This window comes from Natronomonas sp. (assembly GCF_046483325.1).
Lineage (GTDB): Archaea > Halobacteriota > Halobacteria > Halobacteriales > Haloarculaceae > Natronomonas.
On record NZ_JAWODL010000038.1, the window covers coordinates 112,203 to 161,009 of the forward strand.

Sequence of the window (48,807 nt, forward strand, 5' to 3'; positions counted from 1 at the left end):
GTCGAGATCGGCGTCGATCACCCGGACATCGAGGGGCGTATCGCCGGCCAGTGCATCGAGTGCGGCGAGAGCGGTGTCACGGACTGGCTGACGCTCGGCCGGGTCGTGGACCTCGAATCGAGTCGGTTCCTCGGCGTCGACCCCACGAGCGTCCACGTTCCGGAGCGACGGCGACGGCTCGCATCGCCGACCGAGTAACCGGATAGACTGTCCGCTACGGATGAGCAGCGGGGAGGATTGACGTCAGGGGCGGTCGTATATGTTCGGGGACACAGGCCACCAGTATGCCGAGCAAGGTCGAGGGCTGGAAGGACGAAACCTACGGAACGGAGGTCAGAGACCACCTCAATCGGTTCGCCGAGGAGGGCTGGAACGCCATTCCGGAGGACGAACGTGACGCGTGGTTCGAGCGGTTCAAATGGTGGGGACTGTACCACCAGCGGAAGGGCCAAGAGAGCTATTTCATGATGCGCATCGGGACGCCGAACGGTCGGCTCACGCCCGAACAGCTACGCGTCGTCGGGGAGATCGCACAAGAGTACGCCCACGGTCCCGCCGAAAATCCCGAGTTCGGCGGCGCGTACTGTGATTGGACCACCCGGCAGTCGATCCAACTACACTGGATTCAACTGGCGGACGTCCCCGACATCTTCGATAGGCTCGAGGCCAACGGGCTCTCGACGATCCAGGCGTGTGGCGACTCGTGGCGAAACATCGTCGGCTCACCGGTCGCCGGCCGGGATAAAAAAGAGCACGTCAACGCGTGGCCGGTCATCCAGGAACTCAACGAGACCTTCAAGCGCAACGATGACCACTCGAACCTCCCGCGAAAGTGGAAGGTCGCCGTCACCGGCGACACCCGCGGCTCGGGACAGGCGGAGATCAACGACCTCGGTTTCGAACCGGCGACGAAGGAGATCGACGGTGAGGCAGTCGAGGGGTTCAACGTTACGGTCGGCGGCGGACTCGCCCGCAAGGAACCGCGCTTCGCTCGCGATATCGACGTGTTCGTCACGCCCGGGGAAGTCCCGGAGGTGGCCGGCGGCATATCCGCGCTGTTCCGCGATCACGGCGACCGCGAGAACCGGTTCAATGCCCGGATCAAGTTCCTCGTCGACGAGTGGGGGCCCGAGAAGCTCCGGCGCATGCTCCAAGACGAATACGTCGACGTCGAACTCCGATCGGCCGGCGAAGACCTCCGCGATCAGTACAGCTACAACGCCGGGCGAAACGACGAGATCGGCGATTACGTCGGCGTCCACGAGCAGTCCGACGGCAACTACTTCGTCGGCCTGTCGGTGCTCGTCGGACGAATGGGCGCCGAGGACGTGATCGAACTCGCCGACGTCGCCGAGGCGTACGGCTCCGAACTGATCGGGCTCACCCAGCGACAGAACATCATCGTCGCGGATATCGCGGGAGACGCCCTCGAAGACCTCCTCGCGGAGGATCTACTGGAGTACTACTCGCCCGAGCCGCACCCGTTCCTCCGCGGCTCGATCGCCTGTACCGGCACCGAATATTGTTCGCTGTCGATCGTCGAGACGAAAAATCGGATGGTCCGATACGCCCGCTGGCTGAAAGAGAACGTCGAGGTACCGGAAGGCGTCTCGGATTTTCACGTCCACCTGTCGGGCTGTACGGCCTCCTGCGCTCAGCCGCAGATCGCCGATATCTCCCTGCGCGGCATGAAGACCCGAAAGGACGGCGAGCCCGTCGAGGCGTTCGACGTCGGTTTGGGTGGCGGCCTCGGGGAGAACCCGCGGTTCGCCGACTGGGTCGAAATGCGCGTCGCCGCCGACGAAGTGCCGGGCTACATCCGGAATCTGCTTCGGATCTACGAGGCACGGCGGATCGGTGGCGAGTCTTTCCGTGAGTTCATCGCCCGCCACGACGAGGACGAACTGACGGGACTCGTCGAACCGGAGGAGACCTCCTACGAGGACCCCTACATGGGGAACACGAAAATGACGTGGTATCCCTACGCCGAGGACAGCGGGATGGACGCCTCGCCGGCACCGTCGCCCGCGGACGACTGAGCGCTGCTCGCCTCGGACGCGCAGGTAAACGTGCGTCCGGTAATCGGCGCGATTCGACGCGACCGGAGTCGACTCCGTAAGCGGTGATGTGTGCCGTCGCGGCTTACATCATGCCGCCCATACCGCCGCCCATGCCGCCCATACCGCCCATACCACCCATACCACCGGCGCCACCTTCGGGCTCTTCGCCCTCGGTGGAGAGGTCGCCGGCAGCGATGATGTCGTCGATCTTGAGCACGAGGTTCGCGGCCTCGGTCGCCGAGGAGATCGCCTGCTGTTTCGCGTGGGCGGATTCGACGACGCCGGCCTCGAAGGTGTCGACGACGTCGCCGGTGAAGACGTTGAGACCGGCCGTCTCGTCGCCATCGTCGTGGGCCGCACGCAGATCGACGAGCGTGTCGATGGAGTCGAGCCCGGCGTTCTCGGCAAGCACGCGGGGGACGAGTTCGAGCGAGTCGGCGAACGCCTCGACGGCGAGTTGTTCGCGGCCGGAGACGCTGTCGGCGTACTCGCGGACGCGGCGGGCGACCTCTACTTCGACGGCGCCGCCGCCGGCGAGCACGCGGCCGTCCGAGACCGTCTGGGCGACGACGTCGAGAGCGTCACCGATGCCGCGTTCGAGCTCGTCGACGACGTGTTGCGTGGCGCCGCGGAGCAACAGCGTCACGCCGTGGGCGTCCTCGGCGGTGCCCTCGACGTAGAACAGGTCGTCGTCCTCGTCGTACTCGACGTTCGCCGAGCCGAGGGTGGCGTCCTCGATCGCATCGAGATCGGAGAGAATGTCACCGCCGGTGACCTCACGCAGGAACGAGAGGTCCTTCTTTTTCACGCGGGAGGTCGCGAGGATACCCGCTTTCGCGAGGTAGTGCTCCGCGAGGTCGTCGATACCTTTCTGACAGAAAACGACGTCTGCGCCCGCGTCGGCGATGGCGTCGACCTTCTCGCGGATCTGTGCCTCCTCCTTATCGATGAACGTCTTGAGCTGATCGGGGCTGTCGAGTTGGAGGTTGGCGTCGGCGTCGGTGTCCTCGATCTCGATAGCCTCGTTGAGGAGGAGCACGGTCGCGTCGTCGGCGACGTGGGGCATGTTGTCGTGCTCCGGCGATTTGTTGATGACTCCGCCGTTGAGCAGTTCGGATTCCGCGGCGGAGCGTCCGGTCTGGGTCTTGATGTTGACGTATTCGAGGTCGACGATCGACTCGCCGTCGTCAGCTTCGACGGTGACCGCCTGCACGGCGTCGACGACGAGTTCGGCGAGCACGTCCTTGTCGAGTTCGGCGCCCTTGCCGGTCATCGAGGTCTCGGCGACCTGTTTGAGCAGATCCGTGTCCTCGGGGTCGACGTCGTAGGCGACGTTGCCGACCTCCTCTCGGGCGCGCTCGCTCGCGAGGTGGAAGCCCTTGATGATCGCCGTCGGGTGAATGTCCTGTTCGAGGAGTTGCTCGGCGTTCTTGAGCAGTTCACCCGCGATGGAGACTGCTGTCGTCGTCCCGTCGCCGGCCTCGTCCTCTTGCGTTTCGGCGACCTGAACGATCATCTCGGCGGTCGGGTTGTCGATGTCCATCTCCTGAAGGATGGTGACGCCGTCGTTCGTCACGGTAATGTCACCCATCGAGGAGACGAGCATCTTGTCCATTCCCTTGGGACCGAGCGTCGAGCGTACCGCCTCGGCGACCGCTTTCGCCGCCGCGATGTTGTGCGACTGGGCGTCGCGGTCTTTGATCCGCTGGGAATCCTCACCGAGAATGATCATCGGCTGCCCTCCCATTCGTTGCTGTTGACTCATAGACACCCGAATGATTGTCTGTGGTTCTATATAAATGTGTCTGATGAACGCTGTCAGGCTCAATCCGGTCCGCAGACGGTGTGATCGGCAAAAGCGGGGTGCTGCAGCGCTGTGACAACGGGTATCGCAGAGGAACGCGGAACCGGATCGAACGGAATAGCTCGTCGATTACGCCGGGGTTTATTACAGAATCGACTTCGACGAGCTCTCGGCGCGTCACGAACATCGTGTGTTTCGGTTCGGGACGTGCCGCTCGCGTAGCAGCCACAGCAATTGCCATCAAAAAATATCATATACCATGTATATGGCGCTGCACGTCACGTTTAAGTATTCGAGGGGGCCGCGAGTAATGCCTATCTTACGGAAAATATGTGATATATAACAATATTGGATAGTGACTTATCTGAACTTGACGATGTTAAAGATACAGACGTCTTCGACTCTGCAGGTGTCAGATGCGATCGAACAAACAATCGGAGAGGTGATCGGATATCTGCCGACGATCCTCGCCGTGCTCGTCCTCCTCCTCGTCGGGTACGTCTTCGGCCGGATTCTCGGCGGTCTCGTGAGCCGGATCGTGCGCCGGATCGGGATCGATCGATACGCGGAGGGGACGGCGATGGAGGAGATGGGAAGCGGTGATGGCATCGCCTACGGCCTCGGAAAGATCGTCTCGTACTACGTGTACTTCGTGACGATACTGGCCGCGGCCGACCTCCTCGGCATCTCCCAGCTCACAGGGCTGCTCTCGGAGTTAGGCGCCGCCCTGCCGGTGATACTCGGCGCGCTCGTCGTGCTCGTCATCGGATTCATCGCCGGACGGGTCGTCGGCGACATCGTCTCTCGCGTGGTCGGAAGCTTCGGGATCGGCGCGTACCTCCGCGAGACGCCGCTCGAACGACTGGGAGACACGGAAGGCGAGTTCGGTCGCATCGTCGGCCAGCTCGTGACGTACTATATCTATCTAGTGACACTTCTGGCCGTCGCGGACATCCTCGCGATCACCGCGCTGTCGGAGCTTCTGAACATGTTCGCGGGTTACCTCCCGGCACTGATCGGTGGCCTGCTGGTGCTTTTGGTCGGCATCTGGGTCGCAGAACGGGTCGGTGCCATCGTCAAGGGCATGGACGACGGCCGCATGATCAACGCGGCCAGCCTCGTTGTTAAATTATTGATATATTATATCACTATCACGATCGCGCTGTCGACGATCGGCTTCGACGTCGCGGTCCTCACCTCGCTTTTCACCACCTTCGTGGTGGCGTTCCTCGGGACGCTCGCGCTCGCGTTGGCGATCGGGATCGGACTCGCCGTCGGCTTCGGCGGTCAAGACTACGTCGCCGAAAACATCGACGGATGGGTCGCCTCGATGCGTGGCACCGTCGTGGAGGACGACACCACAGAACTAGAGTGAGCCGAGAGGCCGTTCAGTTTCGTCGGACGACGCGTCCACGACGGGTGGTGGCTGCGCGCGACGGTGTGATAACGAGGCTCCAAGACGAGAATGTGAGCCGACACGAGACGTTCCGTCTCGCTTCGCTGCGCTGGCTGTGACTCATCGGCTTCAACTTTGGATCGATTTTGCTGTTCAGGGCGGATCGCACGCCGTGCTGGCGCTCGGCGCGCGATTCGGTCTTCACAGCGAGAATACGCCGGGACAGGGATTTGAACCCTGGATCCCTGAGGGAACACGCTTTCCAGGCGTGCGCCTTACCACTCGGCCATCCCGGCTCGCCTGAACCTACCGGAGTCGGCCGTTTAAACTCTTCGCGTTTCGTGTCACCGATTTTCACCGAACCGCAGCGCGACCAATCCGAACCGGCGTTCGGCGTAGTAGCTCCCGAGCGCCGTCACGGCGAAGACGACGACGGCCACGCCGGCGATCGGCGCGGCGCCGAGAAACGCACCACCCAACAGCAGGTAGATGCCGTGGGCGACGAGAAACGCGAGCGCGCCGACGAGCCCCCAAAGCACCGCCGAAACCTGCCGTGAACTCAGCGCGCTCACTGTCTCCGACTCGAACGCCGCCGGGTCACGAGCGCGTCGCGACCGCCTCGATCTCGACGGCCATACCGAGCGGCAACGCGCCGACTTGCACGGCCGATCGGGCCGGCGGCTCCGAGCCGAAGTAGCCGCCGTACACCTCGTTCATCGCCTCGAAGTCGTCGATATCGGCCAGGAAGACCGTCGTTTTGAGGACGTTATCGAGGCTGGATCCCGCCGCTTCGAGGACGGCGGCGAGGTTGTCCAGCGCGCGTTCGGTCTGGCCCTCGATCGGTTCGTCCGAGAGCGAGTCACCCTCAGGTGTCAACGCCACCTGTCCGGCGGTGAAGATCAACTCGCCGTCGGACGTCGCCTGGCTGTACGCCCCCGCCGCGGGCGGGGCGTCATCGGTGTGAATCGTCTCTTTACCCATACGCCACTTTGCGTCGCGCGAGCGTATAAATACCCGGCCGGTCGCGTCACTGGATGCGACGGGACCATCAACCCCGATTTCGTGTGGAATGCGAATTCGGGGTCGAGCGGCCGTTATGCGGCACTTAACGCTCGAGAGCCTCGTTTACGCCCATTCAGCGACGGGAAATCCGTTTAAAAACCGCCGAGTCATCGGTTCGACCGGAAGCGAAGGGGTTCGCGCGTGGCGGCTCGAACGCGCCCGAACCGCGAAGTCGTCACTCGATCAGGACGGTTCGTCGGTCCGTAACCGGATGAAGCGGCAGCGTAGAACAACTGACTTCGATCTCGTAGACGAGTTCGTCGGCGTCGCCTCCGAAGATACCGACCGGCACGGTCGTCTCACCGAGATACCGCGTCGTCTCCGACATCTCGATGCCGTTCACCGTCACGCGGATCCCGGTGGGGGTACCGTCGCCACGGTTCGTGACCGTCACCTCCGCCATCGTGTTCTCGCCGGCCGCGATCGACTCGGGGACGCCGGACCACTCGATGTCGATGTCGGGCAACTCGAGAGCCTGCTCGAAGACGCGCTCCGCGACGCCCTCGGAGAGTCCGGCCTCGACGAGCCCCTCGACGCCCGCGGAACGGACGGCGGCGGGATCGACCAGACCCTCCTTGGCGAGTTTCTGCGCCCGCCCCGCGCCGACGCCACCGATCGCGACGAGGCCGACAGCCTCGTCGCTGATCCCGTGTTCGACCCGGGCTTCGATGCGTCTGACGAGGTTCGCACCGCGGGGGGAAGCAAAACGTTCCCAGAAGGCCCGAAGCGCCGCGAGAAACCGCAGGCCGTTCTCACGGATGACCCACGCGTCGCTTTGGAGCTCCGCGGGCGTCGTCCCCGACATGCCGGCCCGGAGGATGGCGAGCACCTTGCGGTTGCCGGGCTCTAACTCGCTGCCCTCGCCGTCGAGGACCGCGCCGAACGTCTCGCGCTCGTCCCGGCGCGCGGAGACGCTGTCGAACTCGACCGCGTCGGCAACGGTGCGGAGGACTGCCGACTCGTCCAGCGTCTCGGCGCCGTCGGTCGCGCGCTCACACAGCGCGTGAAAGTCCGCCGCGGTATCGAGGCGGAGATAAAACTGCGAGGCGAGTCGCCCGAGTTGGGTCGGCTCGATTTCGAGCCCCGACTGATCGACGAAGCCGCCGTCGACGAGCCGCTCTAAAGTGTTCGAGACGCGCGTTCTGAGCGAATCGCTGTCGTCGTACTTCCCCGGCGCGCTCTCCGCCCGGGCGTAGTAGAACGTCGTTTCGAGCCACGCCATCACGTCCTCGATGTCGTCGACGACGCCGAGGGCGATCTCGGCGTTCAGGTGCGTGTCGAGTTCCGCGGCCAATCGGGATTCGATCGGCTTGCCATCGACCAGTAACTGCCGGTAGCGGTCGGCGTCCGCGCCGTCGCAGACGATGTGGGCGTAGCCGGCGTCGTCGTAGCCGGGGCGGCCGGCCCGACCGAGCATCTGGAGGATGTCGAGCGAACTCATGTCGACCTCGCCCTCGAGCGGGTCGTGGAGTTTCGTATCGCGGATAACGACGCAGCGCGCCGGGAGGTTCACGCCCCACGCAAGCGTCGACGTCGAGAACAGCAGCTGGATCTCGCCGGATTTGAACCACGCCTCGATGCGGTCCTTGTCGTCCTTCGAGAGCCCCGCGTGGTGGAAGCCGACGCCGTCGACGGCCGACTGGCGGAGCGTGTCGTTGCTCAGCTCCTGGGCGTCAGTGTGAAAGTCGTAGTTTCCGCGGGAACCGATCTCGATGTCCCGCTCGGCGATCACGTCGCGGGCCTTCTCGGCGGCCCGAACCGTGTCCTGTCTGGAGGCGACGAACACGAGCGCCTGACCGCCGTCTTCGATGTGCGGCTGCGCGAGATCGAGGGCGCGGTAGAGGCGACGATACTTGTCCGCGAAGGCGTTGTCGCCGTGGGCGTACGTCTCGACAGTCGCCGACAACGGCACCGGGCGGTACTCGTCGCCGAACTGGAACGTACAGTCCTCGGGCGCGTCCAGCCAGCTCGCGACGTCCTCGACGTTCTGCATCGTCGCCGACAGCGCGACGATGCGCGGAGCACAGAGCCGGCGAAGCCGCGAGATCGTCACTTCGAGGACCGCGCCACGGCGGTCCGAATCGAGCAGGTGGACCTCGTCGATGACACAGCAGTCGACGTCAGTGACGAACGAGTACCGCGGCGAGTCGTGCTTTCGAGTCGCCGAATCCGCCTTCTCGGGAGTCATCACGAGGATGTCCGCCCGCTCCGCGCGCCGGGGATTGAGATCGCGCTCGCCGGTGACGACGTAGACCGAGTAGCCCAACTCCTCGAAACGCGCCCACTCGGCTTCCTTCTCGTTCGTCAGTGCCCGAAGCGGTGCCAAAAACAGCGCCGTCCCGTCGGCATCGAGCGTTCGGCAGATGGCCGCCTCCGCGAGCGCCGTCTTCCCGCTGGCTGTCGGCGCACTGACGACGACATTGTCGTCGCGCTCGACGATCGCGGGCAGCGCCGCCGACTGCATTCGGTTGAACGACTCGAAGGGGAAGGCGTCTGCGAACGACGGCAGAACGTTTTCGACGGCGATTCCCGTCTCGTATTCCGTGCGACCTGCCACGGTCGAAGGGGAGGGTGCCGGGCGTATAGGCGTTTCCGTCGCCGGTCGAAACGGGGGGGACGACCGCGCGGAGCGCATCGACCGCACGTTTTTGTTCCCGGACACGAAGGGAACCATATGAGCAGCCGTCGCCGCAAGCCAGCGTGGTTGAAGAGCCGACCGCCGAGCGGCGAGCGCTTCACCGAGATCAAATCGACGCTCCGCGATCGAAACCTCCACACCGTCTGTGAGGAGGCGAACTGCCCGAACCTCGGCGACTGCTGGAGCGGTCGAAACGGCCCGGGAACGGCGACGTTCATGCTGATGGGTGAGCGCTGTTCGCGCGGCTGTAACTTCTGTGACGTGAAGACGGGCGGGATGGACCCGCTCGATCCGGACGAACCCGAAAACGTCGCCGACGCCGTCGCCGAGATCGGCTTAGATTACGTCGTGTTGACCTCAGTCGACCGCGACGACCTCGACGACGGCGGCGCGGGGCACTTCGCGGCGACCATTCGAGCGATCAAGCGGCGCGATCCGGATATATTGGTCGAGACACTGATCCCCGACTTTCAGGGCGATCTCGACGCGGTCGACGCGATCGTCGACGCCGGACCCGACGTCGTCGCTCACAACGTCGAAACCGTCGAGCGGCTCCAGTGGCCCGTCCGCGACCGACGGGCGGGGTACGAGCAGTCGCTGTCGGTGCTGGAACGGGTCGCGGACTCCGACGTCTACGCGAAGACGAGCCTCATGCTCGGCGTCGGCGAGTACGACCACGAGGTGTATCAGACGCTCTCGGATCTCCACGAGATCGGCATCGATATCGTGACCTTCGGCCAGTACCTCCAGCCCTCGCGTTCGCATTTGGAGGTTTTCGAGTACGTCCATCCGGACACCTTCGACGTGTGGAAGGCCGTCGCCGAGGACGAATTCGGGTTCCTCTATTGTGCGTCCGGGCCGATGGTTCGGTCATCGTTCAAGGCCGGCGAGTTCTTCGTGGAGGCGTTGGTTCGGGAGGGAAAGAGTGTTCAGGAGGCGCGGGGGGCGGCGTCAGCCGCCGCGAAGTGAGCGAACCGGGAGCAACGCGACCCGTTGCGATGAGCAGTGGCCGAACAGCGTGAGGTCACCGCTGAGTAGGCGAACGGCGCACTAACCCTACGAATCGGGCGTCCGGCGGTACCGAATCGTCTGTGAGCCGTCGAACCGCGGCCCCGGACCATGCCGTTCGAACGCCATGCCTTCGGCCGCCGTCTGGGTCGCCTCGTCGTTCTCCATCGCCAGCAACTCGACAGACATCCCCTCGTTGTCGGCGAATCGCGTCGGCTCTTCGAGCAGCGTTCGACACAGCGTCGCGGACCCTTCGAGTTGGGTCACGTGAACGGTCGAATTCGCCGCGTCGTAGCTGACGAACCCCTCGACGGTGCCCTCGTGGTCGGCCACGCGGACCGTCCGGTCGTGGATGAGATTTCGCATCACGTCGGTCGGGGCTCCGGTCAGCGCCGCGAGCCGCTCGGCGTCGGCCTCGACGGCGTCCCGTACGTTCATGCGTGGTACAAACACGCTCGGCTCAGTTAACTTTTCGCGATGGGCGTTCGAGAAGCGTCGAGACCGACGAGACCCACAGACTGCGCGTCGATCGAACCGGCACGAGAGATGAACACCGTTATTTCCCATGACCGGTTACGAGGGGTATGCACTACCACACCGGATTGCAGGTGAGAGCATGCGCGTAGTCGCCAAATTCGGCGGCACGAGCCTCGGGAACGGTGACCGGGTCAATCGAGCCGCCGACTCGGTCGCCGCCGCCGTCAACGAGGGTCACGAGGTCGCTGTCGTCGCGAGCGCGATGGGCTCGACGACTGACTTTCTGCTCGATGCGATCACCTTCGAGGCCGACGAATCCGACGAGGCCGAGATCGTCTCGATGGGCGAGCGGACCTCGGTTCGAATGCTGAAGGCCGCACTCGGCACCCGTGGCATCGACGCGGAGTTCCTCGAACCGGGCTCCGAGCAGTGGCCGGTCATCACCGACGAACACGGACAGGTGGACGTCGAGGAGACGAAACGGCGCGCGAAGAAACTCGCCGCCGACATGGCCGCGAAGGGGTACGTCCCCGTCATCACGGGCTTTCTGGCACAGGATCACGCCGGCAATGTGACGACGCTCGGTCGGGGCGGCTCCGACACGACCGCCGTCATGCTCGGCAACTACATGAGCGCCGACGAGGTCGTGATCATCACCGACGTCGAGGGGGTTATGACCGGCGATCCACGGGTCGTCGAGGGAGCGCGAAACGTCGGCAAGATCACGGTCGACGAGCTTCGCAACCTCTCGTTCCGCGGTGCGGAGGTCGTCGCGCCGTCGGCGCTGTCGTATAAAACGAGCGATATGGTCGTCCGGGTCGCCCACTACCAACACGGCGACTTACTCCACGGCGGGACGACGATCGAAGGCCAGTTCCAGAACCTCATCGACATGCGCGAGGAACCGCTGGCCTGTCTGACGGCGGCCGGGCGGGCGATCCGAAACACGCCGGGCGTTCTCTCGGATCTCTCCTCGGTTCTCGCCGAGGCAGACATCAACGTCGACGCCGTCGCGAGCGGGATGGACTCCGTGTCGTTTTACGTCGACGCCGACGTCGCCGAGCGCGCCGAAAACGTCCTTCACCAGGCGATCATCGAACTCGATGAACTCTCGAGCGTCACCGTCGACGCCGACATCGCCGTCATCCGCATTACAGGAGGCGAACTCCCGAATCAAGCCGGTATCCTTCAACAGATCATCGCACCGCTCGCGGCCGAGCACATCAACATTCTCGATTTGATCACGAGCGCGACCTCGGTTGCGGTGTTTCTCGAGTGGGACGACCGCGAGGAAGCCCTCGATATCATTCAAGAAGCCGTATAGGTCGGATCGAAGGACGATACCGCTCGATCATCGGCATTTATATGCGTTGGATCGCCCAGATACGGTGTTCAAATCGAACGGAGCACACGATGGACGAGATATCCGAACTTCGACAAAGAGAAGTAGAGACGTATTTCAACGTGATCGCCAGAGGCGGATCCGACCGCTTGATCCGAGCGCGGTCGTTTCACAACCTGGGCGAGTACACCGACGGCGACTTCGGCCGGATGGCGACGCTTCTGAGCGATGCCGATTCCTCGGGCAGTTTCGCGTTCCTCGGCCGTGACGCCGACCGCTATGCGGAGACCATCGCCGGACTCGCAGAGGAGGGCCACGAGATCGTCCTCCACGGCCATCGCCACGTCGCCTGCGGCGACCTCCCCTACGAGACGGCCCACGAGAACCTCTCGCTCGGAATCGAGGCGATCGAGGATGCGGCCGGCGTCACGCCAGCCGGCTTCTTTTCACCGCTGCAGGATCTCGGCCAAGGGACGCTCGACGCGGCCGACGAGTTGGGTCTCGAGTGGCTCCTCGGCAAGACGGACGGAGACGTCCCCGCGGACATCACGCTGATCGAGCCGCAGAACCCCTACGATCTCGTGCTGTTGAACCGCGGCGAATCGGCCGAGGAGACGTTCGAACGGCTAGGTGCGGTGACCGAACCGGGGGCGGCGTTTCTCTTCCACCCGAATATGCTAGAGTACTACGACGCCCTCGCGGAGTTCGAAACGTGGGTCACGGAGACGGGGCCGGTCTCGATCGAGTCGTACGTCGACGGCGGCGGCGTCGGGATCGTGCTCGACGCGATGCGACCGCTCAGGATCGAGTAGCTCGAGCGTAGCGTTTTCGAGCCGATTCGATCAGTTCCGCGCTCGTGATCGTTCGAGGGCTCTGCGGGCGATCGTAAATCGACGTGATCGGTTCCGGATCCTACTCGAACTCGACGACGCTGCCGACACCGATCGACTCGAAGGTGTCGCCGAGTTCCGCCGAGAGAATTCGCTCGGCCTCGACACCGGTGCAGTGCGAGCCGGCCAACGTCTCGAGTTTCCCGTCGAGCCAGTCCGCGATATCGTAGACGCCGGCCTCGTCGCTGGCCACGAGATGGGTGCCGCCGACGACCCAGCGGACTTCGTCCTCGAGCACCGTTTCAGCGTACTCGATCGTGTTCCGGAGGCCGGCGTGACAACAGCCCAAGACGAGGCCGATTCCACGCTCCGTCTCGACGGCGATCGATTGATCGTCCGAGATCGGATCCGGCTCCAGCGAGCCGTCCGCGGTGACGCGTTCGCCGACCGGATTGTCGGGGTGTGGACGCGGGATTTCACCGAGGGCGTGGACCGACGGCGCGACCTCGACCGGCTCGCAGTGCGTGACGATCTCGGCTTGGCTATCGATGAAATCGCGGGTGTATGGGACGCCGATATGCGTCCCGTCTTTGAGCTTCGTCGTGAACGTGTCAGGATGGGCGTAGACGGTCGGTTCGCCGTGGAGGAACGCCGGGAGCCCGCCCGTGTGATCGTAGTGTCCGTGGCTCACCACGATCGTCTCGAACTCCGTAGGATCTATGTCCAACCGCCGGGCGTTGGCCGCCGCGACGCCGGCTTGCCCGGCGTCGAAGAGCACGTCGCCGACGACCGCCGAGAAGCCCCACTCGCCGACGAGCCCCTTGGGACGGGAGTCGACGACGGTGTTGTCCGAGAGGATCCGAACCTGCATGTCGCTTATCGAGGCGACAGTGTCGAATATATGTTTCCACTATCGGTACGTCGATCAACCTCGAGATCGAGCGGTGGCCGACGTCGATCGCGACCCCCACCCGTCAACCCTTAACTCGCGCACCGGGAATGATAGGTCGATGGTGAGTTTCGATTTCGGCGTCCACTACAGTTGCCAGTCGCCGACGGAGGAGTGGGAGATTATATATCCGGAGACTATCGTGCAGGCGCGGACGGCGGAGTCGTTGGGCTACAGCAGCTTCTCCGTGGCCGAACACCACTTCCTCGAGGACGGATGGGTTCCCGCGCCCACGGTAGTGCTCGGGGCGATCGCGGGCGCGACCGAAAACGTGAAACTCGGGACCAACGTCACGATCCTCCCGCTGCACAACCCGATCAACGTCGCCGAGCGGGCTGCGGTGCTCGATCTACTGACCGGCGGTAACTTCCGGCTCGGCGTCTCGATCGGCTGGCAAGATCACGAGTTCGACGCCTTCGGGATCGACAAACGTGAGCGAGTCCGCCGCCTCGAGGAAGGGGTCGAACTGATCCGAAAACTGCTCACCGAGCGATCGGTCACCTACGACGGGGAGTTCCACTCGGTCGAGAATATGACCGTCACGCCGCGACCGGTTCAGGATTCGATCCCGATCTGGATCGGCGGGATGGCCGACCCTGCGATCCGGCGCGCGGCCGGCCTCGGCGACGCCTGGAGCATCAGCCCGTTCGAATCGCCGGAGGAACTGCGGGACCGCCGCGAGACGTACACCGACGCGCTCGAGGAGCACGGTCGGACGTTCGACGACGTCCACGTCCCGCTCAGACGCGAAGCGTACGTCGCCGAGGACGACGAGGCCGCGTGGGAGGAGGTCGGCGAGGCGCTGCTTCGCGAGTACGCGGAGGTGTACGGCGACATCGAGGGGGCGGAGGCGATCGAGGCGGGCGAGGACGCGATCGAGTCAGTTCGCGAACACGCCGAAGATCGCTTCCTCGTCGGAAGTCCGGACACGGTCATCGGACAGCTCGAACGGTTCTATGACGCGATCGAGATGGACGAGGTGCTCGTTCGGACGCACTTCCCGGGGCTGGAGATGGGGAAAGCCGAAAAGGCACTCCGGATCATGGCGGAAGACGTCATGCCGCACTTCGAGTGACGCTGTCGGACGACGAGGGACCTGTAGCTTCTTGTTGCTGGCGGTCGTCGATAGACGGGTATGCGAGTGGCCGTCATCGGCGGATCGGAGATCGGAGCGGAGACGCGCGAACGCGCGGTCGAGGTCGGGCGACTTCTCGGCGAACGAGGCCACGCCGTCGTCTGCGGTGGGCTGAGCGGCGTCATGGAAGCGGTCTGCAAAGGAGCGTCGGAGACGGGAGCGGAGACGATCGGGATCCTCCCGGGGGAGGATCGAGACGCGGCAAACGAGTGGGTCACCACGCCGATCGCGACCGGGCTCGGCCACGCGCGAAACCCCCTCGTCGTCTGCAACGGCGACGCCGTCGTCGCGATCGACGGAGCAGCGGGCACGCTTTCGGAGCTCGGCCACGCGCTGGTATTTCACCGCCCGATCGCCGGGTTGGGCACCCACGAGATCGAACTCGAAGGGTTCGAGGCGGTGGAGACGCCGACCGAAGCCGTCGAACACGTCGAAGGAGCGATCGAAGAGCGGTCGTATAGCGACGACTGAAAGTATGTATACACCGATCACACGACAGCAGTTCGATCGGGTGTGCAGTGACTTCCAGTGGCCGGTATAGTTAGCCGATCGTGAGGACGCGGTCTGCGGTCGTGACGACGTCGAGAAGGTCGCTCATCGTCGAGATCGGACAGAGCCCGCTCTCGTCGCTGTTTCTGATCTCCAGGCAGGTCCCGCACGCGAGCAGCTCGCCGCCCGCGTCGGCGAACGCCTCCATGCGACCTCGCACGTTGAACTGCTCGTCGTCGATCTCCTCGGCTTCTACGCCCGCCCCGAGGAGGAACACCGAAACGTCCTTGTCGGCTTCGAGAGCAGTGATGCCGAGCCGGAAGGCGTTCCACGCGCGTTCAGGGTCGGCCGTCTCGAGAACGATACCGAGGTGCGATACGTCGTCCGCGGCCGCTGGTTCGCTCATGGTTGTGTGAAATACACCCACTATCATAAAGTACTCGTATGCGAAGGGAAGCGGAACCGCCGATTAGACGTACCCATCTCACGCTCGGCACGTTGGATACGACGTAGACCGGCGGCCAACGGTGGTTTCCGAGACGCCGCCGCGCTCGAAACCGGCTATGAATGCTCCGATCGTCAGTCGCTCTGGATCCGCGGTGCGAGCATGAACGTGACGTGGCCGTCGCCCTCCGCGAAGCCGAAGTGCATCTTGATCGGGAACTCCTCGCCGAGTTCCATGGTTACCTCGGCATCCGAGGAGATCGCCTTGTTCATGTCCTTGAGGTAATCGAGCGAGAACAAAGAGCGCGCCTCGCCGGGCGTGAGGTCGATGAGGTCCTCGCGGCCGAGTTCGAGATGAACGTCGTCTGTGTCGCCCTCCGCATCGACGTAGAACTCCTCGGCGTCGGGGTCGACGCCCAACGCGATGTGATCCGAAACCATGTCGGCGGCCTTGACCGCCCGGGCGATGTCCTTGCCCTCGATTACGACCTCCGCTGGGAGATCGAGGTCCGGAAGGTCGGGCTCCTGTCGGATCGAATCTGGGTCGATGAGCGCGAGGGTGTACTCGAGCCCGTCGAGCGAAATGTGGAGTTTGCGGGTCTCCTCGTCGAGTTCGAGGTGAACGAGCTGACCCGAATCGGCCATCGCGACGATGTCCTCGAGCCGGTCGAGGTTGACGCCGATGACGCCGCCGTCGGTCTCGTAGGACTCGAAGGCGTTCGCCGAAAGCTCCAGATCGACCATGCCGACGTTCGCCGGATCGACCGCACGAATCGTGAGACCCTCCTCCTCGAGGCGGATCTTACACTCATCGACAAGCACACCAACGGAATCGAGCGCCGCCCCGAGCGTGTCCGCGCTCACGATAGCCTTGAACATATACGTCTCCCTTCTTTCCGATGCTTAAAAAAACGTCCCATTGATGCGCCATCGTACACGGCCCGGATTCAACGGTCCCGGACGCTCGGTCGCCGAATGTCGGGCTACTCCAACAGGAGCAGTTCCGGCGACTCCAGATACTCGATGACCGTGTTGGTAAACCGCGCGGCCTCGGCCCCGTCGATCACGCGGTGGTCGATCGACAGCGACAGCGTCAACACCTTCCGCGGAACCACTTCACCGTCTACGACGCGCGGTTTCTCCTTGATCGCACCCAACCCCAAAATGGCCGCCTCCGGATAGTTGATGATCGGCGTCGCGTACTCCCCGCCGATCGCCCCGAAGTTCGTGATCGAAAAGGTCCCACCCTGCATCTCCTCGCGCGAAATCGAACGATCACGAGCCTTCCCCGCGAGATCGTTCAGCTCGTCCGCCAACTCCAACAGCCCCTTCCGGTCGGCGTGGTTGAGCACCGGAACCATCAACCCCGCGTCGGTCGCCGTCGCCACACCCACGTTGTACTCGCCGCGAACGACGATCTCCTCGGCCTCCTCGTCGAGCTGTGCGTTGAGAATCGGATACTCGCCAAGCCCCGCGACGACCGCCTTGATCACGAACGGCATGTACGACAGCGAACTCCCGCGCGCCTCCGCTCGCTCTTTCAGCCGGCTTCGCATCCCGACCAGTTCGGTCACGTCCGCCTCGTCGTGGTGCGTCACGTGCGGCGCGGTGTACTTCGAACGCTCCATCTGCTCGCCGATCGTCCGGCGAACCCCTCGGTACGGAATCCGCTCGTCCTCGCCGGCCGCGGCCGGCGTCGGGCCGGGGGCAGTAGTCGACACCGCTTCGGCGTCCGCCTCCTGCGCCCGCCGTTGCGCCTCGGCATACGACTCGATCTCGGCGGGCGTGACGAACGCCTCGCCGTCTCTCGTCCGATCGGTCGGCACCGCGTCGAGGTCGATTCCCTCCTCTGCGGCGAGCGTTCGCGTCGCCGGGGCGGCGAGCGTCCGATCCCGGCTCGCCGCTTCGATTGGCGGTTCGGCCGCCTCGGTCTCCGCACCGAACGATTCCTCCTGGCCGACCCGACGCGTCGCCGATTTCGGCCCCTCGTCGGCCGTTTCGGTCGCCGTCTCATCGTCGGCCGAACCCGAGTCGGCCGCCGCCTGCACGTCCGCTTCCGTGATTCGACCGCCCGGACCGCTGCCCTCGATCGTACCGATGTCGACCTCGAGTTCGCGCGCGACCCGTCGCGTCGCGGGAGCGGCGAACGTCCGGCCGCCCGAATCCGTCCCGGAATCGACATCCGCATCGGAGGCGGGATCGGCGTCGACATCGGGCTCCGAAGCGCTCTCCGTACCGGCCGCCGCGTCAGTATCAGCGTCCGCGTCGGCCTCATCCTCACCCTCGACGTCGAAGGTGATGATCACCGTCCCGACGGGGACCACCTCGGCCTCCTCGGCGAGGATCTCTTTGACGGTCCCGTTCACCGGCGCGGGCACCTCGACGACGGCCTTGTCGGTTTCGACCTCGGCGACCGGCTGATCCTCCGAGACTGCGTCGCCCGGTTCGACGAGCCACCGGACGATCTCCGCCTCCGCCAACCCCTCGCCGACGTCCGGGAGTTTGAATTCGCGAACCATTTTATGCCTCGTAGGTCTCCCTGATCGCGTCCTCGATGCGTGTGTCCTCGGGCATGTAGTAGTCCTCCAAGGCGTACAGCGGGTAGGGCACGTCGAAGCCGGTGACCCGGGTGATCGGCGCTTCCTGGTAGTACAGCGCCTCCTCTTGGATCGTCGCGGTGATCTCGCCGGCGAGCCCGCCCGTCTTCGGCGCTTCGTGGACCACGACGGCGCGGCCGGTCTTTTTGAAGGACTCGACGATCGCGTCGGTGTCCATCGGCGACAGCGTCCGCAGGTCGAGGACCTCGACGTCGATGCCGTCCTCGGCGACCGACTCGGCGGCCTCGAGCGTCGGGCGCGTCATCGCCCCCCAGGTGAACACCGAGAGGTCGTTTCCTTCGCGTCTGACCGCCGCCTCACCGAGTTCGACCGTGTAGGGTTCCTCGGGGACGTCCTCGCGGAAGGCGCGGTAGATGAGTTTCGGTTCGAGGAAGATCACGGGGTCGGGGTCGCGGATCGACGCCGCGAGCAGGCCCTTCGTGTCGTAGGGAGTCGAGGGGACGACCACTTTCAGGCCGGCCTCGTGGACGTAGAAGGTCTCTTTTGACTCGGAGTGGTGTTCGGGCGCGCGGATGCCGCCGCCGTAGGGGGCGCGGACGACCATCGGGCAGGTGAAGCGGCCGCGCGAGCGGTTCCGGAGGCGGGCGGCGTGCGAAACGATCTGATCGAAGGCGGGGTACATGAATCCGGAGAACTGGATCTCCGGGACGGGTTTGAGGCCGTAGGCGGCCATTCCGATCGACGTGCCGACGATGCCGGATTCGGCCAGCGGCGTGTCGATGACGCGATCGTCGCCGAACTCGTCGTAGAGGCCTTCGGTCGCGCGGAAGACGCCGCCGTTTTTGGCGACGTCCTCGCCGAGGACGATGACGTCGTCGTCGCGTGCCATCTCGTCTCTCAGTCCGTCGCGGACCGCCTGTACCAGCGTCAAACTCTGCGTCTCGGTCTTAGTATCGGATGATTGCGTGCTCATTCCAGTAGTTCCTCGTCGCCGTAGCGTGCTCGCAGCCGTTCGAGGTGGGCCGCCTGCTCGTCCAACCGCTCGGTCCGTTCCGCCAAGACGCTGTCGAACATCTCCGTCGGTGCGGGGCGTTCGGTCCCTTCGGCGGCCTCGATCGCCTCGGCGACCTCGTCCTCGATCGATCGGCCGATGGTCGCGACCGATTCGTCGTCGAGGATTCCGCGATCGCGGAGGTACGTCTCCAGTCTCGGAATCGGATCCTTCCGTTTCCAGCGTTCGACCTCGTCGTCGTCGCGGTAGACGGACGGATCGTCCGCCGTGGTGTGTGCGCCGAAGCGGTACTGCACCGCCTCGATGAGCGTCGGTCGGATCGCACCACCCGACCCATCGTCGCCCGCCGAGTCGGGAGATTTCGCCTTCGAGAGCGCCTCGCTCGTGACCTGATACACCGCGAGCGGATCCATCCCGTCGACCTGCACGCCCTCGAACCCGTACGCGCGGGCCTTCTGTGCGAGGGTCTCGGAGGCCGTTTGTCGCTCTCGGGGGACCGAGATCGCCCACTGATTGTTATTACAGAAGAAAATTGCCGGCAGATCGAAGACGCCGGCGAAGTTCAGCCCCTCGTGAAAGTCCCCCTCGCTCGTCGCGCCGTCGCCGAAGTAACAGAGGAACGCCGCGTCGTCCCCGTGCAGATCGGACGCCCACGCCGCGCCGGTCGCGTGCAGTACCTGGGTCGCGATGGGAACCGCGACGGGAAAGACGTTCAATCCCCGGTGTGCGTTGCCGCGCTCGTCGCCCATCCAGTAGCGGAGCGTCCGATCGAGGCCGACGCCGCGGACGTGGGCTGCCGCGTGTTCGCGATAGCTCGGAAAGAGCCAATCGTCGTCTTCGAGCGCCATCGCGCTTCCGACCTGGGCGGCCTCTTGGCCCGACAGCGGTGGATACGTCCCCATTCGCCCCTGTCGTTGGAGGCTGACCGCACGACCGTCGAAGTGGCGGGCAAGACGCATCTCGCGGTACATCTCGACGAGGGAGTCGTCCTCGATGTCGGGCACCGTCGCTCCCTCGCGTACCGTCCCCTCCTCGTCGAGTATTTGCACCCGATCTCGGGGATCGAGTGACACACTCATAGGTCCCACCGTCGCATACCGTACACCTCCGCTCCCGGCGTGATAGTGTTTGCGTCGATAGCAAATACGTTGACAATCGAACCCAGACCTCATACGGATTATTGTAACGATTTACCCAGGGGCGCTGACACGGGCTGGCGATGACCAATAAAAGGCTCCAACAGCCCGTATTACTCCTCGGAGGCGGAGACGCGGCGGTCGATAACCGCCTTCGCCTCGGTCGCGGCCTGTTTCCACCCGTAACCCTGCTCGTAGACGTGTCGCTTCGAGTCGACGAGTTCCTCGGGCGAGGATTCCTCGAAGCCGCCGCGCTTCCACGTCCCCGACTCGACGAGCCACTCGATCGTGTTCTCTCGCGTCTCTTCCCACGAGAGGCCGACCATCTCGTAGAACGCGACCATGGCGAACACGGAGTGGTCGTGCGCCCCCGACACGCTTCCCTTCTCGTAGATCGTTTGGAGCGGTTCGAACGTCGGGCGCGAGACGCGATCTTTGTATTCCTCGGGCGGGAGCAGTCGGATCACGCCGTCCTCCTCAACGATCCGCTGATCGCTCTGGAGCCGTCCGAAGACGGTCGAGTGAAGGCCGCTCCAGCGCTCCGGCACGTCCTCACGGAGTGCGTCTTCGTCTGCGTACTCGCGGGCCGAAAGCGGCCCCAAAAGGTCGGTGTAGACTTTCTCGATGTGCCGGCGGTCAGTCCCCTCGAACTCGCATCCAGGGTCGTGGAGGTTACTGGTCGTCCGACAGCCTGGACAGCGATACCTGAGACGCACGTTACTCGTGTGTCGTCGCCGCCGCCCAAAGTCGTATCGCTCGCCGGACGGGCGGATCCGACAGGTCGGTGCGTTTATCGGGACCGGGGCGATACCGGAGCGTATGGAGCGGCTCCACGCCCGATACCCGTTTTTGGACGCCTCACGGGCCGCCGTCGAAGCCGCGGAGATCGACCTCTCGGAACTCGTTTCGGAGGGCGGTCCGCCGGTCGAGCGCGGCCACGAGCGCGTCGAACGGGCGCTCATGGACGGGACGACCGCGGCCGAGGAGCCGAGCTTCTGGAGCACCCGCGCGGAACTACTGTCGTATCCCATCGCCCGTGTGCTCGTGTCGCTGCTCGACGTGCCCGGGGCGACGGAAAAGTACGCCGCGGCGGAGGCGGCGACGGCGAGAGAGCGGTTCGTCGAGGATTTCGAGGCGGATCTCGAGCTCAAAAGCGCCGGTGGAGACCGGTTAACGCTCGATCATCTCCTCGCGGATTTCGACATGTCGGGACGAGTCGAGGCGATCGGAGACGGCCGATTCGGCCTCGACGTGACGGCGTATCTCGAACTCGCCGCGGAGCTCGAGGAACCGCAGTGGGGACTCGCACGAAGACCCCTCTCCGCGGGGACGGTCCCCGTCGGACGGCCGGAGTTGTACACCCTGCTTCGGGAGGCGGTCGGGCGACGAGTTCGGGAGGGACTACCGCTCTCGGTGCCCTCGGAAATCGAGTCGCCCCTCTCGTCGGAGTTGGCCTCGATCCGGCGTTCGATCGCCGACATCGATCCGCCGATGTCGTTCGAGGCGGTGACGCCGGGGCTGTTTCCGCCGTGTATTCGGGCGCTCTTGTCCCGATCGCGCGACGGCGAGGGATTGGGTGGGCTGGCCGATCACTCGCGGTTTTCGTTACTATCGTTTCTGCTCGCGAGCGGACTCGATGCGGACGGTATCGTCGAGTTGTGCAACGCAGAAAACGAATCCGACGCGGTACGTGCGCAGGTCGACCGTCTCGGTGGCGAGGATGGACCGGTCGCTGCGCCACCCTCGTGTGTCGTGATGGACGAGTACGGCGACTGCGTCAACGCGGACGAAACCTGTGAAACGATCAGACATCCGCTCTCGTACTACGCGGTGAAGCTTCGCCGGACGCCCGACGATCGGATCACGGACTGGCGCCGGCAGGGGTCGGGATCCGAAACGTCGTAACTCGTGAGAGAGCCAAAAGATCGATCGTATCGGCGTCGACGCAGACTCAGGAGCGCCGCGCGAGGCCGAGGCCGATCACGGACATGAGCAGGATAAAAAAGACGATCGCGCCGACCAGCGCGATCCCACCCTGCTCGGACAACGCGCTGTCGTAGTAGGCGGTTCCGATCCAGATGATGATCGCGGCGAGTGTCCCGACGCCGATCAGCGCGACGACGGCTTCGACGGCGGCGTCCCGATCCATACCACGAGTGTGGTGGTGTGGGAGAAAAACGCTTCGAAGGCGAGGCGTGAGCGGTAGCGAGGGCCTCGAAACGACGAGCCGTGAACGGAGTGAACCGCAAGTGACGTGCTGTGAGCGACAGCAAGTGCGGCCGCAGGGAGCCCTCGGAAAACCGAACGGGAAGCGACCGTGAGGTCGCGAGTGCCCCTGAACTGTGAGCGGGAGACAACGCGACACGAACGGCGTGCTCCGAGCGATAGCGAGGAACACGGGGCACTCCCATCGAAAGCGTCCGCCGAACGGTTAAGCCGATGCCGGACGAACCGGCTCGTATGCAGGCGAAGCGGGAGTACCGCGATCGAGACGAGACGGAGGTTGCGGTGCTCGATACCCTCGTCGATCGAACCGACGAGGGGATGACGGTGTTCGAACTCCGGACCGGCGTCGACGTCGATATCGACGAACTCGAGGGTGCACTCGCGAAGCTCAAAGACGCAGAGCTCATCACCGTCGAAAACGACGACGGCCCGATGCGGATCTATCCGCACGACCGCGTCGTTCCCGAGCCGACATCGGAGGAAACGGGGAGCGAAAAGCGGTCCATCCTTCGCAGCATCCGCAAGCGGATCGGGCTGTAGCGGCGCCGCCGAGACGCGGGCGTTTTATCCCTTCGGACCGTTCGAGACGACAATGACCGTCGTCTCGGAGTTACACGAATCCCACGGCGCGACGTTCACCGAACGCGGCGGCCGTCGGGTCGTCGACCACTACGGCCGACCGGAGCGGGTCCACCGCGCCGTCAGAAACGTCGTCGGAACGATCGAGATGGGATACGGCATCGTCGAGGTGACCGGTGATGATCGAATCGAATTCGTCGACAACGCCGTCTCGAACCGGGTTCCGGACGAGGACGGCCAGGGCGTCTACGCGCTGTTGCTCGACCCGCAGGGACGAATCGAAACGGAGCTGTACGTCCACAACGCCGACGCGAAACTGCTGTGTTTCGTCCCGCCGGGAACGGCCGACGCGCTCGCTGAGGAGTGGACCGAGAAGACGTTCATTCAGGACGTCACGGTTCGGGCAGCGAGCGACGACTTCGGCGTCTTCGGTGTCCACGGTCCGAAAGCCACCGAGAAGATCGCCTCCGTGCTCACCGGCCCGAGTTCGCCCGACGAGCCGCTGTCGTTCGTCCGCGGGACGATCGGCGATTGGGGCGTCACCGTTATTCGAACGGACGATCTTACCGGTGAGGAGGGGTACGAAGTGGTCTGCGCCGCATCCGACGCCATCCACGTCTTCGACGCGCTCATCAACCACGGGCTGAACGCCGCGCCGTTCGGCTACCGGACGCTCGAGTACCTGCATCTCGAAGCCGGAACGCCGCTTTTCGAGACGGAACTGGAGGGGACCGTTCCGAACGTGCTCGGCCTCCGCAACGCCCTCGATTTCGAGAAGGGGTGTTACGTCGGTCAGGAGGTCGTTTCGAAGATCGAAAACCGGGGACAGCCGTCGCGGCGACTCGTCGGGGTTCGGCCCGAAGCGACCCCCGAGCGAGGTGCGGCCGTCTTCGACGGAGACGGCCACATCGGCGAGGTGACGCGGGGTGATTACAGCCCGTCGCTCGATGGCCCGGTCGCGCTCGCGTTAGTCGACTACGGACTCGAAACGGGGGAGCTAACGGCTCGCGTCGACGGGTCGGACGTGGCTGCAGAACTCGTCGAGCTTCCGTTCGTCGAGGGGTCATCGTTATCGGGGCGGTTGCCGCGGTACCGGTAGGGCGGGTATCGATTATCGGTATCGGTGGCTGTCCAACTCGACGTCGAGGCCGTCGAGCACTTCTTTCGCCTCCTCGCGTTTTTCCTGGTGCTCTTCGAGGAACTCCGCCATGAGCTCGGCCGCCTGCTCCTTGCAGCCGCCGCAGAGGCGCTCCCCGCCGACGCACTCCTCGTAGACGCGGGTCGCGAACTCGTCGTCGTCTCCAGCGAGGAGGTACGCGTACAGCTCGTAAACCGGACACTCGTCGGCCTCGCCGCCCAACCTGCGCTGTTCTTCGGCCGTCTCACGACCGCCGGTCGTCGCGGATTTCACCTTGTCGTAGCCCTCGTCGGGGTCGTCGAGAAGGCTGATGTGGCTCGCCGGTATCGACGAGGACATCTTCCCACCTGTCAGCCCGGACATGAACCGGTGGTATATCGACGACGGCGGGAGGAAGCCGTAGCCGCCGTGATCGATCTCGATCTTTCGGGCGAGTTCCTCGGCCGCTTCCCGATCGAGATCGAAGCTGTCGACGTGTCCCTCGTAGACGCGCTTTTCCCCCTCGACGGCGTCGACGAGCGCCTCGAACGCTTCCTCGGTCGCGTTGCGGTCGAGGAATCGGACGCGCGGACGGAGGGGTTCCTTACCGCCGGATTCGAGCGTTTTGACGGTGCTCTCGAGCGCATCGGTATCGAGGCGTTCCGAATCGAGCCATTCGGCCGCGTCGGTACACCGAACGTCGGTTTCGGCATCCTCGGCGTCGGCGGCGAGCGTCTCGTAGGCGTGCGAGACGAGTTCGCGTTCCTCGTCGTCCAACTCGAAGCTCGCGTACGCTTCGGTCACCTTGAAGTACCGCATCCGCCCGGCGAGATCCCGGGCGAGCCGCATGTGGGGGTCCTGATCTGGACCGACGGGGATGACGGTGGGCTTCGGTTCTTCGAGTTGCGGATAGAGGATGTCGGCCATCTGGGTAACGACCGACTGCATGTATGAGACCTCGGTTTCGCCGTCGAAGTCGTAGATGGCGCCGAGTTCCGAGAAGTTCGCCTTCGTCCCGAGTTCGAAGGCGAGATCCTGCACTTCGCGGTTGGTGGACTGCCGGTAGAGTTCCCCCTCCTCGGGGTCGAATCCGAGCGCGATGAGAGAGAGCAGATAGCTCTCGGTGTGTTCGTCGATCTCATCCCACGACAGCCCCCGGGCGGCGTGGGCCTCCAGATCGGCGATGAGCCCGTAGGCATCACCGCCGCGCTCTTGGTGCCAGATCAGTTCGTCGAACACCAGTTTGTGGCCGATGTGAGGGTCGCCGGTCGGCATGAAGCCCGACAGCACGGCGAAGGGATCGTCGCCGGTCATCGCGTCCGCCACCGGCCGGTAATCGCGGTGACCGAAGATCACGCCGCGGCGCATCAGGTAGTGTGGCGTCGGCACGCGCGGTAGCACGTCGTCGAAGGACTCGATGCCGAACTCCTCGAAGAGTTTCCGGTAGTCGTCGACGGTCGAGGAGCCCCACGGGTCGAGGGCCACGTCATCGACACCTTTCGTCCCGCCGTCGCTCCGGACGGCCGGCTCGCCCTCCCGATCGCGGGTTCCGTCGTCTGCCATGTACGGGCGTCGGGGTGGTCGGCTCAAAAACCGTTCGTTTGGCCCACACGATATCCGGGCGAGCGTGCGGCTGAACTGGCGGTCGTTACGTCGGGACGTGGCTCCAGGCCAGCTAAAGTATATATAGTTACTGATCGGCAAAGAGTAAGCTGATTTGTCCATATATACAAGTGGTTCACCGTAGTTCCCCTGTGGGGTCGACGGTCCTCTCGCGATCCACGCCGCAGGCCCGACGGCGCGCGATCGTCAAGAGGCACTGTTATCGGCTGCTCGTGGTCGTGAGAACTGCCACGATCGCGTTCGTCGTCGGTGACGTCGGCGACGCGCTGAACATCGGGTCGCGGCGAACGTGCTGAAGCCTGGGACGTACCACCTCTACGAACGGGCTTGGGATCCCAGTAGATGGGGTGTCGAGACGGCCTGACGGTCGGCGAACCGGAATCGAGTCAGGGCGTCAAGCGACCGACCGACAACCACTCGACCGAATCGTCTCCGACGAGTGCGAAGATCATCCGCTTTCTGACGCCGTGTGCGAGTCGAACGTCGAGCGCGATGTCTCGCGGCGAGCGCTCGGCGTCGGCGTCGAGCACGCGAACGAGGAGTTCCGAATGGCCGAGGTCGTCGACGTGCTCGACCGTCTCGTAGGTCCGAAAGTCGGCGCCGAATTTGAAGCCGGTCTTCGGGACGACGCCGCGTTTGCGGAGCGTCCGGTAGACGGTCAGTCTGCGGTCGAACCGATCGCCCTCGACGGATCTGCCGCGTGCTTCGATCGCGTTCGTCCCGCCCTGTACCGACAGGATGCCGCGTTCGGCGAGGTACGCCGCCTCCAAGAGCGACAGTTGGACGGCATCGTCGTCGCGGTCGAGCGGCTGGCCGTAGAACCCGCGCTCGTAGAGGACGACCGGAGGAGACCAGCAGATCACCCGGTCACCCAGCAGGTCACCCTCGACGTTCGGGAGCGCATCGAGGTGACTTTGACCGTCGATGTCGGGACGATCGGTCTCGAGATACGTCAGTTCGCTCTCCTCGTCGACGACGGCCAACACGGCGTCGCCGAGCGAGGCGAACGATACCGAGGCGCGCTCGCCGACCACACGAACCCGATACTCGACGGTCTCGTCCCACGGCCCGTCGCCGCGGGGATGAGTGACGAGATCGATACCCGACGGCTCGGCGACCCATCCCTCGCGTGCCGGGGAGACGTAGAATCCTCGTTGGCGGAGGTCCTTGTAGACGAGGAACGGTGCGACGATCCCGTCGTTGTCGGCGAGAAACTTCGAGAGACCGGCCCCGTCGACCGCGTCGAGATCGCCGCGGTACAGCAGGTGAGCGGCTTCGATCGGATCGAGGACAACACCGTCACCCCGCGGTCGACCGTAGCCCCGCGAGTCGTAGTACCGCTCGCGACCGTTCGGGCCGACCTCGACGAGCCCGTCGGCCAGGTGGCCTTGCATGGATAAGACATGACGCGCGCGCCCGTATATCCGCTGCGGTCGGCGCGGGCGGACGGGCGAGGCGGCGGAGGAGCCGCGTCATGCGGCGTCCGCGTCCGCGTCCGGACAGGTGCCGTCGAGACAGCGCGTACCGCTGGCGGTCTCGAACAGCGTCAATCCACACTCGCACGAGCCCGCAACCGTTCCGTCCGGGACGGCGAATCCGGTATCGCAGTCCGGGTAGCGCTCACAGCCGGCGATGAGGCCGCCGCGTCTGAGGATTCGGAGCTCGCCGTCGCAGTTCGGACAGTCCCACTCGTGGTCGAACCGGTCGCTGACGGCGTCGAGGAGGGAGTCGCACGCGTAGTCGAGACACAGTTCGAACTCCCCGCCCCGTTCGACTCGAAAACGCGGGAGTCCGCAGTCACAGGTCGAGTCGGTCATCGACGCCCCGCTCGGGAGGCCGAATCGTTCGGCACAGTCGAGGCAGACGACTGCCGAGCCGGATCGAACGAGTGGGCCGCCGCACCGGCAGGAACCGACGGGTGTTCCGGCCTCCGTCGCGTCGTGTTCTGCGATCGCCACTTCGCCGACGGCCTCGACCCGGAGCGTCTCGGCTCCCTCGCTGGCGACGAGCCACAGCGGATCGCGGGTGATCGAGACCGAGTCGGGACGCGTGAGCCACGCGACCGGCTGGTAGCCGTCGACGTCGTGGACCAACACGGTGTTGTCCGGTTTGATGACGACGAGGACGCGACCGCGGACGGTCCGCCCGCGTCGGCCGTCAGTGTGAACGAGACAGTCGCCGGCGATGGTTCGGATCGACATGGGCCGTCTGGCCACGTATTGGTATTTGAATTCGCGGGGGAGGACCCGAGATCGAAGTCGTGGGGCCGAGGCGGTTCCAGACCTCGTGTAGGGTCGACGTCGAAGCCGGAGTCCGTTCGGGTGCTCGCGGGGTCACACGATATCGAGACACCCACGGTACGGCGATCGCCAGCGCGTTCACCCGCCCGAGATGCGGTCTTCGAAAAAGATCGTTCTCACGGGCCACTCGACGCGGATAGCATTCTCGCTAGCGGTTCGAACACCATCGGAACGCGAGCCAGTACGTCTCCGATGGATCGGTGGGGAGTTACTCGGCATCGTCACGGGCGTAGACGAATCGACCGGTCACTCGGTGATCCGGATACCCGACCCGGGACTAGTCTACGAGACCGATGTCGTGGACGTGTCGTTCTAGTGCCTCCTCGCTCTCGAAGACTTTTTCGCAAGCCTCACAGACGTACTCGTCGGAATCTGTCTTGTCATCCATATCTGCACATGTGTGTTAGCGTCAATCAAATGTTCGGTCGGCGCACCCGCTACTACGGGGACTGCTCGACAGTCTCGGCCGCTTCCCTCAGAAGGCCATCGAGGATTTCGGGCGTGGTCGGGTGGTACGCGCGGTCCGGTATTTCGCGGGCGTCGAGTTCCATCTCGACGGCCAGTTGCATCGTCTTGGCCATCGCGTCGGCGTGATAGTGCAGCCCCTGGTAGCCGAGGACTGTTCCGTTGGACCCAACCACGAGTCGGGCTAGCCCCTCGGAGGCGTTCTTGGTTTTGAATACGCCATCGCTTGCGGCGTCCCGCGTGACCACGACGTGATCGATCCCCACCATATCAGCGGAATTCGCCGAGTGTCCGACCCGGGCGTACGGGAGTACTCCGAGGCCGGAGAAGACGACGTGGTGATGGATGTTTTCGTACTCGCGTAACTCCTCACCATCGCGGTGTCGTCGGACGTTCTCGGCGGCGAGAAACCCTTGCTCCTTCGCGACGTGGAGGATCGGCTCCTTGCCGTTCGCATCGCCGGCGACGAACACACGGTCGTCGTCACGGGTCTGCATCGTGTCTTCGACCCACCCCGGCCCAGGGTCAAGCGCCGTCTCCTCGATGCCCAGCCGGTCGAGGGCGGGACGACGACCGGTGAACGCGAACAGTTGGTCGGCCTCGAGGACGCGTTCGGAGCCGTCCACCTCCACGTGGAGTCCGATACCTCCGTCCTCAGTCGGCTCGACACGTTTCTCGTTGGCCTGTGTCAGTACGTCCACATCGAACGACTCCCGATAGTACTCCAACAGCGCGTCACCGAAGGGATCATCGGCCTCGTCGAGCGGCCGTGTACCGTGTTCGATGACTGTGAGATCCATTCCCGCTACCTCGCTGAGATACGGGACGAGTTCCACCCCGATGTAGCCGAACCCCATGACGACACCGGAGTCGCCGAATTCGGTGGTGTCGAGGACGTCGGCGCTCCGTTCGACGGGGACCTCGTCGATACCCGGGAGATCGGGCACGTGTACCGACGAGCCGGTCGCAACGACGACGTAGTCCGGCTCGAGCGTCCGGCCGGCGACGGCGAGTTGTCGATCATCGGTGAGCCGAGCCGTATCGTGAATAAATTCGACGTTTTCGCGCTCGGCGAGCCGTTCGACGGCCGCCCGGCGGTGGGCCGCGAAGTTCGACGTCTGTTCGTTCTTTTGTTCGACGACCGCCTCGAGGTCGACGTCGGGTGATGATCCCGAAAGCCGGTCGTCCTTGCGGACGGCGAATCGGTGTTCAGCGGCCGACAGCACCTCCTTCGATGGCATGCAGCCCCGAAGGATACAGAGTCCGCCACCCGGGTCACCGTCGTCGATGAGGGTCAATCGAAGGTCGGATAGCTCCGCCAATCGTTCGGCAGCAGCCACGCCTGCACTGCCGTAGGCGCCGACGACCGCGACGTGTGTGCTCATGGGGTAAGCGCTGGATCCGAAATGTATAAGCGTTCGGGGCACTCGAAGGAGTGTTCCACAGGCGCGGGCATTCGCGTACAATTGGACAGATATTTCGAACTGATCTCGACACTCATATATAAATCTTCCTGATAAATGTACGTCCGTCGCAGTAGTAACTCATGCTCTTGTCGTCCCTTTTCCTACCTTCGTTTGTAATGAAACGATTCGAAGGCTCTATCAACCGACGACACGCGCTCAAAGCGATCGGTGTCAGCGGGATCGCTACGCTGGCGGGGTGTACCGGAAGCGGAAGTGGGAATCCGAATGAGAACGGTAACGGGAGCGAAAGCGGGGACGGAAACCATAATACCCGCAACGGTAACGGCAACGACGAACCGGACCTTCTGAGTACCGGCCCTGCACCAGCGGGTGAATCGCTCTCGAACGACGAGATACGAACGCCCGTGGCGCTGTTCGATGACAACCCGATGAACGAGGCACAGCGGCAAGTCGAGGGCGAAAACCGCGCGTACACGCCACGACACGTCTGGAAGTGGGTCTCCGAGGAAACCGCGATCGGGCTCCACTTCAACGATCCGAACCCCGAGGAGGCGACCGAACTCGACTACATCACTGTCGCTCGAAAGGGGCTGTTCACCGAGGAGAGTCAGCCCGACAAGGAGTTCACACACTTTCATCAACATACCGCCGACAGCTGGGAGGGCGGCCACGGCGGCGGCATCGGCGACGAGGGCTACTGGCTGGCCCACATCGCGGTTCGAGAGATACAGTACCCGTTCCACGCCGACACGATCAGTCCTCGAGTCGATTACGAGTTTATGCCGACACCGCCCGAGCCGGGAAGCGAGGGTCATACGACGGATTTCGAAACACCGGACGGTGACGAGGGAAGTCTTTCGACCGACAACCGGGACGCGCTCATCGAGTCTTTCGACGGTCAGTGGACCAACGACGATCAAATGGAGGTCGGCGGCGAGTTCACGCCCGCTCACGTGATCAAGTGGGTAACGGAGGACGTGTTCGTGTTCCTGCACTTCAACGACCCGAACCCTCGCGAGGCGACGGACCTCATTTACTTCGGGATCGGCGTTCGCGGTACCTTCGAAGCCGATAGCGTCCCTGGAGACCAAGCCGATGATTTCACTCACTTCCACAAGTGGGAGGCGCAAGGCTGGGAGGACGGCCACGGTGCACAGGATTCCTCACAGAACGGATTCTGGTTGGTTCACCACGCAGTCCACCCTGGTCTCGAGATGCCGTGGGGTGAAGTCGAGGTCGGAATCGATCGCCAATTCATGCCCACGCCGGTTCAATAATGCGAATAAGTGACTCAACGAACCGTCGCCGTGTGCTTGTCGCGACCGGGAGTCTCGCCGCGTTCGCGCTCGCCGGCTGTGTCGGTGCGAGCAACGAAAACGAAGACGCGACCGGTGGTGAGGGCTTCGAAACGGGGGGGTCGTTCGAGTTACCGACAGACCCCGGCGACGACGATTTCGCCGACCGAACCGGCCAAGACGTCATGGAGGTAGTGACGATACAGCGCGAGGCGGATCCCCAGTTCCTCTTCGATCCACCGTTCGTCCGCGTCGATCGGGGGACGACTGTCCGATGGGTGAACGTCGACGGTGCGTTTCACACCGTCACTGCGACGGCCTCACTGGAGAACCGCTCGGCGGCCGACGAGTTCAATACCACCATAGCCAGCGAGGGCGACAGCTTCGAGTGGGACGCCGACGGGACCGGACGACAGGATTACTACTGTTCACCACACGTTGGCTTCATGTACGGCAGCGTTGACGTGAACTGAAATCGCGGATACCCGAGCGACCGTGACGGTCACGCGTCCGTTCGAAACGCGTCGATTTCAGCGAGGATCTCGTTGATGTCCGGTCTGTCGAACGTCGACGAGCCCTTATGAACGTACGCGATCTCGGGCGCCGCCCCGCGTCGATCGACGACGACCACCTCGGGCATCCGGCCGAAAAAATCCGAGAACCGACCGAGGATGCCGAACCGGACCGGTTGGTCGTAGGCGTCCCCTGCTTCGGTGTTCGGGTCCGCCAACAGCGGATACGGAAGGTCGTAGGATTCCTGCCACGCCTCGACACGGCCGAGCGGTTCGGGGACGATCGAGATGATCTCCGCATCGCGCTCGTGGAACTCGTCGATGCGCTCGCCGAGTTGCTGGACCTGTTTTCGACAGTTCGTACAGTAGTGATCGCGCTGAAAGAAGAGCACAGCGAAGGAGACGTCGGCCGGGAGATCCGAAAGCGAAAACGGGGTCGGACCGACCGCCACGTTCGGCAGCGAAAAGTCTCGTACCTGTTGAGTCATACAGGAAAATAGTCACCCAGTACTCAAAGCGATACGGGTGGCTACTCGAGGAACTTCCCGGCGGCTTTCGACCAGTCCCAAGAGTTGTACCGTATCTTCGGTACCGCATCGTTCGGGATCGCGTCGTATCGCCGGAAGAACTCCCGGATTCCCGGCCCGCCCCCGAAGTCACCGTAGAACCACAGGAAGACCCGAGGTACGCGGGCGACATCAGCCTCGCGATCGTACGCCGCGGTCGAATCGAGATAACCCCGGGTCGCGAGATCGAGTTGCTCGTCGATTCGGTCGGGGTCGTAAGCGCGGATCGCCGGACAGCTCTCGGCACCGCAGTCGAGCGCGAAGTGGGTTCGCGGGTCACAGTCCGAAAGCCGGTATCTCCGTTCGAAGGCCGTGACGTGGATTTTCGGTAGGGATCCCAGTCCGTATTTGGAGGAGCGATGGGTGAGCGCGGCCGGCGGGCTCTGAACGCGATCGAAGAGCTCGAAAACGCGGTCGAGAACGGACACGTAGGCTACATCTCGGTGGTCGCGACCCCGGAACCCTGAATCCGAACGCATTCGCGGTGAGGCGCATCGGTGAGGACGCCAGCGTCCGAAAGCGAGAACGCGATCAGCCGATGCCGATACCACTGGTGACCAGACGGAGCCCGACGAGACTCAACAACCCCAAGACGAGACGTCTCCGGAACCGCTCACTGACGACATCTCGAAGGCGCTTGCCGATCGCGACGCCGACGACGGCCGGAACAGCCGCAGCCATAGATGCCACGGCGACGACCGTGCTCGGGTAGAGTCCGAACGCGGCCGCGACGGCGACCCTGATAGCGTTGAGACCGAGGAAAACCAGCGCGATGACGCCAACGAAGAGCCCGTGGGAGAGATCGAAGCTCCGGAGATACGCGATAAGCTGGACGCCGACGTTGGTTCCGCCGAACAGGATTCCGGAGACGCCACCGACGCCGACCATTCCGAGCCGGGTCTTGCCGAGAGGGCGGTTTCCGATGGCGAGCCACCCCGGCAGCGGGATACGACGTTGGGCAGTCAGTACGAATCCGACCGTCAACAGCCCGAGACCGACCCGGAGCAGAGCCGCGGGTACTCTTTCGAGAAGCCACATCCCGACGACGGTTCCGACCAGCGCCGCGCCGATCAACGGACCGAACCGCCGACTACAGGTTCGTAGCTCCCGACGCGAAAGGTCACCAACCAGCGAAACGTTTACCGCGAGGATCGGAACGATCATGAATACGACGGCCGTCGCGGGATCGAGTATCGTCGCGAGGGCCATCGTTCCGACGACAGCGAACCCGAAGCCGGCGATCCCGTTCGTGGCTCCGGCGAGGATGACGACGAGCGTCACGACGACAACAGTCGGCGATAGAGCCGATATAGTTGCTGAGATCACCTAGTGACCCCCTCGGTCAGCGTTTGTGAAGATGCACTTCTCCACAAATAGGGGACGATAGGTCATCGGGAATATGGGCTCACTAGTGAGGTGTTCGGATCCTCGCGATGTCAAGCGTGTGGAAATTCGACGACGGCAGCCTCGAGCGGTCCACATCCCGTCTCAGAACGTGATAACGTCGTACTCGTCGCCCACCAGCGATCGAATGCTCGGATGGCCGTCGTGGTCGTCGAGCATTACGACACCGGCGTCGGCGACGGCGTCCTCGACGCCGAAGGCGCCGGAACAGAACTCGCAGGCGGAGGCGTCTTCACGGACGGCGTGATATAGCTCGTGGTAATCGCTCGACTCGTCTTCGAGTTCCGGGATCCACTGTGTCCCAGCGCCGTCGAAGATGAGTTGCACCTCGTCACCGTCGGTTTCCGCGAACTCCTTTGCGGTTTCGAGCCCGTTGACGAGTCGGCCGAGGTTATCGTGTCCGTCGGTCCCAGCGAGGATTATGATTGCTGCTTTGGTCATTGCATCTGTTTTTGCACCCTCGGGCGATATATTCCGTTTCCGGACGTGCAGCGAAGATACGTCCGTCAGAAACAGTTATATATCTGAACGAGTCCTCGGACGGAGATCGTCTCGGCCGCGGCTTGATCAGTGCGAGTGGCCGTCGCCGCCGCGGCGGAACTGTCCCGAGAAGCCGCGCTGAACGACTTCCGAAAGCGCCGGATGGATGTGGACGGCTTCGCGGATATCTTGAACCGTCCCTGACCCGGCCGTCATCGCCACCACGACTTCCTGGATGAGGTTGGAGGCTTCGGGGCCGATGATGTGACAGCCGAGGATCTCGCCGTCGAGATCAATGATCGCTTTCAGGAAGCCGTCGGCTTTCATCGCGTCGCCGCGAGCAGTCTGATCGTACCGGTACGTCCGGGTCGCGTACTCGCGTCCGGCGTCCCGGAGTTCGGCTTCGCGTGCGCCGACGCCGGCGACCTCCGGAGAGGCGAAGACGGCGAACGGCATCGCGGTGTAATCGACCGGGTGGAGGTCGCTCCCGAAGAGGTTTCGGGCGACGGCCTTCGCCTCGTGGTTCGCGCTGTGTTTCAACAGGTGTTCGCCGACGATGTCGCCGAGCGCCCACACGCTCTCGGCGGTCGTTCGCAGGTACTCGTCGGTCTCGACGAACCCGCGTTCGTCCGTTTCGACGCCCGCGGCATCGAGGTCGAGCGTGTCGGAGTTCGGCGTCCGTCCGGCGGCGACGAGCAGTTCGTCCCCGCTCACGGTTACCGGACCGCCGTCGAGAACGCCGCCATCCGATCCGTACTCGTAGGGGCGTGCTTCGACCGTGACCGTCCCGTCCGATTCGGAGACGGCGGTCGCCGCGTGACCGGTGTGGACGGTGAAGCGGTCGGCGTAGCGTTCGGTGAACGCCTCGGCGACCTCCTCGTCGGCTTCAGGCAACAAGTTCGGCCGTCGACCGACGATCGTCACGTCGCTGCCGAACGTGCCGAAGAAGTGGCCGAGTTCGGCTGCGATATAACCGCCGCCGACGATGACGAGGTGCTCCGGCGGTGTTTCCAGTTGCAGCGCTTCGGTGCTGGTCAGGTAATCGACGTCGTCGACACCGTCGATAGCGGGGACGGACGGACGCGTCCCAGCGGCGATCAACACGGTGTCGGCACGGATCTGATCGCCCTCGTCCTCACCGCTGACGATCTCGACGGTCCGTTCGTCGACGAATCGCCCTTCGCCCTCGTAGAGGTCGTGGTCGGGCGAGGACCGCAGTCCGTTGCGAATGGATTCCGAGTCGCCTTCGACCTCCTCGTTGACTTCCCGAACGATCGTAGGGAAATCGACGCCCGTCACGTCGACGTCGATGTGGAACTCGCCGGCTCGCTCGATGGTCTCCAGTACGTCGGCGTGATAGAGCAACAGCTTCGACGGGATGCAGCCGCGGTTGAGACACGTACCGCCGAGCGGCCCCTTCTCGACGACCGCGACCGACAGTCCCCGATTCACCGCAGCGTTCGCGACGTCAAGCCCCGACCCCGAGCCGATGACCAACAAATCAACCTCGTTCATGCGCTCACGATTGGAGCCGAACGGTGATAGTCACCCGTGGAAGTGCAAGCCGAGAACACTCCCGCCGGGGCGGTCGAACGGGATCACTCCGATCGACGACGCGCTCGCAGGACGGACATTCGGCGAACGTGTCGATCGAATCGTCCGACTGCTCGTGCGTGATGAGTGCGTCTACCGCCCGGACGGTCGTGTCCACAGTTCGGGCACGCGCCGAGTACGGGCTACTGCCGGATAATCGTTCGAAGCCGACTGCCTCCGAGATTCCGGCCGTCACCCGCAGCCCAGTGAGTATTTGGGTTCGTCCCGGGACTGGGGCGTATGCCCCGACGTTCGTTTCGAACGCCCACCGGTCGCGACGTCCCGGCGATAACCGCAGCCGAGATGCAAGCGGTGGACCGCGTCGCGGTCGAGGAGGTCGGATTCGAAGTGCTTCAGATGATGGAGAACGCCGGTCGGATACTCGCGTGGCACGCGCGCGACGTTCGAGACGGGGACGAAACCGTCGTGATCGCGGCCGGGAACGGCGGCAACGGCGGTGGCGGAGTAGCCTGCGCGCGACACCTCGCGAACCGGGACGTCGCCGTCGACGTCGTCTTGGACAGACCGCCGGCGGAACTGACCGGCGTCGCAGCCCACCAATACCGGACGATCGACGAGATCGCCCACGGGGCCGTGTTCGAACCTCGTTCGGCGATCACGAGCACGCGATCGCCCGGTTCGTACTCCCGCTTGCAACTCGGGCAGGCACGGCCGAATCCCCGGTCGATGTCGTGGCCGTCGAGCGCCGCCCACAATCCGGACGGTATCGTTCGTTCTTGTGCCATACCGCGGAGCGTCGTCGAGGTCGTGTCAAAAAGTATCGCGCCCGTGCATCGGAATCGAACGCCGGGGCAGCCGGGACGGTTCGCCCGTTCGTTCGCTTCGAGTGTCCCCGTGTTGCACACCCGATACAGCGCTTTATCCTTCTCGAACGTTGGTTATTGTGAAATAATGACTACTAAATCGTTCGAACTCACCGAGCCGGAGCTGACTGCCGAGGAGCTGCTCGTCATCGAAGATCCACATTTCGAATCCGACACCGTCGCCGTCGTCACGGGTGCTGCGTCCGGGATCGGACAAGCGACTGCCGTCGCCCTCGCCGCGAACGGGCTCACCGTCGTGGGAGCCGATATCGACGAGGCCGGACTGACGGAGACGGTCGACCTCGCGACGGACGTGGGCGCGAAGGGGGGCGTGCACTCGATATCGACGGATCTCACCGACGAGACCGACGTCGAGGCGATGATCCGAGGGGCCGCCGAACTGGGCGACCTCCGGTACGTCGCGAACGTCGCCGGGATGCAACATATCGCCTCTATCACGGATTTTCAGATGGACAAGTACGACCTTCTGCTCGATATCATGTTGCGGGCACCGTTTTTGATCGCTAAACTCGCGATGCCGCACATCCGCGCGACCGAAGACGGTATCGGTGCGATCGCTAACATGTCCTCGGTACACGGCCACTACGCGACCCGAAACAAGCCCGCATACATCACCGCCAAGCACGGACTCAACGGACTCACTCGATCGATCGCCGCCGAAGACGGGGGAACGGTTCGGGGTTTTTCCGTCAGCGTCGGCTACGTGTTGACACCACTCATGATCGACCAGATCGCGGACACCGCCAAAGAGCGCGGAATATCCGAGCGGGCGGTCGTCGAAGACGTCATGTTAGGACAGGCGCGCACGAAGGAGATGATGACGCCGGTCGACGTTGCGAACCTCTTCGTGTTCGGCCTCTCGGGGTACGGCACGCACCTCAACGGCGGAGACTTGCTCTGGGACGGCGGCTACACTACGACGTATGAGTGACGAATCGCCCACCAAGGTCGCAATCGCCTGCCAGGGCGGCGGCAGCCATACGGCGTTCACCGCAGGTGTTCTGAAGGAGCTGCTCCGCGAGTGGAACGACGAGTACGAACTGGTCGGGATCAGCGGTACCTCGGGCGGCGCGTTCAACGCCCTCCTGACGTGGTACGGGCTCGTCACGGCCGACGCGGACGCGGCGATCGATCTCCTCGATGCGTTCTGGGACGATCTCAAAGCGGACACGTTCACCGATATATTCACCAACAATTGGGTCGTTGGTCTCTCCCGAATCGGGGCCAGCGGCTTCCCGCTGCCGCAGGTGAGCCCGTATCAGATCCCAGAGGCAGGGGGCGGCGAAGACCGGATTCGAGAGCTTCTCGAACGGTACGTCGACTTCGACGCGATCTCCGATCTCTGCGGGCGCGAAACACCGGAACTCGTTGTCGGGACGGTGAACATCAACGCAGGTGACTTCGAGACGTTCACCAACGAGGACGTGACGCCGGACGCGATCCTCGCGTCCGCGGCCGTTCCGACCCTGTTCGAGGCCGTCGAAATCCACGGCCACTACCACTGGGACGGCCTGTTCAGTCAGAATCCGCCGATAGACGACCTCATGACGGTCGATGTCGACCGCAAACCCGACGAACTGTGGGTCATCCAGATCAACCCCCAAGAACGCGAGGGCGAGCCGACGACGGTCGAGGAAATCGCCGACCGTCGCAACGAGCTATCCGGCAACATTTCGCTCAACCAGGAGCTACGGGTCGTAGAGCGCGTAAACGAGTGGATCGACGATGGACATCTCCCCGAAAGCGAGTTTTCGAAGACCCGGGTCCGTCGTATCGAGATGGGACGGGCGTACCACTGCTCGACGAAAGTCGATCGGAGTCCGAGGTTCATCGAGGAACTGGTCGAACTCGGCGAGAAGCGAGCCGCGACGTTTCGATCCGAACGGTGACGTACGACGGACCCCGAATCGAAACGAAATTCGCGTGCTATGGTATGGTTTTGGGAACTCTCCGTACCGCCCGAGGACCCTCGACGACGGTGCTTTCGCGCCTCCGCGAGCTCGGAAGTGCGGGAGTCAGAAGCGACGTGACGGTTCGGTCCGGGGGACGTCCGTCGAGGCGTCGAACCGCGGGTTCGATGAGGATGACTCCTCGACCCGGAACCGAATCGCCGAGTTTCGCGAGCGGGCCGGTCGAAACGACCGTGCTCTCGAACCGGCACTCCGGCGGGGCGAACGATCGACGATGCCCTCGGCGGAGCGGATCGATATAATCGTCCGTCGGGAGTGCGGTCGCGTCGAACGACCCACTGAGAGGGCCGTTCGGAGCGCGATCGTCGGCCCCTCGAAATCATACATTAACATTTATTAACAATGCGTTCGAAGCCGGGTGTAATGAGCACGCCGGTACGCCTCGGGTGATCGCCGCCGGCCGGTATCGCCTTCCGAACAACTTACAAACGACGATGGCAACCCGAGACACAGCATCCGACACCGCAGCACCGACGACCGACCAACCCGACGACGCGGAGGACACGCGTGTGATCCCGCTGCAACCGCGCCACGGCCCCCAGCCGAAACGGTTTCCGTAACTCGATATCTCCCCGTGTTCGTTCGTTATTGACCGCCGTCGGCACCGGAGACACCGATAGCGACCGCGACGCCTGGAGCGGATCGTGTTCGTGATGCACAGTCCCTCCGACGGGGTGAAACGTGTGCACGGCGTGCACAAGTTCTATCTGTGATCGGTCCACAACGGCCGAACGAGGGACGTGCGTTCGTCGAAGCAACCATGAGCGATAGACCGAGTCCGAACACGCGGAGCGTAGACGGCGCAGAACCGCTCGAATGGATCCGTTTTCTGGCACGGGCAAACTCCCGCGTCCGTATTCTGGAACACCTCTCCGAAGCGGAAACGGCGACACAGCGCGACCTTCGGACGCAACTGGACGCATCCCGAACGACGATCGCTCGATCACTCCAGTCGCTGGAAGACCGCCACTGGGTCGAGCGCAACGACGGGGCGTACCGGCTCACGCGGATCGGAGCGATCATTACCGACGAGTTTTCCGGGATGCTCGAGACCGTTCAGCGCGTCGCTGAGTTAGCCGAGTTCTTGCGGTGGTTTCCGGCCGACGAGTCGACGCCCGACTTTCTGCGGCTTCGCGACGCCGAGATAACGAGTTCCAGCGACGGCGATCCCTACGCCCCGGCGAGAAAACAGACCAAGATCCTCCGTACGGCGGATCGCCTGCGCATTTTGCTCCCTTCGGTCGATCTCGAGGGAACCAAAACGATCACCGAAGAGACCGCAGAACACGCACTCGAAGCCGAGACGATCCTGTCGCCGGGTCTCGAATCGACATTCGAATCCGACGAATTCTCCCCGTACATACGGGAGATGCTCGAATCGGGACGGTCGACGCTGTTCGTTTCCGAGCGCGATCCGCCGTTCTATCTGGGACTGGCGGACGACGGACGAGTTCAGATCGGCGTCGAGGACGGCGAGGGGTTCCCTCGATCGCTACTGGAGACCACCGACGAGGACGTCCGGACGTGGGCGGAAGGCGTGTACCGGACGTATCGCGAGGGGGCGAGACGCAAACCGCTCGCTGATTTCGATTGAATCGTGATCCACTGTGCAAGGTATGCACAGTTCCCGCGGGGTAGGATTATATTCTCAAACGTGGAACTGTCGGGAGGGTGGGGGGTAACGCGGGGTGGGTACCACCAAGGAGATCCGTGTTCGGCGGGGGGAGCGATCCGATGCCGATAGTATAAGTATCGCTCGTGGAGAATTTTTCACATGGAAACGTTACTGTTGAACCCCGAGGACGTCGACGAGAACGCCGACATGGCGGAGATCATCGTCGCCGTCGAGGAGGCCTTCGCCGCTTATGAAGCCGGCCGGGTCCAGATGCCCGCGAAATCCTACATCGACCTGCCGAAGTACGACGGTGACTTTCGGTCGATGCCCGCGTACATGGACGCGGGCGAGTGGGACGCCGCCGGAATCAAGTGGGTCAACGTCCACACGGACAACCCCGATGAGTACGACCTGCCGACGGTGATGGGGACGATGATCTACTCGAATCCACGGAACGCGTTCCCGCTTGCGGTGATGGACGGGACGTCGCTGACACGGAAGCGAACCGGGGCGGCCGCCGCCGTGGCGACCGACCACCTGGCCGTTGAACACGCCAGTTCGCTCGGGATCGTCGGCGCGGGCGTCCAGTCGTACACGCAACTGGAGGCGATCGGCATCGTCCGGGACATCGAGACGGTGATCGTCGCCGACAAGCGCGAGGACGCGATCGAGCGATTCGTCGCCCGGTTCGGCGACGAGTTCGACGTCCGTGGCGGCTCCATCGCCGAGGCCGCATCCTGTGACGTCCTCTCGACGGTCACGCCCGTCGAGTCGCCTATCGTCGACGCCGCGGACCTCGGCGAGCGCACGCACGTCAACGCGATGGGCGCGGACGCGCCCCGGAAGAACGAACTCGCGATCGACGTCGTTACCGATGCGAAACTCGTCATCGACGACTACGAGCAGTGTACCCACTCCGGAGAGATCAACGTCCCCTGGAGCGAGGGGACCCTCACCGACGACGATCTCTACGGTGAGTTAGGCGAGATCGTCGCCGGCAAGCGCGAGGGGCGAACGCCCGAGGACGGCGTGACGGTCTTCGACTCGACTGGGCTCGCGATCCAGGACGTCGCCGCCGCCCACGTCGTCTACGAGCGAGCGAAAGAGGACGGCGAGGGGACGCCGTATGGGCTGGTCGACGCGCGGGTTCGATAGCGGAGTCAGTACTCGCGACAGCGCAACAGGACGAGCGAGGCCCCCGAGATGACGAGAACTGCGAGGACGTGCGCTGCGAGCGCGGCGAACAACACGGGTTGTTCGGTCAGAAACGGCAACAACGGGAGTTGTAACAGACCGAACACGACAGCCTCCCGATCCGCCCGTCGGAGGACTGCCGCCGTCCGAGCGTCGAAGCGATACCGGAGCGATCGCCACAGGCCGACGATCGACGCCCACCAACCCGTTCCGATCCGATAGCAGAGATCCCACAGGATGAGCAGCGTAAGATACACCGCAAGCGTCGGCGGCTCCGACCCGAAAAGCGTGTCAACGAGCGGCTTCGGGGTCCGGAGATCGAAGACGAACAGGTGGGTGACGAGCGCGACGAACGCCAACACCGAGAGCACGACCTCGATGCTCGACCCGAACAGCAGGCGTCGGTAGGGTTCCGGCGTCTCCGGGCGGCGAGCGGCGGCGCTGATCCGGAGCATCTCGGCGCTCCCCAGGGCGGCGACGACGACGGCGGCCGTGCCGGCGATCGCGGCGGCTCGGAGGTCGTAATACCACGCGAGACCGAGTACCGCGGCCTCGAAGACGACGAGTTGAATCGCGATCGCCTCGCTCGGCGAGAGATCGATTCCCGGGAGGGCGCCGATGATGCTTTCGTAGGCCCAAGTCTCGCCGTAGTTAGGTTCCATCAGTGAGTCCTCCGGTCGGCAAGCGCCAACCGGACCGCCTCGTCGAACGGTGTCAACCCGACGTCGACGTACTCGTCGATGCCGCGATCTTCGACGACGACTGTGTTTCTGAGCCCCGCGATGAGCGGGCGAGCGACGTCCATCGGGACGTCGGTGAGAAGTCGGAGCCACAGCGCCGAAATCCGAGGCGAAAGGACGGGAACCGGGACGATATAGGGAGGGCGTCCGGCGAGTTGGTCGGCCGTGTGTTCGAGCATGTCGCGATACGTCAACACGTCCGGACCGCCGATCTCGAACGTTTCCCCCGTGGTTTCCGGTGTCTCGAGCACGCCGACGAGATACGCCACCACGTCGTCGATGAAGATGGGTTGACACTCGGTCCGGATCCACCGCGGCGTCACCATGATCGGCAGCCGATCAGCCAGTTGAACGATCAACTCGAAGCCCGCCGATCCGTGTCCGACGATGATCGCAGCGCGCAGCGTCGTCAGGTGGAATCCCCCGGTTTCGAGGAGGTGTTCGACTTCGCGCCGCGATCGGAGATGCGCCGACAGTTCGTCGCGATCGTCGCCCAACCCGCCGAGGTATATCACGCGATCGATTCCGGCGTCGTCGGCCGCGTCGACGAACGTTCTGGCTGCGAGTCGATCGCGAGCGGCGAAATCGCCACCGGATCCCATCGAATGAACGAGATAGTAGGCGGCGTCGACGGGCGGGAACTCGATCGGTGGGTCGAGGAGGTCACCCTCGATCAGTTCGAAGTCGTCGGGGCCGTCGTATCGGTCCACGTCACGGACCAACGCGATGACGTCGTGGCCTCGTTCGAGCAACGTTGGAAGTAATCGTCCGCCGACGAATCCGGTCGCTCCCGTCACGAGCACGCGCATAGTTCAACGCACGACCCGCGTCGGCTTAAACGACCCGCGGGGACCGCCCGGCCGTGAGCCGATGAGAAACCGCTCGCAACCTACTGCCGAATCGGACCGCATGAGATCGGTTTGATCGGGGTCGGACGCCGACTCGGATGGCTTTTGCCCCGTCGATCCGAAACCGGACTATGGCCACGGACCCCTGTGACGCCTGCGGTGCGGCCGTCCCGATCGGCGGCGGGATCGCCGGTATCTGGTCGTCCGATCCGGACGGAACCGGCGGAATGACGCTCGCGTTCGACGACGGCAGCGAGTACTTCCTCTGTTTTTCCTGTATCGACGACCTTCCCGACGAACCGACGGCGTCGGACCTCGCCGAACTCGACGACGAGTAGCGATCGGCCGAGCTTCCCGAGAGCCCATCGAATCGAGACACACCGGCGTTAGACGGCTCGAGAGGGGCTATTGCGGTGGTTCGAGACGTCTTTGCACACTCGAAAACCCTTTAGCCGATCACGGGCGAAACGGGTGTAATGAGCGAACTCGACGAGGAATATCAACTCGAGTATTTCCACGAGGAGGGCTTCGAGCGAAAGGAGTGTTCCTCCTGTGGGGCGCACTTTTGGACGCGGGACCACGATCGGGAGCTGTGTGGCGAACCGCCGTGTGCCGAATACGAGTTCATCGACACGCCGGGGTTCGACGAACCGTACAGTTTAGAGGAGATGCGCGAGGCGTTTCTCTCCTTTTTCGAAGAACACGACCACGAACGAATCGAGCCGTATCCGGTCGCTGCGAACCGATGGCGCGACGACGTCCTCCTGACGCAGGCGTCGATCTACGACTTCCAGCCGCTCGTCACGTCGGGTGAGACGCCGCCGCCGGCCAATCCACTGTGTGTCTCCCAACCCTGCATTCGGATGCAGGACATCGACAACGTCGGCAAGACGGGACGACACACGATGGCCTTCGAGATGATGGCTCACCACGCGTTCAACGCGCGAGAGGACATCGAGAACCCCGAGCAGTACGCCTACGAGGGAGAGGTGTACTGGAAGAACGAGACGGTGCGGTACTGCGACGAATTCCTCGACTCGCTCGGCGCCGACGTGGAGGACGTGACCTACATCGAGGACCCGTGGGTCGGCGGCGGCAACGCCGGTCCCGCGATCGAGGTCATCTATCGCGGACTCGAACTCGCCACTCTCGTCTTCATGTGCATGGAACGGGATCCCGACGGCGAGTACGAGCTCAAGGACGGGAACACCTACTCGTTCATGGACACCTACATCGTCGATACGGGCTACGGGCTCGAACGATGGACCTGGATGTCCCAGGGGACGCCGACCGTCTACGAGGCAGTGTACCCGGAAATGATCGCCTTTCTAAACGAGAACGCCGGCATCGAACACACCGACGAGGAAGCCGAACTGATCGGCAAAGCGGCGCGGCTCTCCGGGCAGCTCGACATCGACGATGTCGACGACGTCGAGGCCGCGCGCGGCGAGATCGCCGCGACGCTGGGCGTCGAAACCGAAACGCTCCGCGAACTCGTCGAGCCGCTCGAGAGCATCTACGCGATCGCCGATCACTGTCGGACGCTCGCGTACATGCTCGGCGACGGGATCGTCCCCTCGAACGTCGGGACCGGCTATCTGACTCGAATGGTACTGCGACGGACGAAGCGGCTGGCCGACACCGTCGACGTCGACGCGCCGCTGGACGAACTCGTCGACATGCAGGCCGAGCGACTAGGCTACCGAAACCGCGATACGATACGGGAGATCGTTCGGACGGAACTGGAGAAGTACCGCGAAACGCTCGAGCGGGGCGGCAGGCAGGTCGAGCGGCTGGCGTCGGAGTACGCCGACCGCGACGAGTCGATCCCGCTCGAGGAGGTCATCGAACTGTACGACAGCCGAGGGATCCAACCGGATATGGTCGAAGAGATCGCCGAGGAGCACGGCGCGACCGTCGAGATTCCGGATAACTTCTACTCACTCGTCGCGGCGCGTCACAGCAGCGGGGACGGCGCGGAGGACGGCGATGGGGTGACCGATACCGACGACGAGCGCGTCGCCGAGTTGCCGGAGACGGAGAAGCTCTACTACGAGGAGCCGGAGCGAACCGACTTCGAAGCGGTCGTCCTCGATGTCATCGAGCGCGAGGAGGGCTACGACGTCGTCGTCGATCAGACGATGTTCTACCCAGAAGGCGGCGGCCAGCCGGCCGACCTCGGGACGCTTTCGAGCGACGATGGGACGGTCGAGGTGCTCGATGTTCAAGAATCGGACGGCGTCATCCTCCACCGAACGGACGGGGATCCAGGCAAGGGTGAGTTCGTCCGCGGGGCGATCGACAAGGGCAGACGACGGCGTCTCATGGCCCACCACACCGCCACGCACATCATCGGCGCGGCGGCGCGCGAGGTGCTCGGCGAGCACGTTCGGCAGGCCGGCGCACAGAAGGGCGTCGAATCCTCGCGGTTCGACATCCAACACTACGAGCGCATCTCCCGCGAGCAAGTAAAGCGAATCGAGCGCGTCGCGAACGATATCGTCACGGACAACGTCGCGGTCAAACAGGAGTGGCCGGAACGCCGGGAGGCCGAGGACAAGTACGGCTTCGATCTCTACCAGGGCGGAATTCCGCCCGGCGAGAAGCTCAGACTGATCCACGTCGCGGATGACGTACAGGCCTGCGCGGGGACGCACGTCCTTCGGACGGGCGACATCGGGACGATCAAGATCCTCTCGACGGAGCGCGTCCAGGACGGCGTCGAACGGATCGTCTTCGCGGCCGGTGACGCCGCGATCGAAGCGACTCAGCGGACCGAGGACGCACTCTACGCGGCCGCGGAGACGTTTGACGTCTCGCCGCAGGAGGTCCCGGAGACCGCGACGCGCTTTTTCGAGGAGTGGAAAGCGCGCGGTAAGCGCATCGAAGAGCTCAAAGAACAGCTCGCGGCGGTCCGCGCGGAGGGTGACAGCGGCGGCGAGGAGGTCGATCTCGGCGACGTGACCGCCGTTGTCCAGCGCGTCGACGCCGACATGGACGAACTCAGAGCGACGGCGAACGCGCTCGTCGAAGGCGGCTCCGTCGCGGTACTGGGGAGCGGGCTCGACGGTGCGACCTTCGTCGTCGCGGTCCCCGACGGCGTCGACATCAACGCCGGAGCGGTCGTGAGCGAACTCGCCGACCGTGTCGGTGGCGGCGGCGGCGGGCCGCCGGACTTCGCCCAGGGCGGTGGCCCGGACGTCGAGGCGCTCGACGACGCGCTCGACGACGCAGGCAGCGTGTTACACCGGCTGCTGGAGGCCTGAGACGGTAGTTTGGCCGAGTGGCCAATACGCCTTTATAACGCTTGGTCGTATCGGGTGTTGCAATGGTTACCGCGCTCATCGGCTCGATCGTCGCGTTCGTCGTCGCATTGCTCGTCGGCGGGCTCGCTATCTACGTCAGCGCGAGCATCGTCGCCGATGTACAGGACTACGGCCACGCGGTCGTGACTGCGCTCGTCGGCGCGATCGGCTGGGCGCTGTTCTCGTGGATTCCGCTGCTCGGAACGCTGCTCGCGCTCGTCGTCTGGGTCGGCGTGATCAACTGGCGGTATCCGGGTGGTTGGACGCAAGCGGCGATCATCGGGGTCGTCGCGTGGCTGTCGGCGCTCGTGATTCTCTTCGTGTTGAATACCGTGTTCGGGCTTGGAATCGGCGCGTTCGGCGTCCCCGGCGCGTGAACGAATCGGGCGATCCGATTTAGAAGGAAACCGGCTCGGGACCCGTCTCACCGATCGACGGCGCGTCGCGATCGGAGTAGTTCGGTCGGCCGATCGCGTCCTTGGAGACAGCTGAGTACGTGGCCAACCGGGCGTCTTCGGCGTCTTCGAACGTCGTGTCGCCGAGCCGTCCCAGCGCGTCGCCGAACGTCTCGTTACCGTTCGGGAGTTCGAGGTCGATGTCGCCGTACGCGGCGATGAGTTCCTCGGACGTCGCGGGATAGCTGTGGGCGTCGATTCGTTCGTTGACGGCTGCGAGTGGTCGCATACATCACCAAAGTTCAGTATCCTTCATGAATGTTTGCTATAAATTCATGGGTCAACGATAAGGACATCTAGTGGCATTATATTCCACGCTAATTGCGGCGAAGCGGCGGCGCTTTGTCGGTGGGTATCGAATCCGATCACATGGTCGTCGCCGATCTCCACGTCCACACGACGAACTCCGACGGCTCGCTGACGCTCGAGACGCTCCCAGCGGCCGCCGAAGACGCCGACGTCTCGGCGGTCGCGATCACCGATCACGACCGATTGCACCCCGAGCTTTCGACGCCGGTCGCCACGATCGGCGGCGTGACGGTCGTCCACGGCATCGAACTCCGAGTGGCTGCGGACGAGTTGCAGGTAGACCTGCTCGGCTACGGGGCGCGACGGACGCCGGCGTTGGAGGCGTTGATCCAGCGGTTACAGGCGGATCGAATCGAGCGCGGCCGGGAGATCATCGCGCGCGTCGAGGACCGTCTCGGCGTCGAACTGCCGGTCGAATCGCGGGCTGGCCTCGGCCGCCCCCACATCGCAGAGGCGATCGCGGCGGTGTCGGAGTACGACTACGCGGACGCGTTCGAGGAACTCATCGGCGACGGATGTCCGTGTTACGTCCCCCGAGCGATTCCGCAGTTCTCCGAGGGTGTCGACGTGTTGGCGGGAGCGTGTGGACTCGTCTCGCTCGCCCATCCGTACCGATACGACGACGTGGGGGCGGCGCTCGAACTCTGTTCGGAACTCGATGCGGTCGAGCGGCTTTACCCGTACGGCCGCGAGGTCGATCCGCGGCCGATCGAGCGGGCCATGGAACGGTACGATCTCATCGCGACGGGCGGAAGCGACGCCCACGGGGAGACGCTGGGGCTGGCCGGACTCGACGCCGACGCGTACCGCCGATTCCGGGCCGCACTCTGAGGAGGATGGGACGTCGGCCGATCGTCCGACGGCTGCATGACGCGAGCGCTGGGTTCAAATCGTTCGACCACATACGACGGTACATGCAGTGTCACTACTGTGACGAGGAGGCCGCAGTCGCGGTCGAGAAGGACCACATCAAGGTCGGCCTCTGCAAGCCGCACCTCCGCGAGCGCATGGAGGAGCTCTCGGATTCGGAGTGGATCGAGGAGTTCCAATCGCAGATCGACGAGACGCTCGAGTAAACGACCGCGAGTCGGGCGACCCGTGGAACTCTCGCTGTCCTCTTTAGATCGGTGCGCGCTTCGGCAGACACCGATACGAGCGATTTTCGATGGACAACTGGAGGATCAACTGCGGTATCAGCAATCCTTTTGACGCTTCCATCGACAGGGGAGGTATGCTCGAAGACAAGACCTGTCTCGTCACCGGTGCGTCGCGCGGGATCGGCCGCGGGATCGCCGAAGAACTCGGACGCTGCGGAGCGAACGTGGTGGTCAACTACCGCTCGTCGGCGGCCGAGGCCGAGGCGACCGCCGAAACCATCGTCGAAGCCGGCGGCGAGGCGCTAACGGCGCAGGCTGACATCTCCGAGTACGAGCAGGTCGAGTCGATGTGCGAGGCGGTGCACGATCGGTTCGGAGCGGTAGACGTGTTGGTGAACAACGCGGGGATCACGGTGGACAAGAAGTTCGAGAACATGACGCGTGAGGACTGGGACCGCGTCATCGACGTCAATCTCGGCGGGACGTTCAACTGTACGCACTG

Annotated in this window: 49 protein-coding genes, 1 tRNA gene and 1 pseudogene (1 of these 51 cut by a window edge); 25 read left to right on the top strand and 26 right to left on the bottom strand. The window is 64.1% G+C overall.

The genetic code is table 11. From position 1 onward, the window contains the following. Together R6U53_RS10930 and R6U53_RS10935 are read left to right on the top strand one after the other, a co-directional pair. Positions 1 to 198, top strand: the 3' portion of a protein-coding gene (locus R6U53_RS10930) for a hypothetical protein (protein ID WP_410322395.1). Its footprint begins 144 nt before the window's first position; 198 of the gene's 342 nt are visible here — the last part of the coding sequence; the start codon falls outside the window, past its left edge; it ends in the stop codon at positions 196 to 198. An 86-nt stretch (positions 199 to 284) separates the two neighbouring features. Further along, positions 285 to 2,039: a nitrite/sulfite reductase gene (locus R6U53_RS10935; protein ID WP_410322396.1), complete on the top strand. Its 1,755-nt coding sequence runs from the start codon at positions 285 to 287 to the stop codon at positions 2,037 to 2,039. 103 nt (positions 2,040 to 2,142) lie between these two features. Here R6U53_RS10935 and thsB read toward each other — a convergent pair whose 3' ends face one another. After that, positions 2,143 to 3,825: a thermosome subunit beta gene (gene thsB, locus R6U53_RS10940; RefSeq protein WP_410322397.1), complete on the bottom strand. Its 1,683-nt coding sequence runs from the start codon at positions 3,823 to 3,825 to the stop codon at positions 2,143 to 2,145. A 415-nt stretch (positions 3,826 to 4,240) separates the two neighbouring features. Here thsB and R6U53_RS10945 point away from each other — a divergent pair, with 415 nt between their 5' ends. Continuing rightward, on the top strand, positions 4,241 to 5,239 hold the full coding sequence (locus tag R6U53_RS10945) for a mechanosensitive ion channel family protein (protein ID WP_410322398.1): 999 nt from the start codon (positions 4,241 to 4,243) through the stop codon (positions 5,237 to 5,239). Positions 5,240 to 5,475: 236 nt separating this feature from the next. Here R6U53_RS10945 and R6U53_RS10950 read toward each other — a convergent pair. From R6U53_RS10950 to R6U53_RS10965, 4 genes are all read right to left on the bottom strand, one after another. Further along, positions 5,476 to 5,556 (bottom strand) — tRNA-Ser (locus tag R6U53_RS10950). Between the two features lie 48 nt (positions 5,557 to 5,604). Next, positions 5,605 to 5,832 (bottom strand): hypothetical protein, encoded by a 228-nt coding sequence (locus R6U53_RS10955; RefSeq protein ID WP_410322399.1) that lies wholly within the window; start codon positions 5,830 to 5,832, stop codon positions 5,605 to 5,607. 25 nt (positions 5,833 to 5,857) lie between these two features. Then, entirely contained in the window at positions 5,858 to 6,241 is a 384-nt protein-coding gene (locus R6U53_RS10960; RefSeq protein ID WP_410322400.1) for a Rid family detoxifying hydrolase, read from the bottom strand. 256 nt (positions 6,242 to 6,497) lie between these two features. Further along, positions 6,498 to 8,849, bottom strand: coding sequence for a DEAD/DEAH box helicase (locus R6U53_RS10965; protein WP_410322443.1), 2,352 nt, complete (start codon positions 8,847 to 8,849; stop codon positions 6,498 to 6,500). 147 nt (positions 8,850 to 8,996) lie between these two features. Here R6U53_RS10965 and lipA point away from each other — a divergent pair, with 147 nt between their 5' ends. Continuing rightward, positions 8,997 to 9,929: a lipoyl synthase gene (lipA, locus tag R6U53_RS10970; RefSeq protein ID WP_410322401.1), complete on the top strand. Its 933-nt coding sequence runs from the start codon at positions 8,997 to 8,999 to the stop codon at positions 9,927 to 9,929. A gap of 87 nt (positions 9,930 to 10,016) precedes the next feature. On the opposite strand, the gene R6U53_RS10975 is transcribed toward lipA, so the two are convergent. After that, positions 10,017 to 10,406: a hypothetical protein gene (locus R6U53_RS10975; protein ID WP_410322402.1), complete on the bottom strand. Its 390-nt coding sequence runs from the start codon at positions 10,404 to 10,406 to the stop codon at positions 10,017 to 10,019. A 178-nt stretch (positions 10,407 to 10,584) separates the two neighbouring features. Here R6U53_RS10975 and R6U53_RS10980 point away from each other — a divergent pair, with 178 nt between their 5' ends. Together R6U53_RS10980 and R6U53_RS10985 are read left to right on the top strand one after the other, a co-directional pair. After that, positions 10,585 to 11,769: an aspartate kinase gene (locus R6U53_RS10980; RefSeq protein WP_410322444.1), complete on the top strand. Its 1,185-nt coding sequence runs from the start codon at positions 10,585 to 10,587 to the stop codon at positions 11,767 to 11,769. Between the two features lie 89 nt (positions 11,770 to 11,858). Then, positions 11,859 to 12,599: a polysaccharide deacetylase family protein gene (locus tag R6U53_RS10985; protein WP_410322403.1), complete on the top strand. Its 741-nt coding sequence runs from the start codon at positions 11,859 to 11,861 to the stop codon at positions 12,597 to 12,599. A 100-nt stretch (positions 12,600 to 12,699) separates the two neighbouring features. Here R6U53_RS10985 and R6U53_RS10990 read toward each other — a convergent pair whose 3' ends face one another. Continuing rightward, positions 12,700 to 13,488: an MBL fold metallo-hydrolase gene (locus R6U53_RS10990; protein ID WP_410322404.1), complete on the bottom strand. Its 789-nt coding sequence runs from the start codon at positions 13,486 to 13,488 to the stop codon at positions 12,700 to 12,702. Positions 13,489 to 13,627: 139 nt separating this feature from the next. Here R6U53_RS10990 and R6U53_RS10995 point away from each other — a divergent pair, with 139 nt between their 5' ends. Continuing rightward, positions 13,628 to 14,641 (top strand): LLM class flavin-dependent oxidoreductase, encoded by a 1,014-nt coding sequence (locus R6U53_RS10995; protein ID WP_410322405.1) that lies wholly within the window; start codon positions 13,628 to 13,630, stop codon positions 14,639 to 14,641. Positions 14,642 to 14,701: 60 nt separating this feature from the next. Further along, positions 14,702 to 15,172 carry a TIGR00725 family protein gene (locus R6U53_RS11000; RefSeq protein WP_410322406.1) on the top strand — a complete coding sequence of 157 codons (471 nt, stop codon included), beginning with the start codon at positions 14,702 to 14,704 and terminating at the stop codon, positions 15,170 to 15,172. A gap of 70 nt (positions 15,173 to 15,242) precedes the next feature. On the opposite strand, the gene R6U53_RS11005 is transcribed toward R6U53_RS11000, so the two are convergent. From R6U53_RS11005 to R6U53_RS11030, 6 genes are all read right to left on the bottom strand, one after another. Next, entirely contained in the window at positions 15,243 to 15,596 is a 354-nt protein-coding gene (locus R6U53_RS11005) for a DsrE family protein (RefSeq protein WP_410322407.1), read from the bottom strand. Positions 15,597 to 15,769: 173 nt separating this feature from the next. Continuing rightward, positions 15,770 to 16,513: a DNA polymerase sliding clamp gene (locus R6U53_RS11010; RefSeq protein ID WP_410322408.1), complete on the bottom strand. Its 744-nt coding sequence runs from the start codon at positions 16,511 to 16,513 to the stop codon at positions 15,770 to 15,772. A gap of 104 nt (positions 16,514 to 16,617) precedes the next feature. Further along, positions 16,618 to 18,153 (bottom strand): dihydrolipoamide acetyltransferase family protein, encoded by a 1,536-nt coding sequence (locus R6U53_RS11015; RefSeq protein WP_410322409.1) that lies wholly within the window; start codon positions 18,151 to 18,153, stop codon positions 16,618 to 16,620. Between the two features lies 1 nt (position 18,154). Continuing rightward, positions 18,155 to 19,165 (bottom strand): alpha-ketoacid dehydrogenase subunit beta, encoded by a 1,011-nt coding sequence (locus R6U53_RS11020; protein WP_410322410.1) that lies wholly within the window; start codon positions 19,163 to 19,165, stop codon positions 18,155 to 18,157. Beyond that, positions 19,162 to 20,283, bottom strand: coding sequence for a pyruvate dehydrogenase (acetyl-transferring) E1 component subunit alpha (gene pdhA / locus R6U53_RS11025; RefSeq protein ID WP_410322411.1), 1,122 nt, complete (start codon positions 20,281 to 20,283; stop codon positions 19,162 to 19,164). The genes R6U53_RS11020 and pdhA overlap by 4 nt, the downstream gene beginning before the upstream one ends. A 170-nt stretch (positions 20,284 to 20,453) precedes the next feature. Next, positions 20,454 to 21,056: a hypothetical protein gene (locus R6U53_RS11030; protein WP_410322412.1), complete on the bottom strand. Its 603-nt coding sequence runs from the start codon at positions 21,054 to 21,056 to the stop codon at positions 20,454 to 20,456. Positions 21,057 to 21,159: 103 nt separating this feature from the next. Here R6U53_RS11030 and R6U53_RS11035 point away from each other — a divergent pair, with 103 nt between their 5' ends. Beyond that, positions 21,160 to 22,245 (top strand): hypothetical protein, encoded by a 1,086-nt coding sequence (locus tag R6U53_RS11035; RefSeq protein WP_410322413.1) that lies wholly within the window; start codon positions 21,160 to 21,162, stop codon positions 22,243 to 22,245. 46 nt (positions 22,246 to 22,291) lie between these two features. Here R6U53_RS11035 and R6U53_RS11040 read toward each other — a convergent pair whose 3' ends face one another. After that, positions 22,292 to 22,489 carry a hypothetical protein gene (locus tag R6U53_RS11040; protein ID WP_410322414.1) on the bottom strand — a complete coding sequence of 66 codons (198 nt, stop codon included), beginning with the start codon at positions 22,487 to 22,489 and terminating at the stop codon, positions 22,292 to 22,294. 311 nt (positions 22,490 to 22,800) lie between these two features. Here R6U53_RS11040 and R6U53_RS11045 point away from each other — a divergent pair, with 311 nt between their 5' ends. Next, positions 22,801 to 23,106: a DUF6432 family protein gene (locus R6U53_RS11045; protein WP_410322415.1), complete on the top strand. Its 306-nt coding sequence runs from the start codon at positions 22,801 to 22,803 to the stop codon at positions 23,104 to 23,106. 52 nt (positions 23,107 to 23,158) lie between these two features. Continuing rightward, positions 23,159 to 24,244 carry an aminomethyltransferase family protein gene (locus tag R6U53_RS11050; protein WP_410322416.1) on the top strand — a complete coding sequence of 362 codons (1,086 nt, stop codon included), beginning with the start codon at positions 23,159 to 23,161 and terminating at the stop codon, positions 24,242 to 24,244. Positions 24,245 to 24,256: 12 nt separating this feature from the next. On the opposite strand, the gene R6U53_RS11055 is transcribed toward R6U53_RS11050, so the two are convergent. After that, entirely contained in the window at positions 24,257 to 25,825 is a 1,569-nt protein-coding gene (locus R6U53_RS11055; protein WP_410322417.1) for a tryptophan--tRNA ligase, read from the bottom strand. Positions 25,826 to 26,016: 191 nt separating this feature from the next. Here R6U53_RS11055 and R6U53_RS11060 point away from each other — a divergent pair, with 191 nt between their 5' ends. Continuing rightward, complete coding sequence (locus R6U53_RS11060) at positions 26,017 to 26,181, top strand: hypothetical protein (RefSeq protein ID WP_410322418.1); 165 nt, start codon at positions 26,017 to 26,019, stop codon at positions 26,179 to 26,181. A 90-nt stretch (positions 26,182 to 26,271) separates the two neighbouring features. Here R6U53_RS11060 and endA read toward each other — a convergent pair whose 3' ends face one another. The 3 genes from endA to R6U53_RS11075 all read right to left on the bottom strand — a co-directional run bounded on the left by endA (position 26,272) and on the right by R6U53_RS11075 (position 30,035). Continuing rightward, positions 26,272 to 27,279 (bottom strand): tRNA-intron lyase, encoded by a 1,008-nt coding sequence (endA, locus tag R6U53_RS11065; protein WP_410322419.1) that lies wholly within the window; start codon positions 27,277 to 27,279, stop codon positions 26,272 to 26,274. A 78-nt stretch (positions 27,280 to 27,357) separates the two neighbouring features. After that, positions 27,358 to 28,086, bottom strand: a complete 729-nt coding sequence (locus tag R6U53_RS11070) for a DUF91 domain-containing protein (protein WP_410322420.1) — start codon at positions 28,084 to 28,086, stop codon at positions 27,358 to 27,360. Positions 28,087 to 28,625: 539 nt separating this feature from the next. Next, on the bottom strand, positions 28,626 to 30,035 hold the full coding sequence (locus R6U53_RS11075) for a dihydrolipoyl dehydrogenase family protein (protein WP_410322421.1): 1,410 nt from the start codon (positions 30,033 to 30,035) through the stop codon (positions 28,626 to 28,628). Positions 30,036 to 30,232: 197 nt separating this feature from the next. On the opposite strand from R6U53_RS11075, the gene R6U53_RS11080 reads away from it, so the two are divergent. Both R6U53_RS11080 and R6U53_RS11085 read left to right on the top strand, forming a co-directional pair. After that, positions 30,233 to 31,354 carry a hypothetical protein gene (locus R6U53_RS11080; protein ID WP_410322422.1) on the top strand — a complete coding sequence of 374 codons (1,122 nt, stop codon included), beginning with the start codon at positions 30,233 to 30,235 and terminating at the stop codon, positions 31,352 to 31,354. A 32-nt stretch (positions 31,355 to 31,386) separates the two neighbouring features. Then, positions 31,387 to 31,845 (top strand): plastocyanin/azurin family copper-binding protein, encoded by a 459-nt coding sequence (locus R6U53_RS11085; RefSeq protein ID WP_410322423.1) that lies wholly within the window; start codon positions 31,387 to 31,389, stop codon positions 31,843 to 31,845. A gap of 29 nt (positions 31,846 to 31,874) precedes the next feature. Here R6U53_RS11085 and R6U53_RS11090 read toward each other — a convergent pair whose 3' ends face one another. From R6U53_RS11090 to R6U53_RS11110, 5 genes are all read right to left on the bottom strand, one after another. Then, entirely contained in the window at positions 31,875 to 32,372 is a 498-nt protein-coding gene (locus tag R6U53_RS11090; RefSeq protein ID WP_410322424.1) for a peroxiredoxin family protein, read from the bottom strand. A gap of 41 nt (positions 32,373 to 32,413) precedes the next feature. Next, positions 32,414 to 32,878 (bottom strand): DUF547 domain-containing protein, encoded by a 465-nt coding sequence (locus R6U53_RS11095; protein ID WP_410322425.1) that lies wholly within the window; start codon positions 32,876 to 32,878, stop codon positions 32,414 to 32,416. 103 nt (positions 32,879 to 32,981) lie between these two features. Beyond that, positions 32,982 to 33,731 carry a sulfite exporter TauE/SafE family protein gene (locus R6U53_RS11100; protein ID WP_410322426.1) on the bottom strand — a complete coding sequence of 250 codons (750 nt, stop codon included), beginning with the start codon at positions 33,729 to 33,731 and terminating at the stop codon, positions 32,982 to 32,984. A 207-nt stretch (positions 33,732 to 33,938) separates the two neighbouring features. Continuing rightward, a complete protein-coding gene (locus tag R6U53_RS11105; protein ID WP_410322427.1) occupies positions 33,939 to 34,295 on the bottom strand; it encodes a hypothetical protein in 357 nt (118 codons plus the stop codon). Positions 34,296 to 34,421: 126 nt separating this feature from the next. Beyond that, entirely contained in the window at positions 34,422 to 35,849 is a 1,428-nt protein-coding gene (locus R6U53_RS11110; RefSeq protein ID WP_410322428.1) for a dihydrolipoyl dehydrogenase, read from the bottom strand. A 438-nt stretch (positions 35,850 to 36,287) separates the two neighbouring features. Here R6U53_RS11110 and R6U53_RS11115 point away from each other — a divergent pair. The 5 genes and pseudogenes from R6U53_RS11115 to R6U53_RS11135 all read left to right on the top strand — a co-directional run. Continuing rightward, positions 36,288 to 36,497 (top strand): annotated as a pseudogene (locus R6U53_RS11115) (NAD(P)H-hydrate epimerase); the annotation flags it as partial. Between the two features lie 342 nt (positions 36,498 to 36,839). Then, on the top strand, positions 36,840 to 37,703 hold the full coding sequence (locus R6U53_RS11120; RefSeq protein WP_410322445.1) for an SDR family oxidoreductase: 864 nt from the start codon (positions 36,840 to 36,842) through the stop codon (positions 37,701 to 37,703). After that, entirely contained in the window at positions 37,696 to 38,661 is a 966-nt protein-coding gene (locus R6U53_RS11125) for a patatin-like phospholipase family protein (protein WP_410322429.1), read from the top strand. The genes R6U53_RS11120 and R6U53_RS11125 overlap by 8 nt, the downstream gene beginning before the upstream one ends. An 841-nt stretch (positions 38,662 to 39,502) precedes the next feature. Further along, positions 39,503 to 40,336 carry a helix-turn-helix transcriptional regulator gene (locus tag R6U53_RS11130; RefSeq protein ID WP_410322430.1) on the top strand — a complete coding sequence of 278 codons (834 nt, stop codon included), beginning with the start codon at positions 39,503 to 39,505 and terminating at the stop codon, positions 40,334 to 40,336. Positions 40,337 to 40,516: 180 nt separating this feature from the next. Next, on the top strand, positions 40,517 to 41,512 hold the full coding sequence (locus R6U53_RS11135) for an ornithine cyclodeaminase family protein (RefSeq protein ID WP_410322431.1): 996 nt from the start codon (positions 40,517 to 40,519) through the stop codon (positions 41,510 to 41,512). 5 nt (positions 41,513 to 41,517) lie between these two features. Here the strand turns inward: R6U53_RS11135 and R6U53_RS11140 are convergent, their stop codons facing one another. Then, complete coding sequence (locus tag R6U53_RS11140) at positions 41,518 to 42,213, bottom strand: hypothetical protein (protein ID WP_410322432.1); 696 nt, start codon at positions 42,211 to 42,213, stop codon at positions 41,518 to 41,520. Beyond that, positions 42,213 to 43,100 (bottom strand): NAD(P)H-binding protein, encoded by an 888-nt coding sequence (locus tag R6U53_RS11145; protein ID WP_410322433.1) that lies wholly within the window; start codon positions 43,098 to 43,100, stop codon positions 42,213 to 42,215. The genes R6U53_RS11140 and R6U53_RS11145 overlap by 1 nt, the downstream gene beginning before the upstream one ends. A gap of 170 nt (positions 43,101 to 43,270) precedes the next feature. Between R6U53_RS11145 and R6U53_RS11150 the strand changes: the two genes are divergently transcribed. From R6U53_RS11150 to R6U53_RS11160, 3 genes are all read left to right on the top strand, one after another. Next, complete coding sequence (locus tag R6U53_RS11150) at positions 43,271 to 43,477, top strand: hypothetical protein (RefSeq protein ID WP_410322434.1); 207 nt, start codon at positions 43,271 to 43,273, stop codon at positions 43,475 to 43,477. A 138-nt stretch (positions 43,478 to 43,615) separates the two neighbouring features. After that, complete coding sequence (gene alaS, locus R6U53_RS11155) at positions 43,616 to 46,405, top strand: alanine--tRNA ligase (RefSeq protein WP_410322435.1); 2,790 nt, start codon at positions 43,616 to 43,618, stop codon at positions 46,403 to 46,405. Between the two features lie 62 nt (positions 46,406 to 46,467). Continuing rightward, entirely contained in the window at positions 46,468 to 46,821 is a 354-nt protein-coding gene (locus tag R6U53_RS11160; protein ID WP_410322436.1) for a hypothetical protein, read from the top strand. A gap of 19 nt (positions 46,822 to 46,840) precedes the next feature. On the opposite strand, the gene R6U53_RS11165 is transcribed toward R6U53_RS11160, so the two are convergent. Continuing rightward, positions 46,841 to 47,128: a DUF2795 domain-containing protein gene (locus R6U53_RS11165; RefSeq protein ID WP_410322437.1), complete on the bottom strand. Its 288-nt coding sequence runs from the start codon at positions 47,126 to 47,128 to the stop codon at positions 46,841 to 46,843. A 140-nt stretch (positions 47,129 to 47,268) separates the two neighbouring features. On the opposite strand from R6U53_RS11165, the gene R6U53_RS11170 reads away from it, so the two are divergent. The 3 genes from R6U53_RS11170 to R6U53_RS11180 all read left to right on the top strand — a co-directional run. Next, positions 47,269 to 48,039 carry a PHP domain-containing protein gene (locus tag R6U53_RS11170; protein ID WP_410322446.1) on the top strand — a complete coding sequence of 257 codons (771 nt, stop codon included), beginning with the start codon at positions 47,269 to 47,271 and terminating at the stop codon, positions 48,037 to 48,039. 83 nt (positions 48,040 to 48,122) lie between these two features. Beyond that, positions 48,123 to 48,284, top strand: a complete 162-nt coding sequence (locus R6U53_RS11175) for a DUF6757 family protein (protein WP_410322438.1) — start codon at positions 48,123 to 48,125, stop codon at positions 48,282 to 48,284. Positions 48,285 to 48,439: 155 nt separating this feature from the next. Next, positions 48,440 to 48,807: SDR family NAD(P)-dependent oxidoreductase (locus tag R6U53_RS11180; protein WP_410322439.1), on the top strand; the 368-nt coding region annotated here is incomplete at its 3' end.

Bases quoted from the DNA above. Each gene is read 5' to 3' on its own strand.
- R6U53_RS11000 (WP_410322406.1), top strand. From the start codon at position 14,702: ATGCGAGTGGCCGTCATCGGCGGATCGGAGATCGGAGCGGAGACGCGC.
- R6U53_RS11010 (WP_410322408.1), bottom strand. From the start codon at position 16,513: ATGTTCAAGGCTATCGTGAGCGCGGACACGCTCGGGGCGGCGCTCGAT.
- alaS (WP_410322435.1), top strand. From the start codon at position 43,616: ATGAGCGAACTCGACGAGGAATATCAACTCGAGTATTTCCACGAGGAG.
- R6U53_RS11130 (WP_410322430.1), top strand. From the start codon at position 39,503: ATGAGCGATAGACCGAGTCCGAACACGCGGAGCGTAGACGGCGCAGAA.
- R6U53_RS10985 (WP_410322403.1), top strand. From the start codon at position 11,859: ATGGACGAGATATCCGAACTTCGACAAAGAGAAGTAGAGACGTATTTC.
- R6U53_RS11070 (WP_410322420.1), bottom strand. From the start codon at position 28,086: ATGTCGATCCGAACCATCGCCGGCGACTGTCTCGTTCACACTGACGGC.
- R6U53_RS11090 (WP_410322424.1), bottom strand. From the start codon at position 32,372: ATGACTCAACAGGTACGAGACTTTTCGCTGCCGAACGTGGCGGTCGGT.
- R6U53_RS11020 (WP_410322410.1), bottom strand. From the start codon at position 19,165: ATGAGCACGCAATCATCCGATACTAAGACCGAGACGCAGAGTTTGACG.
- R6U53_RS11110 (WP_410322428.1), bottom strand. From the start codon at position 35,849: ATGAACGAGGTTGATTTGTTGGTCATCGGCTCGGGGTCGGGGCTTGAC.
- R6U53_RS11160 (WP_410322436.1), top strand. From the start codon at position 46,468: ATGGTTACCGCGCTCATCGGCTCGATCGTCGCGTTCGTCGTCGCATTG.
- thsB (WP_410322397.1), bottom strand. From the start codon at position 3,825: ATGAGTCAACAGCAACGAATGGGAGGGCAGCCGATGATCATTCTCGGT.
- R6U53_RS11140 (WP_410322432.1), bottom strand. From the start codon at position 42,213: ATGGAACCTAACTACGGCGAGACTTGGGCCTACGAAAGCATCATCGGC.
- lipA (WP_410322401.1), top strand. From the start codon at position 8,997: ATGAGCAGCCGTCGCCGCAAGCCAGCGTGGTTGAAGAGCCGACCGCCG.
- R6U53_RS11055 (WP_410322417.1), bottom strand. From the start codon at position 25,825: ATGGCAGACGACGGAACCCGCGATCGGGAGGGCGAGCCGGCCGTCCGG.
- R6U53_RS11125 (WP_410322429.1), top strand. From the start codon at position 37,696: ATGAGTGACGAATCGCCCACCAAGGTCGCAATCGCCTGCCAGGGCGGC.
- endA (WP_410322419.1), bottom strand. From the start codon at position 27,279: ATGCAAGGCCACCTGGCCGACGGGCTCGTCGAGGTCGGCCCGAACGGT.
- R6U53_RS10960 (WP_410322400.1), bottom strand. From the start codon at position 6,241: ATGGGTAAAGAGACGATTCACACCGATGACGCCCCGCCCGCGGCGGGG.
- R6U53_RS10980 (WP_410322444.1), top strand. From the start codon at position 10,585: ATGCGCGTAGTCGCCAAATTCGGCGGCACGAGCCTCGGGAACGGTGAC.
- R6U53_RS10975 (WP_410322402.1), bottom strand. From the start codon at position 10,406: ATGAACGTACGGGACGCCGTCGAGGCCGACGCCGAGCGGCTCGCGGCG.
- R6U53_RS11080 (WP_410322422.1), top strand. From the start codon at position 30,233: ATGAAACGATTCGAAGGCTCTATCAACCGACGACACGCGCTCAAAGCG.
- R6U53_RS11170 (WP_410322446.1), top strand. From the start codon at position 47,269: ATGGTCGTCGCCGATCTCCACGTCCACACGACGAACTCCGACGGCTCG.
- R6U53_RS10995 (WP_410322405.1), top strand. From the start codon at position 13,628: ATGGTGAGTTTCGATTTCGGCGTCCACTACAGTTGCCAGTCGCCGACG.
- R6U53_RS10990 (WP_410322404.1), bottom strand. From the start codon at position 13,488: ATGCAGGTTCGGATCCTCTCGGACAACACCGTCGTCGACTCCCGTCCC.
- R6U53_RS11075 (WP_410322421.1), bottom strand. From the start codon at position 30,035: ATGAGCACACACGTCGCGGTCGTCGGCGCCTACGGCAGTGCAGGCGTG.
- R6U53_RS11145 (WP_410322433.1), bottom strand. From the start codon at position 43,100: ATGCGCGTGCTCGTGACGGGAGCGACCGGATTCGTCGGCGGACGATTA.
- R6U53_RS11135 (WP_410322431.1), top strand. From the start codon at position 40,517: ATGGAAACGTTACTGTTGAACCCCGAGGACGTCGACGAGAACGCCGAC.
- R6U53_RS10945 (WP_410322398.1), top strand. From the start codon at position 4,241: ATGTTAAAGATACAGACGTCTTCGACTCTGCAGGTGTCAGATGCGATC.
- R6U53_RS11045 (WP_410322415.1), top strand. From the start codon at position 22,801: ATGCAGGCGAAGCGGGAGTACCGCGATCGAGACGAGACGGAGGTTGCG.
- R6U53_RS11175 (WP_410322438.1), top strand. From the start codon at position 48,123: ATGCAGTGTCACTACTGTGACGAGGAGGCCGCAGTCGCGGTCGAGAAG.
- pdhA (WP_410322411.1), bottom strand. From the start codon at position 20,283: ATGAGTGTGTCACTCGATCCCCGAGATCGGGTGCAAATACTCGACGAG.
- R6U53_RS11005 (WP_410322407.1), bottom strand. From the start codon at position 15,596: ATGAGCGAACCAGCGGCCGCGGACGACGTATCGCACCTCGGTATCGTT.
- R6U53_RS11040 (WP_410322414.1), bottom strand. From the start codon at position 22,489: ATGGATCGGGACGCCGCCGTCGAAGCCGTCGTCGCGCTGATCGGCGTC.
- R6U53_RS11120 (WP_410322445.1), top strand. From the start codon at position 36,840: ATGACTACTAAATCGTTCGAACTCACCGAGCCGGAGCTGACTGCCGAG.
- R6U53_RS11015 (WP_410322409.1), bottom strand. From the start codon at position 18,153: ATGGTTCGCGAATTCAAACTCCCGGACGTCGGCGAGGGGTTGGCGGAG.
- R6U53_RS10935 (WP_410322396.1), top strand. From the start codon at position 285: ATGCCGAGCAAGGTCGAGGGCTGGAAGGACGAAACCTACGGAACGGAG.
- R6U53_RS11165 (WP_410322437.1), bottom strand. From the start codon at position 47,128: ATGCGACCACTCGCAGCCGTCAACGAACGAATCGACGCCCACAGCTAT.
- R6U53_RS11050 (WP_410322416.1), top strand. From the start codon at position 23,159: ATGACCGTCGTCTCGGAGTTACACGAATCCCACGGCGCGACGTTCACC.
- R6U53_RS11150 (WP_410322434.1), top strand. From the start codon at position 43,271: ATGGCCACGGACCCCTGTGACGCCTGCGGTGCGGCCGTCCCGATCGGC.
- R6U53_RS11105 (WP_410322427.1), bottom strand. From the start codon at position 34,295: ATGACCAAAGCAGCAATCATAATCCTCGCTGGGACCGACGGACACGAT.
- R6U53_RS11035 (WP_410322413.1), top strand. From the start codon at position 21,160: ATGGAGCGGCTCCACGCCCGATACCCGTTTTTGGACGCCTCACGGGCC.